This is a genomic window from Streptomyces sp. NBC_01089 (assembly GCF_045162975.1).
Classification (GTDB): Bacteria; Actinomycetota; Actinomycetes; order Streptomycetales; family Streptomycetaceae; genus Streptomyces.
The window spans coordinates 4,883,560-4,939,667 of the sequence record NZ_CP108660.1 but is presented as its reverse complement, the minus strand read 5'-3'; the positions used below and the strand labels follow the sequence as shown (position 1 = coordinate 4,939,667).

The window sequence follows — 56,108 nt, the reverse complement described above, 5'->3', positions numbered from 1 at the left end:
GTAGAAGGCCGGAAAGTCGTCCGAGCCGTAGGAGATCACCGGGACGCACTGGGTTTCCAGGTACTCCATGGTCAAACCCAGATCGAGGATCATTTTCGCGCCGGCGCACACGACGGCGACCTTCGATCTGGTGAGCTGGATGAGGTCTGACGAAATGTCCATGCTGTTCTGGGCGCCCCGGTGCACCCCGCCCAGGCCGGCGGAGGCGAAAAAGGGGATGCCGGCCAACTCGGCGGCCACCACGGAGGATGCCACTGTGGTGGCGCCCAGGCCGCCAGTGGCCAGGATGACGGGCAGGTCACGGCTGGAGACCTTGGGGATGCCCGGCGTCGAGGCGAAACGCTCGATGTCCTGGTCATTCATCCCGACTCGGATCGCGCCGTCCTGGATGCACAGAGTGGCAGGCACAGAGCCTCCCTTGCGGACAGCGGACTCGACCTGGTGCGCGGTCTCTGCGTTGTGCGGGTATGGGAGGCCGTGGGTGATGACGTTCGACTCCAGGGCCACGACCGCACGCTGCTCATGCAGGGCTTCGCGTACTTCTTCGCTGTAGACGATCGGGATGGACGTGCTCACGCGGTTCCTTCTGTCGGTATGGGGTTGGTGTAGTTCGGCCGCTTCCACAGCAAGTGGGGCTTGTCTTCTATCTCGGGGATATGCACACGCTTCTCCCAGAGAGACGGTTCGACAGATTCGACGGCAATCGACAGTGAGGATGCTTCGCAGGCGAAGACTCTGGTCATCGTTTCCGTCAGCGAACGGATCAGGTCTTGTTTCTCTGCTTCGGTGAATGAGCGGGGCCAGTGCTTGATATTGACGTGCGGCACTGCGACCTCCCTGAGTTGAGGTAAGACGTGATGGCAGGGGCAGCGTCTCGGGGCAAGACGGAACGTGCACAGGCTCGATCCGCGCGCGCGAGGAGTGCAGATGCTTGTTACCGGCCCATGACGGAGTGGACGGCGGAGATTAGCTCTCCGAGACCGCGCTCTTTCAGCACTCCGTAGTGGTCGCCGCGCAGGTCGATCACGGTGGGCTCTGCGGCCGAATAGCCCGCACTTCCCTCGACGAATGAATAGTCGTCACCTTGGGCCTTCAGGATAGCGACAGGTGCCTGAACTTGACGCTCCCTCAGCTCTTGGAAGCTGTACTCGAATTCGTATGTACGGGCGACGATCCTGGCGATCCGGCGGATCGTTTCTGCATCCAACTCGGGGAGTATTTCACGGATGAAGGAGACGAATGAAGCTTCATCCTTGGCCCTTTTGAGGCATTCCTGCAGTTCAGGCCCCTGGATCGCGCCGGCGAATACGGAGAAGAGAATCGTTACGTAAGCGGGGTTGCCGTAAGAGGACTCACGTCCCCACTCCTCACCGCTCTCCGCCCGCACCTGCGGGTTTCCCGGGCAGATGAGTAGTAGGTTGTCGACCTTCTCGCCGAACTGCTCCAGCTGCCAGGCCGCTTCGAAAGCGACACGTGCACCAAATGAATAGCCCCACAGGGTGTAGGGGCCGGAGGGCTGGACACGCCGGATTTCGGAGACGTCGGCCATGGCCATTTCCTGGATCGTGCCGAAGGGCACTTCACCGGGGTTGACTCCGTGAGCCTGGATGCCTCGGAACGGGCGCCCCAGTTCTGCGCCCCGCGCCAACAGGCGGAGGTTCATGGGGGAACCACCCAGACCGGGCCAGCAGAAGACGGGGCTGCCCGTGCCGCCGTCGTACAAGGGGACAAGGCGTGAGGCCCGGTGAGAGGCACCGTTGTCAATCAGAGTCGCGAGGTCGGCCAGCTTTGGTGTCTCGAAGATGCTCTGGAGCGGGAGCGTCATACCGAACTCGCGTCGGACCTTGTTGATGAGGGCCACCGCGTGCAGGGAGTTGCCACCGGAAGCGAAGAATTCATCCTGCGTCGAGACCTCGTCGTAGGAGAGCATCCGCTCCCACTCCGCTGTCAGCCAGCGTTCGGTGGGCGTCTCAGGGGCCACATAAGGCGCTGACATGCGCGCGGCCACCACTTCAGGAAGGTTCGCTGTGGCCTTGACATCGATCTTCCCGTTAGCCGTCAGGGGCAGGTCGTTCACCACCAGGACGCGGGCCGGGACCATGTAGTCCGGCAGGAACCGGGCGAGGTCGTCCCTGATCATCTCGGCCGGCCCCTTGGTGTGCACGGCGTCCTCGTTCATGCCTTCGTGATCGCTCTGCCCGGCGCTGATGGGACCGCCGATGAAGAAGTAGGAGGCAGGGGCGACGGGCAGGGCAGCGGAGCCGAGCAGATCGTCCAGACGCTGTGCGGTCGGGAGGGGGTTTCCGGTCTTTGAGGAGTAACCGGAGGACATCAGCCCTATGCCCGGGTGGCGCTGGAGGTGGTGCAGTCTGGCGCCGAGGACGATGTGGTGCAGCCACTGCTCCGAGGCGCGGGACACGGCGCTGATACCGAACGATGATCGGTCATAGACACCCTGGTTGATGGCAATGACGTGCTGCTTCTCCACGACCCCGGTACTGACCGGCTCGAGGGCGCCGTCGCAGTGGCGGTACAGGCCGGGAGCCAGGCCGTCGAAGATGTCGCTGTGCGGCTGCACGAATATCTCGACGTGATCAGGCAGGGGCCGGTCGTGGTTCTCCGTGATGGCGAAGGTTCCCAGGTAGTGGTCATCTTCGTGGACGTCCAGCCGGTCCTTCACGGACGGGTCGAATCCGGCCGGCTCGATCGTCAGGCCGTGGGCGGGCAGTATCGCCTCGTAAGAGCCGACCATGTGGCCGGCCTCGAACTCCAGCACTTCAAGGATGTTGTTCTTGTATACGGGCTCGATGGCTCGTCGCTTGCCCAGGAAATGGACGTGAAGGCGTCCCTGCGGACGATTGGCTGCCGCGTCCCCCACACGCACCAGGGTGTGCTCGATGGGGTGGTGGTAGTACACGCCCGACAGACCGAACAAGCCGTCGATTTCGAGGTACAGCTGCGTTGCGTACAGGGCGCCGGGAGACGCGTAATTGTACTTGGGGAGCAGGCGCTCGTCGCTCCGGAAGGGGCCGAACCAGCGGAGGATCTCGCCCAGCTCTCCCAGTGCAAGTTCCGTGAGGGGCTGGGAGTGCGTGAACGTCTGTACCGGAGCCAATAGTTCGAGCAGGCCACCCAACGCCAGAGGTTCGCCCTCGTAAGTCCGGTAGGTCTTACGTGCGAACGCCGCCCGGCGCTGCTCAGGTGTCGCCGTCTCACCGGGAAGCGCTACAGCAGGACGCTCGGCAAGCTGCTGTGCGTTGCGCAGGCCAGGGTTGGACAGCTGGGCTTTGACCTGCACCTTCGATGCCTTGGACTGGTGGTGGGCGGCATCGGCGCGCCCCTGGTCCATCACCGCAGCGGTGCGTTCGTTCAGCTCTATGGCGGCCACCAGGGCCTTTCCGCCGGTCCGGGGGTCGTCGGTGACGAGCGAGGCGGCCCGCCTCACCCAGGTGTGCATCTCGATGCGAGAGGCCACCTCTTCCAGCTCGATCCGGTATCCGCGGAGCTTGACCTGGTTGTCCACACGGCCGCTGAACTGGATGGTGCCATCGGGGTTCCACTGGCACAGGTCGCCTGTGCGGTACAGCCGCTCCGTCGGGTTGAACGGTGAGGCGATGAAACGCTGTGCTGTCTGTTCAGACAACCCGATGTATCCGCGGGCGACCTGGATCCCTCCGATGAACAGCTCACCGATCTCTCCGATATCGACCGGTTGCCTGTTGTCGTCGAGGATGTAGCACGTCACGTTGTCGGCGGGCACGCCGACAGGGACGATCCCGGTGTCACCGTCGTCCAGGGAGGCCGGATCGATCCAGTGTGAAGTGGCGTTGATCGCCGTTTCCGTGGGCCCGTACAGGTTGACCACTGACAGATGGGGCAGCGCCGCGAACAGATCTCTGGCCAGGACCTGAGTGAGAGCCTCTCCACCGGAGAAGACCCGGGTCAGCGAGGAGCAGGAATCGAAGAGGTCCGTGTCGACGAGGGCTCGCAGCAGGGTCGGCACCCCCTGGAGGGCGGTCACCCGGTGCTCGCGAATCGTCGCGACGATGGCCTCGGGGTCCCGGAAGATGCCGGGGTTTCCCATGACGACCCGGGCACCGGCCGCGGGGGCGAGGAGCTCCCACTGCGCGGCGTCGAAGCTCATGGGTGTCTTCTGGAGGATCGACACCTCCGGGCCGAGATGCCCACAGTTCATCAGCCACTGCATCTGGGAAACAATGCTGCACTGTTCGATCATCACGCCCTTGGGCTTACCGGTGCTGCCCGAGGTGTAAATGACATAGGCAAGGTGATGGCCGGCTGAGCCGGGCAAGGGGGCGGCTGGGCCGCGGGCGTCGTTTTCGGTCAGCACGGTGGTTCCCGCGGGGGCCAGGCGCAGGACTCTTTCCCGCAGATGCTCTTGGGTCACGATCACCTGGATTCCCGAGTCCTCGACCATGTACCTCAGGCGGTCTTCGGGATATTCGGGCGAGAGTGGGAGGTAGGCGGCGCCTGCGGTGAGAATGCCCCACACACCCGTCATCAACTCCACGGAGGGCTCCGTGTACAGGCCGACGCACGTATCGGGGGTGACTCCCAGGCGGACCAGGTGGGAGGCGAGCAAGCCCGCTGCGTCGGTCAGTTCCTTGAAGGTGAGTTGACCGCCTGTGTGAGTCACGGCGATGGCCTCGGGCCGCAAAAGGGCCTGCCGGCTGAGAAGGGTGTGTAGCGAAGCGCGTGCCGAAGCCCGCTGAGGAAATCCAGTGGTTGGTGCGAACGTGCTCATAACGGTGTTGCCCCCCTGGTAAAGAATTGAACGGTGCTCAGGTCGTGACACGCTCGGCGTCGGATGCCGGAGTTGATGTCTTCTCCTGTGTCTTCGAGCGTGGCTGTGCGATCACCACCGCTCCGATGACGGCGATCGCGCCCACGAGCTGCAGTGGACGCAGGGTCTGGTCGAGGAAGAGGTAACCGAGAACTGTCGCGCACAGCGGTGAGGCGAACGACAGGAATGAGGCCGCCAGTGCGGGCAGGCGTGCAAGGCCGTTGAACCACACGACGTAGGCGATCAACGCACCGATGATGCTCAGGTACGCGAAGCCTCCGAGGTTTTCCCAGGACAGGTGAGTCGGCAGTGGCTCGGTGGCGAGCATGACCGGCAGCAGCGCGAGTCCGCCCACCGTCAGTTGCCAGCCGGTGAAGGTCAGCAGGGACACACCTTCGGGCCTGCCCCATCGTTTGGTCAGGACGATGCCGCAGCCCATGGACAGGGCACCGAGGATTCCCGCCAGCACGCCGATGCCGTCGAGTCCAGCGTGCGGCTGGAGAACCAGCAGCGCCACCCCCACGGCAGCGAGCACACAGGAACCGACATGGACCGGCTTGATCTTGTCCTTGAGTAGGAGAGAACCCAGCAGAAGCACGATCATAGGCTGGATCGACATGACCAGAGCGGCGACCCCGCCCGGCAGGTGGTAGGCAGCCAAGAAGAGGCAGTAGAAGAAGGCGCCAATATTCAGGACGCCGAGAACCACTGCCCGGCCCCACCAGATTCCCCGGGGCAGCACACGAGTCGCCAGGAGCAGGATCAGCCCGGCAGGAAGTGCGCGCACCGTGGAGGCGAGCAACGGGCGGTCGGGGGGCAGGAACTCGGTGGTGATCAGGTAGGTCGAGCCCCACACCGCAGGAGCAAGGGCGGTCATGGCGGACGTCGTTGCCAGGCGGTGGCTGGTCACTTCTTGGCTCCGGAATCCGTGGTGCCGAAGAACCGGTCGCCGAAGTCACCGATCCCCGGGACCATGAAGGCGTGCTCATTCAGCCGCTCTTCGATGGCGCTGGTGACAATCCGCACGCGCGGCCTTTCCGTCGCGACGCGTCGCAGTCCTTCCGGGGACGACAGGAAATTGACCATGATGATGCGGTCCTCGGCAACGCCCGACTCCCGCAGGACGTCGATGGCCGCGAGCGCGGACCCGGCGGTGGCCAACATCGGTTCCAGCAGCAGCACGTGCCGTTCGGCGATGTCATCCGGCAGGTGCTTGTAGTACAGCCGCGGCAGCTTGGTCTCTTTGTCACGCTGGATGAGGATCTTGCCGACGCGGATACCGGGGTGCACGTCGCGCAGCTCGCCCTCCATGGCCTCACCGGCACGGATGACGGGCACCGCACAGAGCTTCGAAGCGAACTCCAGCCCGTGGAAGGTCGTGCCGAGGGGTGTGATGACTTCCTTCTTGGTGAAGGGAAGGAGGTCCATCCCCGCTTCCAGCAGAAGGCGGATGACGCGCCGGGCGTAGAACACGAAGTCCTCGCGCGAACAGTCCTTGTCCCGGATCACCGTATGCATCGCACGCAGCTGATCGGTTTGTGGCAGTAGGTAAACGTTGTGGCCTGTGGTCACGGGAAACTCTCCTGAAAACGGGAAATCGCTGAAGAGCGGAGCCTGGGTGGGGCGCCCGGAAACAGGCGCCCCACCCAGCTGCGAGGTCAGCCGATCTCGTCGAAGGCGCGGCGCGCCTCCGCGATGAAGACCGCGACCTTCTCGCGGTCCTTGCGTCCGTCCGGGCCCTCGAGACCCGTGTGAGCGTCAACGGCCGCGGGCTTCACCGCGCGGATCGCCGCACCGACGTTCTCCGGGTTCAGGCCGCCGGCCATCATGAGGGGCTTCGGGGAACGGCGGACCAGCTCTGCCGACACGCTCCAGTCGTGGGTGAGGCCGGTGGCTCCCTTGGCTCCGGTCTTCGGGTCGAACGTGTCGGTGATGTACATGTCGACGTAGGGGTGGGTGTCGTCGACCAGCTTCAGCAGCTCGTCGATGTTGCCCTCCCTGACCACCAGGGACTTCAGGACGAAGAGGTCCGGGCGCAGGGACTTCAGCTTCTTGAGCTGCTCGGTTGCCACGTCTCCATGGAGCTGGACCGCGATGACGCCCAGCTCGTCGCAGAACTGGCTGACTTCCTCAGCCTCGGTCAGGTAGCTGATGAGGACACCGGCATGCGGTGCCTGGAGCCCCTTGATGATGGACGTGGCGTCCTGTTCGGCGATGTCGTCCTTCCCGGAGGGCAGGCGCAGCGCGAAGCCGATCCAGTCCGCTCCCTCTCCGATAACCATGTCGGCCTCGGCGGCGTCGATGATGCCGGCGACCTGGACGAGCTTGTTCACGGTGGTCATGAAAACGTTCCCCTGTTATTGGTTGGTGCGCTTGCCTACGGAGACCCAACGGCGCATGTCGGTCTCCGTAAGGTTCTGATGGGTTCTGGATCAGATGGTTCGTACGGGATCTGTGGCCGTGCCTGACCATGGCCTTCTCAGGGCACAGTGACGAGCGGGGTGAGCGCGGTTGCCGCTGATCAGCGGCCGTAGACCTCGCTGAAACAGGTCAGGGCGCGATCCCGCCGGCCCGGGTGCACACGCTCCTCGGCCGGGTAGCCCAACGGCATGATCAGGGCGATGTGCAGGTCATCGCGGCCGGCAATGCCGATCGCCGCTTTGACTGCCTCCTCGTCCCACCCGTTCATGGGGCTGGTGGCCAAGCCCGCGCCCGCGGCCGCGATCATGAGAAACGACGCGACGATCATCGCGTCCTTGACGGCGTACTCACGCGCCAGCCCCCGAGCCTGGAGATCTTCCTGGAAGAGCCGCGCGTTCTCGGGCGAAGCAGCTGCGAACTGCTCCGTCCAGGCCCCGCTGCTACGAGCCTCCTCCCAGATGTCCCCACGCTCTTCCCCGGCGGCTGCGGACTCCGCCACGAAAACCAGCATCACCGGCGCCTCTCGAGGGTGCGGTTGCCCCCCAGTGGCTTCCGTGAGCGCCTTCAGCCTCCGCCCATCGGTAACCGTAACGATCGAACGAGCCTGGAGATTGAAGCTCGACGGCGCCTCCAGGGCCAGATCCGTCACCTCGTGGAGGAGAGAGGCAGGTACCGGGTCCGGCCGGTAGTGCCGCACGCTTCGGCGTGCACGGATGACATCCGCTACGGCGGAAGGAGCTGCCACTGCGATACCCACGAGGTAAACCTTTCGTGATGGAACTATCTGACGTCGAGAAGCTACGCCTGGGACTATGCTGGCGTCAAACAATTAGCGGAATTAACTAAAAGGACAGGTGGCAGACACCATGCGCGACTCGGTCGACCACTTCCTGGACCAGTGGACCGCCCAGCGGTCCGACCTGGACCTTGAGGCCATGGGTGCGGTAGCACGGCTCCTGCGGCTCTCACGGCTCGTGAACACTCAAGTCGGGCGATACTTCGCCGAACACGCCATGGAGACCTGGGAGTTCGACGTACTCGCCACACTCCGCCGCAGCGGCCGGCCCCTCACCCCCAAAGAGCTCGCCACCAGCGTCATGATCAGCTCCGCCGCACTCACCAACCGGGTGGACCGCCTGGATGCCAGCGGCTATGTCACGCGCCAAGCCGTCCCCAACGACCGGCGCAGCCTCCACATCACACTCACCGACAAAGGGCGCGAGCTCATCGACAAGACGGTCGAAGGACATGTCCGCAACCAACGGAAGATCATCTCCAGCCTCAGCGACGACGACTGCGACGAACTCAACCGGGTTCTACGGACCCTGCTGGTCTCCCTCGGAGACACACGTTGACCCCTGACGCACACTACGAAGGCCGGTACGCCAGAGGCCGGTGTCGCCGTTCAGGCCAACAGCTTTCTAGCGCGGCAACCCTGGAAAGCGACGAAGAGTGGGAGATACGCGAGTATCACGCGTGAGTGGACGTGCCCTTGGGCGATGCGTGTGCAGAAGAGGGCAAGCGGACACCCTCACTGCCGCACACCGAGCGTTTTCCGCTCCAAGGCGATGTGGCAGAACATCGAACACGACCTACCAGAACTGCCCCATCCGACCCACGCAACAGCCACACCCCCCCAAGCCCGCCGTCACCACCGGCCCCCCAACACCTTCCCAGCAGCAGCGTGGGTCCGACCACAACACCCCCGTGCCTGTGGTCGGACCCACGCTGCGGCGAACGGGTCGGCGCCCAACCCGCCTTCCCCCGCGGGGTGCTGGGATCTGGCCGACCCGAACCACGCCTGCCCATCTGGGCTAACAGAAGAACATCTCCCCGTTCATTTCCGCTGACGCCCATGAGACCCTAGGGACGCCTCAATGCACTGTCAACTAAGATGAACGGCCGTACGACGCCCGGCTCCGACCGGCACGGAGGAGGGGATACGGATGCCGACACTGTCCGAAAAACTCAACACGCTCTTCACCACGGTATGCAAGGAGGGCCGGGAGTACACGTACGAAGAAGTGGCGCGCGGTTGCAGCGAGTTGACGGGTGGGACCTTCTCCAAGACGTATGCCTGGCAGCTGCGCACCGGTCAGCGGGACAACCCGACCAAGCGCCATTTAGAGGCTCTCGCCGCTTTCTTCCGGGTCCCGGTGGCCTACTTCTTCGACGACGACACCGCCGAACGCGTCGACTCCCAGCTGGCCGTGGCCACCGCCATGCGCAATGCGGAGGTCCGTGACATCGCCCTGCGCGCGATGAGTCTGGACGACGCGGGCCGCAAATCCCTGGCCCGCATCATCCACGAGGTCAGCATCCTGCATGCCGCACGGCCCGCCGACGACCCCCGGCATCACGAGCCGCCCGACGACGAGGAGTAGGGGGCCCGGTGTTCCACCCTTGGCGACGCCACGCCGACGAAGGCGGCATACCGAGAGAGAAGCGTGCCATCGGCGCCCTGCGCCGCGGCTGCCGGCGGCGCCTGGAGACCCTGGCACTGCCGCGCTCGTACGATCTGCGTCTGCTCTGCGAGCACGTGGGCAGGGCACGCGGCCGGGCCATCCGTCTCGTGCCGATGCACCTGGACGCGACGGGCCCGTGCGGCGTCGTACTGTCCCTGCCGGGCGCCGACTACGTCGTGTACGAGATGCAGACCAGCCGCCACCACCAAGAGCACATCATCGCCCACGAACTGGCCCATCTGATCTGCGGACACCGCACCGCCACCCGGGCACACGCCACCACGTCCGGCGACGCGGCCGCCCTGCTCTTCCCCGATCTGGACCCCGCTCTCGTACGCGACCTGCTGTACCGGGAGCACTACTCGGATGTGCAGGAGCAAGAGGCCGAGGTCATGGCCTTCCTGATCGGCACTCGGCTGCGGGCCACCGGCACCTCCACCGGGCGGGCCCCCGCACCCGACAGCACCCTGGGCCGCATACAGAGTTCGCTCGACTGGCGACGACGGGACGACACATGACCAACCCCTGGTACCTGGTGGGCTCGTTGGCCTGCTGGGTCGCTTTCGCCTGCACGCTGCTGCCGCTGCTGCGCGGCTACCGCCGCGACCCGGCGGTCATCGCCCTGTGCGCCGCCTTCGGGAGCCAGGCGATGTATCTGCTGCTCTCGGTGCCCAAGTCCTGGACGGGCACTCTCTTCGGCACGGTCACCTGGTACAACGTCTCGGTCCAGATGTGGATGATCGCCACCCTGGCCTGCCAGCAGGTGCTGCTCGTCCACTGGACACACCCGATCGCCCGCGCCCGGACTGTCGCCCTGCGCCGCATGCTCGTCCTGGCGTGTGTGCCGACGGCGATGGCCGTGCTGTTCCTCTGCGCCACCCTCCAGGGCTCCCCGCACAACTCGTTCATCGACCGGCCCGGGTACCGCCCGTCCGACCAGCCCTTCTTCGTCGCGTACCAGGTCGTCTACCTCCTCACGCTGGCCACCGGGAAAGCGCTGGTGGCCCGCGCCTGCTGGGCGTTCGCCCGGCAGAGCGAGCTGTACGTACGCCAGAACGGGCTGTACGGGCAGCAGCACGAGGGCATCTGGCTGCGGCGCGGCCTGCGGACCGCCGCCGCGGGCGCCGTCGTCGAACTCCTCTACCCGCTGGGCCGGTTCGCGGACATCTTCCTTGCCTCGCACGGCTGGAACTCCGCGCAGTGGGCGGTGGTCTCCCGGAGCGCCCTGACGGTGGGCATGGTCCTCAACATCGTCGGCTGGACGGCCCCCCTGTGGGGCACGCGCGCCTCGGCCGCACTCGCCTGGTGCCGCGCCTACCGCGACTACCGCAGGCTGCGGCCCCTGTGGTGCGCACTGCACCGCGCCTACCCGCGCATCCTGCTCCAGCCGCCTTTCGCCCACGACATCGCCGCCGTACGCGATCTCCGCTTCCATCTGCACCGCAGGGTGATCGAGATCAGGGACGGCTATCTGGCGCTTGAGGGCACGTCCAGGGCGGCGGAAGATCTCCGCGACGGGCGGCGCGTGGACCTGGAGGCCGCCTGGATCGCGAGGGCCCTGGCGGCGGATCCCGCCGGGGAGACCGGTTCCCCGGCGGGAACGGAGACCCGGTCCACGCGAGCGGACGCATGGCCTTCCGGCGCACCCGATGGAGCGAGGCCGGCACCGGACGCGGGCACCATCCAGGACTTCTCCGCCGACGTGGCATGGCTGACGGAGGTCTCGCGCGCGTACGCCCGCGCGCACAGCTGACGTTGACATTGACGTTGACATTGACGCCGACACCGACGCCGACGCACAGCTGACCGGAGCAGGCGGCCCGGACCGGCCGCTCAGGCCGCGAAGGGCACAGGCGCCAGGCCCTGGCCCGCGCCCGGGACCACGAACAGATTGCCGGCGAGGGGTTCGACGTCGCCCAGGTCGCGCCGCGCCGAGGTGACGTACAGATCGGTCAGGTCAGGCCCGCCGAACGCGCAGGACGAGGTGAGCGACACCGGGAAGGAGATCTCCTGGTCGAGGCGCCCGTCCGAGGTGTACCTGCGGACCGCGCCGCCCCGGAACAGCGCCACCCACACCGCGCCGTCGGCGTCCACGCACAGGCCGTCCGGTGCCCCGGCCGTATCGGCGACCTCGACGAACACACGCCGCCCGGTGGCTCGCCCGGCGCTCATGTCGTAGTCGAAGACGTCGATGCGACCGGTGCGGGTGTCCACGAAGTACATCCGGGTGCCGTCCGGGCTCCAGCCGATGCCATTGCTCAGCTGTACGCCGTCGGCCGCCACGTCCAGCGTCCCGTCCGGGGACACCCGGGACAGCCACCCCGGGGCCGACTCGCCCGCGATGGTCCCGGCCCACAGGCGTCCCGCCGCGTCGATCCCGGTGTCGTTGCCCCGTACGCCCCGGTCCGACCAGTCCACCAGCCACCGCAAGGAGGTGTCGTCCGCCTCGGTGACGGCGATCCCGTCGCGCAGGCTGAGCACGAGGCCGCCTCCCGCGCGGGGGCGTGCCGCCGCCACCGGCTGGTCGAACGTCCACGTCGCGACGGGTCCACGGGCGGGATCGAAGCGGTGGACGGTACAGGCGTTCATGTCGACCCAGAGCAGAGTGCCGTCCACGGCATCCCACGCGGGGCACTCGGCGAACGACGCGCGCGCGGCCAGCGCGACCTGAGGGGTGGGCATGGAGGCTCCTTACGGGACGACGCAATGGCGGAAGTGCACGGACGGGGATCGATCGCCCCCGGGCCCGCTTCGGTCAGAGGTGCGGCCCGGTGTCCGGCCCTGCATGCGGTCCGGTGTCCGGCCCGGTGTGCGGCGCTGTCCGGTCCGCCGAGCGCGTGGGCCGCGGCCGTTCGGCCAGCGCGGCATCCACAGCGTCGAGCACGATGTCGGCACCGCCGTCCAGGACGTCGACGACCGGAAGCCCCAGACCTCCCAGCGCGCGTACGTTCTCCCGGCCCCGGGTGACGACGGCGACCACAGGGGCCCCGCCGAGCTCCTCCAGCAGGGGTATCTCCCGCTCCGGGGCCGCCACCGGCAGGTGTTCCCAGTGGTAGCGCGTCCGGCGGCGCGGATCGTGCACGAAGACGACGGCGTCGGGCCGGGAGCCCTGGAGTATCGAGGTGGCCAGGCCGCCGAAGGCGGGATGGAGGACGGACGCCTGGCCCTTGGTGATGAGCAGGTCGTGGTGCGGGTCGGCGGTCAGGACGAGGTGCTCGACCAGGCCGGCCGCCTGGAACACCGGGGCGCGGTCGATGATCGCCCCCGTCGTGCAGCCGACGAGCTGGCAGGTCTGCCCTGTGCCCACGTATCCGGTGTTCACCCCGCGCGCCCGTGCGGCGCGTTGGAGTTCGAGGGCGGCCGTGCGCTTGCCCACGACGCAGTCGCTGCCCGCGACGTGCACCACGGATGCCCGGGTCCTGGCCGACCGGCCCGAGTACTTGGGCAGATGGGGGTGGGGGCGCCGGATGTCGACGATCCGGCGGCCGTCCGCCATCAGCTCCCGCAGCTCCGTGCCGGCGAGCTGGAGGTGCAGGCAGGACAAGATGTGCAGACCGGCCCCGGCCGCCGCGCGCAGCTGGTCCCACCAGAAGGCGGGCAGATCGCCGGAGGGCAGCGGTACGTGCCGGAAGGCGCCGTCCGCCGTCTCTCCGTGGTCGGACTCGGTCATCGCGACGACAAACACGTCCGGGGCGTAGGCCAGCGCCTGTTCGACGCTCGACACGACCGGAACGTCCGTCCCTGGCACGGCGCCCGCAGTGGTCCGTGCCCCGTGGGAGCGGTCGACGACGGCGACCGTCTCCAGCACCGTGCTGTGCCGCAGCACCCCTTGCGCGGTCTTTCCCTCGGGGTGGGCGAGGACCCCGTCCGCGAACAGCACCGCCCGCAGGGGCAGCCGTGAGAACTCTTCCGACAGCATGGGGCCCGAGGCTACCGGCCGGTCCGGCAGAAGCCGGAGGAGGGGCCGGACCATGGGGCCGAGGAAGGGCCGGACCGCAGCGATGCGTCCCGGCCCCAGCCTCAAACCCAGCCCCGGCCCAGCTGGAACGGGCCTCCCCCGCTCAGCCCTTCATCCCCGAGAACGCGATGCCCTGGATGAACTGCCGCTGCATCGCCACGAACACCACGATCACCGGCAGCGTCGCGAGCAAGGACCCCGCCATCAGCACCGGGTACTCGGTCAGATGCGCGCCCTGGAGCGAGGCCAGGCCCGCCGACAGCGGCATCTTCGCCGGGTCCGTGTTGACGATCAGGGGCCACATCAGGTCGTTCCACGACCACAGGAAGGTGAGCACGCCCAGCGCCAGCAGGCCCGGCCTGGCCAGGGGCAGGGCCACGCGCCAGAAGACCGTGAAGGGGTTGGCGCCGTCCAGCCGGGCCGCCTCCTCCAACTCCTCGGGCAGACCCATGAAGAACTGCCGCAGCAGGAACGTGCCGAAGGCCGAGAACATCCCCGGGATCACCAGCGCCTGCATCGAGTCCAGCCAGCCCAGGTCCTGCATGATCTGGTACTGCGGCAGCAGGAACAGCTGCCCCGGCACCATCAGCACCGCCAGGAAGCCCAGGAAGATCGCCCCGCGCCCGGGGAAGCGGATCCGCGCGAAGGCGTACGCCGCCATCGAGCACAGCAGCAGCTGGGCGCCGGTCCGCAGCAGTGCCATCACGGCCGTGTTCACGAACTGCCGCCCGAACGGCACCGCGTCGAAGACCGCCTTGTAGTTCGACCAGTCCCAGTGCGCGGGCAGGATCGTCGGCGGTACCTGTACGGATTCGCCGAAGCTCTTGAAGGAGGTCAGCACCTCCCACACCAGCGGGAAGACCGTGACCACCGCGCCCAGCGCGAGCAGGACGTGGGCGGGCCAGAGCCTGCCCTGACGGCTTCTGTTCTGGGCACGTACGGAGCGCCCGGTGTCCCGCGTCGCCTCACGCATAGTGGACCCACCTCTTCTGCAACCGGAACTGGACGGCGGTCAGCGCCATGATCAGGACGAACAGCACACAGACGATCGCCGCCCCGTAGCCGCGCTGGTTGTCGAAGAACGCCTTCTGGAAGAAGAGCATCACGACGGTCTGGCCCTCGCCGTAGGCCGGGTTCTGCAGTGCGTTCTGTGTGTTGCCGCCGATGATCAGATACACCAGGTCGAAGACCTGCAAGGACTGGATGATCGACAGCACGGTGGTGAAGAACAGCGTCGGGCTGAGCAGCGGCAGCGTGACCGAGAAGAACTGCCGGATCCGCCCGGCGCCGTCGAGCGACGCCGCCTCGTAGTAGTCGCCGGGGATGGACTGGAGACCGGCGAGCAGCAGGATCATGTTGTAGCCGACGGTCATCCACACACCGACGATCGCGACCGCGAAGCGGATCGTGTGCGGGTCCGACACCCAGTACGTGCCGTTGATGCCGATCGTGGACAGCGCGTGGTTGAGGATCCCGGCGTCGCCGTTGTAGAGCCAGCGCCAGACCACCGCGACCGCCGCCGGCATCGTGACCACCGGCAGGAAGTAGAACGTGCGGTAGATGCCGGTGCCCGTCAGGCCCTTCAGGTTGAGCAGCACCGCCAGCACCATCGACAGCGGGATCCCCAGCAGGACGAGCCCGGTGTAGATGCCGGTGTTGCCCAGCGACTGCCAGAACTCGGGGTCGTGCACAAGGGTCCGGTAGTTGGAGAGACCGATCCAGCTGGTCCCGCCGAACGCGCCCCACTCCGTGAAGCTGTAGTACACCGTCTGCACCACGGGCCACAGATAGAAGACCGCGAGGCCGAGCCCGGCCGGGGCGATCAGGGCGTACCCCCACCACTTGTCCCGGTGCTGGAAGCGGCGCTCACGTCGGCGCAGTTCCCGCTGGTCCAGGCGGTCCTGGGGGGTGCGTTCCGCCGGTACGGCGGTTTCCGCACGCACATCGATACTCATCAGGACCGGCCCTTTCTCTCCTGTGCGAGCAGCTGGTTCATCGCGTCGGTCAGGGAGCGGGTGGCGCCCTTGAGGCTCTCGTCCCCGCTCCACGCCTTGGCGAGCCACATCTGCTCCTTGTGCGACCAGGCGGCGCTGTTGGCGGAGCTGGGGAACGGCACCGAGTAGTCGAGCGCGTCCAGGTGGACCTGGAGGTCGAACTTCGGCATCCCGGCCGCCCACGGCTTGGCGGTGCCGTTACGGGCCGGGATGGCCGTGCCGTACTTGCCCTGGAGCAGCGACGCCTGCTCACTGCCGAGGAACTGGACGAACTCCTTGGCCAGCTCGGGGTGCGGAGTACGGGCGTAGACGACGTTGGCCAGACCGTGCAGGACGGTGGCACGGTGGCGCCCCCTGGGCATCGGCGCGACGTCGATCTTGGCGCGCAGCTCGGGGTCGGTGTAGAAGGTCGCCGCGTTGTACGACGCCTCGTAGGTCATGGCCAGCGTGCCGGACTGGAACATCTGGGTGGGGTCCGTGTCGGCCATCTGCTGGAGGGTCGGCGAGGCCCGGTAGCGGTGGATCAGGTCGATCCACAGCTGCAGGCCCTCGCGGGTGTGCTCGTCCGAGTAGCCGGAGCGCGTCTTGTCCTTGGAGATGACCCAGCCGCCGGCCTGCGGTATCGAGTTGTAGTAGTTCTCCTGTGCGCGGACCGGCGCCCCGACTCCGTAGATCCCGCGCTTGCGGTCGGTGAGCCGCTGGGCGTTGTTGATCAGGTCCTGCCAGGTCCAGGAGGAGTCCGGATAGTCGACCTTGGCCCGGTCGAAGATCTCCTTGTTGAACCACAGCGCGACCGTGTCGAAGTCCTTCGGGGCGCCGTACTGGGTGCCCTTCCAGCGGTAGAGCGAGATCAGGTCGGACGGGAAGTCGGCGGGGTGCAGTACGGCGTCGGACCCCGTGGTCTCCAGTGGCAGAAGCTGACCGGCATCGGCGTAGAGCCCGAAGTTCGGTCCGTTCATCCAGAAGACGTCAGGGGCCACGCCGCCGGTACACGCGGTGCGTAGTTTGGTCCAGTACGTCCCGTTCGGGGTGAGCTGGACATCGACTTTCACCCCCGGCCGGGTGCGCTCGAACTCCCGCGCCGCCCGTTGCATGGCGGGCACCTGGTAGATGTCCCAGACGCCGTAGGTGATGCGCCCGCGCCGGGAGCCGCCGCCCGAGGGCGCCGATGACGAGCCGGAACTACAGCCGGTCGCGAGCGGGGCCGCCGCTAGCGTGGCGGCGGCCGCTGTGAGGAGGGAACGTCTACGCACGCGGAACCTTCCTGGGGGTGGAGCTCCCGTCTCGCCACACGGGAGAGCCGTGGAGCCGACGGAGGTCGTCTCGTGGGGGACGTCGCCCCACAACCGGATGGTCGGACGCTATTTGCTCAAAGTTGATGGGTCAATGGCTCTTCCAAGCATCTTTACGCATTCGAGGCCATCGAAAACCCCTCCGGAACGCCTCCAGGCACCCCTTCACCCGCCCCCCTCCGATGCCACAACACGGCTACCACGCAACGGGATTGACCACCTCCGGAGTGGGTAGAGGGCGCCATCGGGTGACCGAAAAGTCCTGATTGTGCTCGCAGGTAATTTTGAGGGTCGAGCAGGAACGAAGGGCGCCTCGAAGGGGTCATCGCCGTCGGCGGCACAGGCGCGGCTGACGTGACCGCCTTCTCACCGTACGACGGGGTCAGCGGGCAATCAGCGCGGCGGTTTGACCAGGGGTGATCGGGGAGCGGAGCCGTGGTGTCGGCGACATGTCGGGGGGCTGTCGGTCCCATGTCGGTGGGGGCTGGCACCTTTCGAGAGGACCTGGCGGGTGCCCATACGACCGTGGTTCCCGCCTTCCTCGCCTCACCCGAGTCCAAGGAGCGCACATGACGATCACCGTCCGACCGGGAAGCACCGTGATGTTCACCGGCGATTCGATCACCGACTGCCAACAGCTGGACAGCGAAGACGGTCTCGGGTTCGGCTACCCGCTGCGCATTGCGGGCGAATGGGGATTCCGGCACCCGGACCGGCCCGTGACCTGGCTGAACACCGGGGTTGGCGGCCACAAGGTGATGGACCTCGAAGCCCGCTGGCAGACCGACGTACTCGACGCGCGCCCGGACGTGGTGTCGATCCTTGTCGGGGTCAACGACATGGGCTGGCACACGCTGGACCCGAAGGGGTACGTGATCACCGTGGAGGAGTTCGAAGCGGGTTATGACCGCCTGCTCGCGCCCCTCGCCGAGACAGGTACGGACCTGATCCTCATCGAACCGTTCCTCCTGCCGATCCACGGCGTCGTCGAGGCCGGCGCCGGATACGCGCTCATCGGAGATGAAGAACGGAAGGAATGGCGCACCGACCTGGACCCGAAGATCCAGGTCGTGCGCAAGCTCGCCCGCAAGTACGGCGCGCATCTGCTCGCCGCCGACGATATGTTCGCCGAGCTCGCCGCGACGACCGGGCCGGAGCACTGGGCCGCGGACGGCGTACACCCGACGCCGGCCGGTCACACCGCACTCGCGGCGGCCTGGCTGCGCCTGGTCGCATGACCGGGCCTCGCGATCGCCCGCACCTCGTCGCAACGCGCCCGCCGGCGCCGGCCCAACCCGGGTGCCACATCATGTGACCCCGGGTACGCCGAAGGGCGCCGCCAAAGTGGCGGCGCCCTACAAGGTGCGCGTGTGACGAGGGTCAGACCGGCAGCTGCTCCACGAAGGCCGTCCAGGCGGCCGGGGCGACCGTGAAGGTCGGGCCGTCCGGAACCTTGGAGTCACGGAGGTGCACGGCACGGGGGTGGGCTGCGACCTCTACGCAGTTACCGCCCTCGTTGTTGCTGTAACTCGACTTGCGCCAGTCACAGGCGACCTCGATGCACGCCCCGCCCTCGTTACCGCTGTAGCTGCTCTTGAACCACGCCAGTTCGGTGCTCATAGCCGATCTGCCATCCTCTCGATCAGTTCCGCCGACTCCCAGGGCGTGAGCGCCTGGGCCCGCAACATCCCGAAGCGGTCGATCATTTGGTTGACCTGCTGCGGCTTCGAGATCAACGTACCTCCGCCCTGGCCGTCTTCGTACGCCCAGTTGCGGCCGTCCGGTGTACTGAGCAAGGCGATCGGCCCATTCAGGCCCGCATGCGCGGTCCTCTCCGTAGGCATGACCTGCACCATCAAGTGGTGCATGGTCTGCATGCACTTGAGCACATGCAGCAGCTGGTTCCGGAGCACCGTCTTCCCGCCGATCGGCCGCTGGAGCACCGACTCCTCGATGACGTACGCCACGATCGGCAGCGGATCCCGGCTGAGTACCGCCTGCCGTTCCAGCCGCGCTTCGACATGCTTCTGGATCTCCGCCTCGGAGAACTGCGGGACGCGTTCCTCGTACAGCGCCTGGATGTACTCCTCGGTCTGGAGCAGACCGGGAAAGAACATGTTCTCGTACGCGCTGATGCTGGACGCGATCTTCTCCAGCCGCACCCACCCCACAAACGTGCGCGGGTACTTCTCGTCGTCCATCAGCGGGATGCACGACTTGAGCGCACCCCGGGCGTCCAGTACCGCGTCGGCGTCCTTGAGAAAGCTCGACGTCGGGATGCGCTCCCCCCGTTCGTACGCCCCGGCCAGCGACTCCGAGATGAGCAGCCGGTCCCCCACGTCCTGTCTCGTCAGCCCCGCCCGGGACCGGAAGTTCCTGATCAGGTCCCCTACATGCTTGCGTGCCGGGGACGGCTGCTGCGCCGTGTTCGCGTCACTCGACTTGCTGGCTGCCACAAGATCACCCCACCTTTCCACATCGTCCCGATGTGCACCGAGTTCCTCTGGTCACGCTACGCAATCATGCCGATGCTTGGAGGTATGACGACTGAAAAACTCCCCGATTGGGTACCGGCATCCGGCCACCAACTCCGGCTCACCGGGGTTCACTTCGACGCCATCCGGGTCCGGGGCGTGCGCGGCGAGGCCGTGCTGCACCATCTCGCCACGCTCACGGACGGGGCGCCGGGGCCCGTCGTACGGGAAGTCGCCGGGGGCCGGTGGACGTACTTCCTGATTCCGCCGGGAACCTCGTACGACTTCGACTGGCCGCCGGGTGCCACCTGTTTCGGGCCCGCCGCACGGGACCAGTACGTGGGGATTCCGGCGCCGCACGGCAACACGTATCCGCTGCACTGGCGCTGCGATCCGCCGGTGGAGGGGAAGTTCGTCGATCCGGAGCTGCTGCACATGGTGATCACGGCCCAGCTCTGCCGGGACCCCGGGTAGCCACTCTGATCCCGGACACCACTTCGCCGCGCGGATCCGCGCTATGTTGCGCCGATGCTTGCTCACCCACCCGCGTGGCCCGCCGCCGTTCCTTTGACGACGCCACGTCTCTCCTTGGAACCGCTCCGCGTGGAGCATGCACGTGAGGCGGTGTCCGTCTTCGACGATGTCCGTCTTCATACATGGACGGGTGGGACACCCAGCTCACTCGCGCAGCTCGAAGCCCAGTACGGGCGCCAGTCGGCAGGCCGGTCGCCGGACGCTACACAGGGGTGGCTGAACTGGATGCTGCGCAGGACATCGGACGGGCAGCTGATCGGCACGGTCCAGGCCACGTTGCACCGGCCGGCCGCCACGGATGCGCCTGAGGCGCAGCTCGCATGGGTGGTCGGTGCCGACTACCAGAACGCGGGCTACGGACGCGAAGGAGCGCTCGCCATGGCGTCCTGGCTACGTGCACAGGGAGTGAGCGGGCTGTCCGCGTACATCCATCCAGGGCATGACGCGTCGATGGGCATCGCACGGGCGCTCGGGATGAGGGCGTCCGATGTGGTGGAGGACGGCGAGGTCCGGTGGGCGTGCCCGCCGGGCCACGACGGCGTTCCTGAAGCCCCCTCGCCGAGTCCACAATGGCGTGCATGAACCCGACCGCCGATGACGACGACGCCGCCTTCACGGACTTCCTGCACACCCTGCGGGTCTGGGACCTGCCCGAGCTGCCCGGCTTCGACCCGGACACCGCCCCCGGCGCGCCCCTCCCCCTCTTCCGCGAGTGGCTGCGTTCCGCGGCGGCCGCCGGTCAGCCCGAGCCGCACACCATGACGCTCGCCACCGCCGACGCGGACGGCCGCCCCGACGTACGGACGCTGATGCTGCACGGCGCCGACGCGCGCGGCTGGCACTTCGCCTCGCACTCCGGGAGCGCCAAGGGCCGCCAGCTGGCGGCGCGTCCGGTGGCCGCGCTCGGCTTCTACTGGGCGGCGCAGGCCAGACAGGTCCGGGTGCGCGGGCCGGTGACGGCCGCGCCCGCCGCGGAGAGCCAGGCCGATCTGCACGGCCGCTCGACGGGCGCGCTGGCCGCCGCGCTCACCGGGCGGATGAGCGACGTACTGGGGTCGACGGCCGAGCTGGAGCGCGCGTCGGCGGACGCCTGGGAGCGGGCCCAGGCCGATCCGGAGACACCGGTGCCGGGCTGGACGCGGTACGTACTGGACCCGGTCGAGGTCGAGTTCTTCCAGGGCGACGCCCGCAGGCGCCATGTCCGGCTGCGCTACCGGCGTACGGAGAGCCGGGACTGGGCGCGCGAGCTGCTCTGGCCGTAAGGGGTGAGCGCGGCCAGCCGCCGGCGGCGCACGGTGCGGCCCGCGAAGCCGAACCCGGCGCCCGCAAGGGCGAGCAGCGTACCGGCGAGGAGACTGACGGTGAGCAGCAGCGTCATCGCCGGGTTGGTGATGATCCGGCCCCGGACCGCCCACACCGGCAGGGTGCCGGAGTCGTCGGCCAGGAACTGCCGGGAGTCCTGCGAGTCGGCGCGGTTGTCGTCGAGGGTGAACATCCGGCCGTGCGGCACGAGGACGTCGTACGCGTCCGATGCGCCCTCGACGCCGTCCTTGACGTACGGCTCGTCCAGCGGTTCGCCGTTGAGGACCAGCTGCGTCCCGTCGAAGACGAGGTGGTCGCCGCCGAGTGCGATGACGCGCTGGAGGACGTCGGCGCCGTCGAAGCGGTCCGGGGTGCGGTAGAGGACCACCTCGCCGTGGTGCAGTCCGCCGCCGTTGCTCTTCTCGATGGCCACCCGGTCGCCCTTGGCGTACGCCGGGAGCATCGAGTCGCTGGTCACGCTGACCGACTCGTACCCACGGAACCCCCAGAGGGCGGCGACGGCCAGCAGCACAACGCCCAGACCGCCCAATACCCACCCAGTGACCGTCAGTCCACGCCCATCACGCATACCGGACCCCCTTCGTCATCTGTTCCTGCGTACGGACCCCGCGGATCGTTACCCGCCGGGTGCGGGCCGGCCGGGGTGCGGGTTCGGGTACCGGCCCGGGTGCGGATCCGGGTACGGGTCTGTGGCGAGGCGGGCGTGCAGATGCGCGTCGCGGTAGGTGCCGGGCCGCTGGGCCCGGTGCATCCCGTCGCGCCGGGTGCCCTCGTACGCGTAACCGCAGCGCTCCGCGACCCGGCAGGAAGCGGTGTGGTCCACGGCGTGGCCCAGCTCGATGCGGTGGATGCCCGCCTGCTCGAAGGCCCAGCGGGTGCAGAGTTCGAGAGCGCGGCCCGCGATGCCACGGCCCCGGGCCTCGGGCAGCACCCAGTAGCCGACCGACGCCCGGCCCATGTGGCGGTTGATGGCGGAGAGCCCGACGCTGCCGACGATCACGCCGCCCTCGGTGACGGCGTACTGCGCGAGCTCGCCACGCAGCCAGCCCGCACGGCGGTTACCGATCGCGGTACGGGCGCCGGCCAGATCGGTGATGGGGCCCAGCGGGGTGTTCCAGCGCAGGAATTCGGGGTCGGTGAAACCGCGCAGCAGCGCATCGGCCCCGTCGTCACCCCAGGCCCGCAAGACCAGCCCGAAGCCGTCCACCTCCGGCTGGATCCCTATGTCGGTCATGCGGCTATTCAACACGCGGGGGGTGGGGGAGACGGGCGGGGGGAGGGGGGACGGGCATCCGGCGGGCGGGTGGCCGGGCGGACGGACAGCCGATCGGCGGCTGGTGGCTGACCCGGGGTCTGGCCTGACCTGGCCCCGGGCTCCTAGGACCTGTCCGGCCGGAACACCGGCACGCTGACGTCCGGCGTCAGTTCGCGGAACGTGACGCCCAGCTCCATCCCGATCCGGAGATCATCCGCCGGGCACTCGACGACCTCGGTCATCAGGCGCGGGCCCTCCGCCAGATCCACCACGGCGGCCACGTACGGGACGCGCTCACCGAAGGGCGGCAGGTCGTTCCGGTGCACCACCGACCAGGTGTAGAGCGTGGCCCGGCCACTCGACTGCTCCCAGGTCACGTCCTCGCTCCAGCAGTGCGGGCAGAACTCGCGGGGGTAGTGGTGCGGCCTGCCGCACGCCCCGCAGCGCCTGATGAGCAGCCGGCCCTCGGCGGCGGCCGACCAGTAGGGCGCGGTGAAGGCGTCCGGTTCCGGCAGGTCGAAGCGCGGGGCGGCGGACGCGGACGCCGGCGCGGGGGCGGAAGTGGGCTTCGTCATGGGGAGAGTCCGATCGCGGGGGCGGGTGACCGGGTCTGTCCGTGTCGCCCGCGGTAGCTTTCTGACGGTACGTCAGTTCAGCGGATGGAGGCCCTTGTGCGCAAGACCCCTGTGCGCAAGAGGTGTGCACGCGTGATCAATTCGCAATCGCTTCTCCGGTTGACCGCGACCTATCAAGCACCCACGTCACTACGCTCTGTTCCATGGACGACACGAAGGACGACCACCCCGTCTACGTCATCGGGGCCGGGCCGGGCGGACTGGCCGCTGCCGCCGTGCTGCGCGGGCGGGGCGTACGGGCCGTCATCCTGGAGAAGTCCAACGACGTCGGCGCCTCCTGGCGGCGCCACTACGACCGTCTGCACCTGCACACCACCCGGCGGCTCTCGGCGCTGCCGGGGCTGCCGATGCCGCGCTCCTTCGGGCGCTGGGTGTCGCGGGACAACGTGGTGCGGTATCTGGAGAAGTACGCGGACTACCACAGCCTGGAGATCGTCACCGGGGTCGAGGTCACCCGGATCGCCCGCGCCGACGGCCCCCGCTGGCTGCTGCACGCGACCGGCGGCCGGGAGCTGACCGGCAGCGCGGTGGTCGTGGCCACCGGCGACAACCACACGCCGAGGCTGCCCGACTGGCCCGGCGCCGAGACCTTCCGCGGGGACCTGGTGCACGCGGGCGAGTACCGCAACGCAGCGCCGTACGCGGGCCGGGACGTCCTCGTCGTCGGGGCCGGGAACACCGGCGCCGAGATCGCCGTCGACCTGGTCGAGGGCGGCGCGGGGCGGGTACGGCTGGCCGTCCGCACCGTCCCGCACATCGTCCGGCGCTCCACGGCCGGCTGGCCCGCCCAGCGCACCGGGATCCTCGTCCGCAGGCTGCCGGCCCGGCTGGTGGACCGGGCGGCCGAGACGCTCTGCCGGCTCTCCGTGCCCGACCTGTCCGCGCAGGGTCTGCCGCGCCCCGGTACGGGCCTCTACACCCGGGTGCGCGAGGGCGCGATCCCCGTACAGGACGTGGGGCTGATCGACGCGGTCCGCACCGCCCGGGTCGAACCGGTCGCGGCCGTGGACTCCTTCGACGACGGCAAGGTCGTCCTGGCCGACGGCACCCGGACAGCCCCGGACGCGGTGATCGCGGCGACGGGCTACCGGCGTGACCTCGAACCGCTGGTGGGACACCTGGACGTACTGGACGGGCGCGGCAGGCCCGTGGTGCACGGCGGCCGCTCCCCCGCGCAGGCCCCCGGGCTGTACTTCACGGGGTTCACGAACCCGATCAGCGGCATGTTCCGCGAGCTGGCGATCGACGCACGCAAGATCGCGGCGGCCGTTCTCCGGCAGTGAGGCCGCGCCCCGTGTCGCCCGGCCGCCCGGCAGCCCGGCAGCCCAAGTCCGGACGGCAGGGGGCAGCCCCGACGGCGGGGGTCAGCCCCGACGGCGGGGGCAGTTCAGGCGGCACAGGTCAGTTCAGACCGCGCGGGTCACTTCAGGCGGCGCAGGAAGGAATCGACGAGCCGGCCCGTGAACTCAGGTCCGACGGGCTCGCCCGTCACCAGGACCCGGTAGTAGAGCGGCCCCACGATCTCGTCGGTCTCGGCCGCCACGTCGAAATCCGCGGGCAGTTCCCCCCGCTCCACGGCACGGTCGAGCGGCGCGCGGTCCCGGCGGCGCTGCTCGTCCAGATACCTGGACCGGAAGTCCGCGGCGAACACCGGATCGTGCTGGGTCTGCGCCATGAGCGCCTTGAAGACGGCCCCGGGATCGGAATCGCCGAGGAAACGGCCCAGCCGCTCCAGGTGATCCCGCAGGTCGCGCGCGACATCGCCGTGGTCGGGCGGGGGCGGCTCCTCGGCCACATCCTGCAGGAAGGCGTCCATCAGGACATCGGTCTTGGTACTCCACCAGCGGTAGATGGTCTGCTTGGCGACCCCGGCCCGCGTCGCGATGCCCTCCATCGTGACGCCCGCGAAACCCTTCTCGGCGAGCAGGTCGTCGGCCGCCTCGAGCACCGCGTTCCGGGCGATCTCGCTGCGCCCGTGCCGGTTGCCGTGGTGGCGCCGGCCGGGCGCTCCGGCGGTTCCTGCCCCGACCGCCCCTGCCCCGGCGGTTCCTGCCCGGGCGGTTCCTGCCTCAGCTCCCATGGTGCCTCCTTACGCACAAGGATAGTCAGCCGCTCTAGACTGAACGCAACGGTGCGTCTACTCTAGGCCCATGACCTTCACCCACACGCTCGCCGACCCCCGGGTCGAGACCACGCTCAGCCGGATGTTCGCGAACGCCGAGCTCGACGACGCCACCGAGGCCCGTACGCGGGCCGAGCGCCCCCGGGCCGCCGAACCGAAAACACCGCAGGAGCGCGCCGACGCCACTGCGGAGATCTACATGCCGGTCTCCGCGGCGGGGGGTCAGCTGCTCTACAACCTGGTGCGGGCAGTCCGCCCCGCCACCGTCGTGGAGTTCGGCATGTCCTTCGGCATCTCCACGCTGCACCTGGCCGCCGCCGTCCGGGACAACGGCGCCGGGCGCGTCATCACCACGGAGCTGAGCAAGGACAAAGTCGCCGCGGCCCGCCGCACCTTCGCCGATGCCGGGCTCGACGATGTGATCACCGTGCTGGAGGGAGACGCCCTGGAGACCCTCGACGGCCCCGACGGTCTGGACGCACCCGCGGACTTCGTCCTGCTCGACGGCTGGAAGGATCTCTGCCTGCCGGTGCTGCGCCTGCTCGAACCGCAGCTGGCGCCCGGCACACTCGTGGTGGCCGACGACGTGAATCTGGGCAGCCTGCTTCCGTACCTGGAGTACGTACGTACACCGGCGAACGGCTACCAGAGCGTGACCTTTCCCGTCGAGGACGGCATGGAGATCAGCTGCCGCCTCTGAGCGCCACCCGAGCAACGAAAAGGAGAAGACCGAGGATGTGTGCCGCCTGCGGCGTACCCACCCACCTGGCCGACCTGGACGCGGCCCTGCCCACCGAGGCACAGCCCACGGCCCCGGCGGCCGGAGCGCCGTCCAGTACACCGGCCGGCGACCCGGGCGGCTCAAGCGGCCCGGGCGGCCCCGGTGCCCCGGCCCCGAAGTTCGCCGCGCTGCGCAACCGCGACTGCCGCCCGTATCTCTTCGGCGCGGCCCTGGCGATGATGGCCGACAACATCGAACACGTCATCACCTACTGGGTGTTGTGGCAGACGTTCCACTCCCCCGCCCTGACCGGTTTCCAGGTCATCAGCCACTGGGTGCCGTTCCTGCTGCTCTCGATGTGGTTCGGCTCCCTGGCCGACCGCTACGACTGCCGCCGCATCATCCAGGCCGCGCAGTGCCTGTTCATGGCCGTCTCCGTGACCTGGGGAGTCCTGTTCCTCACCGACTCGCTGCACATGTGGGAGGCGTGCGTCCTGCTCGTCCTGCACGGTCTGGCCGGGTCGCTGTGGGGCCCCGGTGAGCAGCTGATGCTGCACGACTTCGTGGGACCCTCCGAACTGCCCAGCGCCGTACGGCTGAACGCCACCTTCCGCAGTCTCGGCGTCCTCTTCGGTCCCGTGGTCGGCTCCGCGCTGCTGCTGGGGCTCGGCCCCACGGCGGGCATTTTCGCCAATGTCGCCTTCTACATACCGCTGACGCTCTTCCTCTTCCGTACCAAGTTCACCGGCCACACCCGCGACCACCACGCCCGACCACGGGTGGGGGTCCTGGAGTCGCTGCGCGTCCTGCGGGAGATCGGCGCCAACCGCACCCTGGTCAGCATGATCATCCTGGGCGGTCTCGGCTCGTTCTTCGTCGGCTCGTCGCTCCAGTCCTCGATGCCGATCTTCGCCCATGCCCTCGGTGCGGGCAGCGCAGGAACCGCGTACGGGGTGCTGCTGTTCGCCAACGGCGCGGGCGGGGTCGTCGGCGGCATCGTCCTGGAAGCCACCGGGTGGGTCAAACCCCATGTGCCCGCCGCCGTCATCAGTACCGCCATCTATGGCCTGACCAGCCTGTTCTTCGCCCTCACCGCCAGCTATCCGCTCGCCCTCGCGCTACTGCTCGTCGGCGGTGTCGCCAACCTGGCCTCGATGTCGATCGGCCAGACCGTCGTCCAGCTCATCGCCCCCGCCGCCGACCGCGGCCGGGTCCTCGGCGTGTACGGCATGTCCGCCAACGGGCTGCGCGCGGGCAGCGGTTTCACCGTCGGGCTGCTGGGCGCCGCCATCGGCGTCCACGCGTCGCTGGGCTTCAGCGCCACCGCCCTGTGCGTCGGCACCGCGGCGGCCGGCCTGCACGCCCTGCGCGGCCACCGGCGGGCGGCCCCGGCGGACGCCGCATAGCGCCGCCGGGGAGCACCGGACAGCGGCCGGACAGCGCCTGCGCCTGCCGGGCGGGTGGCACCGGGGAGCGCGCCGCCGGGTAGGCCAGAACCGGCCGACGGCGCCGTGCGGCGGTATCGGGCGGCGCCGTACGGGGAAGTGTCGTACCGGAGCGGGCGGTCGCACCGGAGCGGGCGGCGCCACACCCCGGCACCACAACCCGGCGCCACACCCCGGCACCGCAACCGGCCCCGGCCCAGCCCCCTCCACGAGTCTTTGCGTGCAGCACTGTTCCTGACGGGCCGTCAGTTCAGTAACCTGACGAAGTGTCAGGTACTTCGGCCATCGAGCAGGAGCGGGCGGAAACGATGCTTGGATCGACTCACGGCACCCTCACCACCGACTTCCATGCGCGCGTGGTGGCCTGCGGGGAGCAGCCACCCGCCGCCGTTCACGGCACAGCCGCAGCGGAGGGCGACCTGGACGTCAGCGGACGCCCGGTGTACGCCCCCGTACCGGACCTCGACCGGTTCTTCCGGCCCGGCTCGGTGGCCGTCATCGGCGCGTCCGACGCCGACGGCCGGCCGAACACCGGGATCACCCGCCAGCTGATCGCCTGGTCGGAGCGGGTGGGCGCGACACTGCACCCGGTGCATCCGACCCGTACCACCGTCTTCGGCCTCCCCTGCTCCCCCACCGTGGCCGACCTGCCCGAACCGGTCGATCTGGCCGTGCTCCTGGTCGCCGACCCGCTGCCGATGATCCCCCAACTGGCCGACGCGAAAGTGAAGTTCGCGGTGGCCTTCGCCTCCGGCTTCGCCGAGACGGGCGAGCAGGGCGCGGACGCCCAGACCCGGCTGACGGCCGCGGTCGAACGCTCCGGGCTGCGCATGCTCGGCCCCAACACCAACCTGAACGCCTTCGAGAAGTTCCGCGACGACCTGGACGGCCCGGCGGTCGCGCTGATCACCCAGTCCGGCCACCAGGGCCGCCCGGTCTTCGCCATGCAGGAACTGGGCATCCGGCTCTCGCACTGGGCGCCCACGGGCAACGAGGCCGATCTGGAGACCTCCGACTTCATCTCGTACTTCGCCGAGCGCCCCGAGGTCGGGGCCATCGCCTGCTATGTCGAGGGCCTCAAGGACGGCCGGTCCTTCCTGCTGGCCGCCGACCGTGCGGCGCGGGCCGGCGTGCCGGTCGTGGCGGTGAAGGTGGGGCGTACGGAGACGGGGGCCAGGTCGGCCGCCTCGCACACCGGCAAACTCACCGGCGCTGACCAGGTGGTCGACGCGGCGATGCGGCAGTACGGGGTGATCCGGGTGAACGGCCTGGACGAACTCCAGGACACCTCGGCCCTGTTGGCCCGCGCGAAGAAGCCGCAGGCGGACGGGGTGGTGGTGTACTCGATCTCCGGCGGTACGGGGGCCCACTTCGCGGACCTGGCGACGGCGGCCGGGATCGGCCTTCCGGTCCTCTCGGCGGAGAAACAGGCCGAGCTGCACACCTGGATACCCGAGTACCTGAACGTCGCGAACCCGGTCGACAACGGCGGTCACCCGGTGGGCGACTGGCGCGGCCGCAAGATCATCGACGCGATTCTGGCGGACCCGGACGTGGGGGTGCTGATCTGTCCGATCACCGGCCCCTTCCCGCCGATGAGCGACAAGCTGGCCCAGGACCTGGTGGACGCGGCGGAGGCCACGGACAAGCTGGTGTGCGTGGTGTGGGGGTCGCCGGTGGGGACGGAGGAGGCGTACCGCACGACGCTGCTCGGCTCGTCGCGGGTGGCCACCTTCCGTACGTTCGGCAACTGCGTCACCGCGGTCAAGGCGTACCTGGACCACCACCGCTTCACCACCGGCTACCGCTCCCCCTTCGACGAGGCCCCCCGGACGCCGTCCCCCTCGTACCGCAAGGCCCAGGCCCTGATGCGGCCGCACCAGCAGCTGAGCGAACACGCGGCGAAGCAGCTGCTGCGGGCGTACGGGATCCGCGTCCCGCGCGAACAGCTGGTGACCAGCGCGGCGGCGGCGGTACGGGCGGCCGGGCAGGTCGGCTACCCGGTCGTCATGAAGGCGTCAGGCGCCCAGCTCGGGCACAAGACCGAACTGGGCCTGGTGAAGGTGGGCCTGACCTCGGCGAGCCAGGTGCGGGACGCGTACCGGGAGCTGACCGACATCGCCCGGTACGAGTCCGTCGACCTGGACGGCATCCTGGTCTGCCAGATGGTGGAGCGCGGGGTGGAGATGGTCGTCGGCGTCACCACGGACGCGCTGTTCGGCCCGACGGTGACGGTGGGGCTCGGCGGGGTCCTGGTGGAACTCCTGGACGACACGGCCGTACGGGTCCCGCCCTTCGGCGAGGACCAGGCCCGCGACATGCTGGCCGAACTCCGGGGCCACGCGCTGCTGGAGGGCGGTGTACGGGGGGCGCCTCCGGCGGATGTGGACGCGCTGGTGGAGGTGGTACTGAGGATCCAGCGGATGGCCCTGGAACTGGGCGACCAGCTGGCGGAACTGGATGTGAACCCTCTGATGGTGCTGGGCCGCGGCCAGGGCGCGGTGGCGCTGGACGCGCTGGCGGTGTGCCGCTAGGCCCTCCGGGGGGGGACCGGGGGGAAGCCCTCCAGTCCCGGGCCCGACACTGGGGGAGCCCTCCAGCCCCGGGCCCGGCACCACCGCACCCCCGGGGGCTCCGCCCCCAGACCCCCGCTCCTCAATCGCCGGAGGGGCTGGGTATTCCACCCCTCCACCCCCGAGCCCGAAAGGCACCCCACCCCATGCCCCCTTCTCCCGAAGAAGACGCGATCCTCCACACCACCACCGACCACGTCTCCACCATCACCCTCAACCGCCCGTCCGCGATGAACGCCCTCACCTGGGACCAGCGCGAGGAGGTCATCGCCCTCCTGGCCACCGCGTCCGCCGACCCCGACATCCGCGCGGTCGTCCTCACCGCAACCGGCCGCGGCTTCTGCGCGGGCGCCGACCTGCGGGGCGGCGGCCCACAGGCCCCGGCCGAACGCGTCACGGGCGACGTGGCCCGTACGATCCGGCTCGGCGCGCAGCGGCTGATCGCGGCCGTCCTGGACTGCGAGAAGCCGGTGATCGCCGCCGTGAACGGCACGGCGGCCGGCCTCGGCGCCCAACTCGCCCTCGCCTGCGACCTCGTACTGGCCGCGGAATCGGCCAGGTTCATCGAGGTCTTCGCCCGCCGCGGCCTCGTCCCCGACGGCGGCGGCGCGTATCTGCTGCCCCGGCTCATCGGCCCGCACCGCACCAAGGAGCTGATGTTCTTCGGCGACGCGCTCCCCGCCGCGGACGCCGAACGCATCGGCCTGGTCAACCGGGTGATCCCGGACGACGACCTGCTCAAGACGGCCCACGAGTGGGCCACCCGCCTCGCCCAGGGCCCGACCCGCGCCCTGGCACTCACCAAGCAACTGGTGAATGCCTCACTGGAATCGGACCGCACGACGGCCTTCGCCGCAGAGGCGGCCGCCCAGGAGATCAACATGACAACGGCCGACGCGAACGAGGGCGTAGCGGCCTTCGTGGAACGCCGCACACCGCGGTACCGGGGGCGGTAGGGCTTGTCGCCCAGTACGCGACAAGGGCCGCTGCCGACGCCCGCGGCCGGCAGTGCCGCAACACCCTTCCCATCTGACGGGCCGTCAGCTTCAATGGAGGAGTGATGGGACACGCAGGGATGGCGGTCGCCGCCGTCCGATACCTCAGGTCCGTAGGCGCCCCGACAGCCACCGGGCCGGTCGACCCGCTCCCGCGCCCCGAGCTGCGGGCCGTGGCCGACGATGAGCGGCTGCCGGTCGACGCCGGAGAATTCCGGCGCGTGCTGGGCCACTTCGCGAGTGGTGTCACCGTCATCACCGCGCACGACGAGGACGGCCCGGCCGGCTTCGCCTGTCAGTCCTTCTCGTCGCTCTCGCTGGACCCGCCACTGGTCGCCTTCATGGTGGCCCGTACGTCCACGACCTGGCCGCGCATCGCCAGGGCCGGATTCTTCTGCGTCAATATCCTCGGCGCGGAGCAGGGCGGGCTGTGCCGTTCCTTCGCGGTGAGCGGTGCGGACAAGTTCGCCGGGGTGGCCCACGAACCGGCTCCCGCGACAGGGGCGCCGCTGCTCACCGGCGTACCGGCGTGGATCGACTGCCGTATCCACGCCGTGCACACCGGCGGCGACCATCTGATCGTGGTCGGGCGGGTGGAGAGCCTGGGCGGTGCGGATGAGGGAGAACCTCTGTTGTTCCACCAGGGGGCTTTCGGCCGGTTCACGGCCTGAGCGTCCGGCCGGTCCACAGCCTGAGCGTCCGGCCGCTTCAGGGCCTGAGCGTCTCTCCGCCCGGCCCGGACTCAGCCCACCGGAGCGGCGACCGCCGTCGCACCCGCGCCCCGCGGCCTCAGCACCACGGCCATCAGTGCCGCCGCCGCGCACATCGCTCCCGACGCGTTCAGCGCCGCGGCGAACGGCGCCGTCAGCCCGTACAGCGCGAGGTTCAGCGAGACCGCCATCCCGATCGTGCCGCGCGACCAGTGGAGCTCCTGGTGCAGAGGGTCGATCAGCAGCCCCGGCAGCGAGGCGAAGGCCGCGGCGCCGATGATCGTCACAGGCCGCCCGTACGAGTGGCCCGTAGGACAGCCTTCGATGTGATCGGGCCACGCCGGTCATGCCCTACAGCGGCACCGCCACCTCCGCATCACGGCGCAGCCCTCTGATCGCCGGTACCGCGAACAGCACTCCGCACACCAGCACATTGATCACCACCCCGGTCACCAGGACCCGCTTCATCCCGACCGCGTCGGCGACCGGACCGGCCAGCGCGCGCCCCACAGCGAGCATGATCAGCGAACCGGCCACGTCGTACGCGTGCAGCCGGTTGAGCGCCTCGGTCGGTACGTGCGTCTGGACCGTCGTCGACCACATGACCAGCCAGAAGGCGAACGCCACCCCGCCGACGAAGAAGCCGGCCGAGAGCAGCGCGAGCGGTACGTCGTACGCCAGCACCAGCAGATTCGCGATCACCCCGAACAGTGCGAAGGTGCCCGCGAAGAGCGGGCGGCGCGGCCGTGCGCGCATGGCGATCAGGCCACCGACCGCGTTGCCCGCGCCGTTGACCGTCATCATCAGGCCGTACACCGCCGAGCTGTGCCGCTCGGTGACCACGACCGCCTCCAGCGGTGTCAGCGGTCCGAGCACCGTCACCCCGTACACCGTCCAGACCGCGATGACGCCCCAGAGCCAGTTGCGCGCCTTGAACTCCCGCCAGCCGCCGACGATTTCCGAGACGAGCGTCTCACCGTGGGTGCGGGCCATCGGCGCCATCCGGATGAGGAAGAGGGAGCCGCCACTGACCGCGAAGGTCCCCGCGTTCACGCCGAAGACCGTACCGGGGCCGCCCACTCCGGCCAGCGCGCCGGCCGCCGCCGGACCCGCCATCGTCGTCAGCGACTCGGCGACCCGCAGGAGCGCGTTGCCGCGCTGCACATCGGGCACCACCTTGGGCAGCATGCTCGCGACACCCGGCTGGAAGAGAGCGGCGCCCAGGCCGTTGACCGCGCTCAGCCCGTACACGAGCCAGAGCGGCGGCGCGCCCGCCACGAAGACCACCGCGAGCACGGTGGTCGACACCAGTCGCATCGCGTCGGCGAGCACCATCATCCGGCGCGGCGTGAACCGGTCGGCCAGCACCCCGCCCACGATGACGAAGCCGGCGAAGCACACCATCCACGCGCCGAGGGCGAAGCTGACCGACGAGGCACCGTGGCCGGTGTCGAGCAGGCCGGCGGCCAGCGCGACCGGGACCATGCCGTCCCCGAAGCGCGCCACGGTACGGGCGGTGAAGAAGAAGCGGAAGTTGCGGTTCCAGAGGGTGAGCGGCTCACTCGTCGGGCCGCCCGGGGAGCGCGGGGCGGGCGAAGCGGTGGTCGCGCGGGAAATGACCTGGTCGGTCGGGTGCTTGTCAGTCACAGTGTCTGATGCATATCAAGGACAGGTCTGGACCACCAGACCCGTCTCATCGGCCACGGCCTCGGACCGGCCGGAGCTGCCCGACCTGCCCGACCTGCCCGACCTGCCCAGGGAGGAAACCGTGCCCGTCCGAATCCGCGTCCGCACCGGGACGGCGGGCAGGCACAGGACATCAAACGTGCGGGCGGCACCGGGAGTCCCACCGACCGTCTACCGGCGTGCGTTCCGGACGCGGACTCCCGCGTAACGCTCCGGCCGGGCGCCCCCTGACGCCCGGCCCCGGCCCCGGCCCCGCCGGCTTCGCCTCGTACGCCTGGCTCACACCACCTGTACGCCAGGCCGTTCCGACCGCACCTGGAGCCGGGCGAGCGTGCTGGCCTTCGCCTTCTTGCTGAGGACCGTGTCCACGACCCGGACCTGGGCGTCCACCGACGACTCCCCGATGTCGAAGAGGTGGTAGCCGCGGTGGGCGTCGATGACCTTCCAGTGCGGGTTGTCCGCCTTCAGCGGGTCCCACTGCTGGTGGAAGACGGTCTCGTCCTGGTCACCGTTGCTGGAGATCGACGTACCGACGAACTCCGCCCCGACCACGGCGGACTTCGGGTCGGCGAAGTCCTTCTTCAGGTCACTGATCATGGTCAGATGGCGGTCGCCCGAGAGCACCAGCGGATTGCGTACGGACTGGAACTGCCGCATCAGCGCGTTCCGTTCGACCTGGTAGCCGTCCCACGCGTCGTAGTACCAGAGCTTGCCCTTGCCCGGCATGAGGTCGGTCTCGGCCATCATGATCTGGGAGGCGATGACGTTCCAGGTGGCCGGTGACCTGGTCAGGCCCTTCAGCAGCCAGTCCTTCTGCGCCGCGCCCAGCATCGTCCTCGACGGGTCCTCGGCGCCCGCCTGCGTCGCGGCCTGGTCGGTGCGGAACTGGCGGGTGTCCAGGACGTTGAGCCGGATGAGCCTGCCGTAGTCGAAGCGCCGGTACATCTGGATGTGCGGGCCGTGCGGCACTGCCGTGGCCCGGACCGGCATGTGCTCGTAGTACGCCTGGTACGCGGCGGTGAGCCGGGCGACGAACGCGTCGTGCGACTGCTTCGCCGGGTCCTGCGGCACCTCGCCCGCGAAGTCGTTGTCGACCTCGTGGTCGTCGAAGGTGACCACCCAGGGCGCGTACGCCTGCATCGCCTGGAGGTCGGGGTCGGTGCGGTACTGGGCGTAGCGGTTGCGGTACTCGTCCAGGGTGTACGGCTCGCCCTTGCCGGTGTGCAGCCGTACGGAGCCGGCCGCCGGGGCCGACTCGTAGATGTAGTCGCCGACGAAAAGGACCAGGTCGGGGTCCTGCGCGCGCATGTCGGCGTACGGCGTGAAATAGCCGTGCTGCCAGTTCTGGCAGGAGGCGAGCGCGATACGGAGGCTGCCGCCGGCGGCGAGCGGCGAGGGCGCGGTGTGGGTGCGGCCGACGGGCGAGATCTGGCCATCGCAGCGGAAGCGGTACCAGTACTGGCGGCCGGGCCGGAGGCCCTTGGCGTCGGCGTGCACGCTGTGGGCCAGCGCGGGCACGGCCTGCTCGGTGCCGCTCCGGACGATTTTCGTGAACTTCGCGTCGTCGGCGACCTGCCACTCGACGGCGACGGCGGAGGCGGGCATCCCCCCGCCGTTCAGCGGGTCGGGCGCGAGGCGGGTCCACAGCACGACCGCGTCCGGCAGCGGATCGCCCGATCCGACGCCGAGTCTGAACAGCCCGTCAGGAAGTTTCGGGGCCGCGGCGGATCCGGTGGAGGCGGCGGGTCCGGTGGCGGATGCGGCGGAGGCGGCGGATGCGGTTCCGGAGAGCGAAAGCTGGGCGGTCGCAGCCGCACCGAGCGCGGCGGCCGATCCTGCGAGGAACCTGCGGCGGCCGGTGAGAGCGGAGCGTGCTGCGTCGTCTGCGGACATACGGATTGACTCCCTGGCTCCTGTGGGGTCTCTTGTCGCGCTTGAGATTCACAGGACGAGGTGGCCGAGGGGCTGAACGCCACGCATCGTGCGCATGACAGTTCCCGGAAGCGTCGGCCTGTCGGCGCCGGATCGCGTGAAACCCCTTGGCGCACTTGGCCTGTACGGAAGCCGGGCGGTGGCGGCCGGCTGAATTCCGGCCGGATCACGACTGCTCCGTACGGGAGGGAAAGTTGGCCCGAATGGGCAGCCGGAACCGGCTAACCGGTTTCCCGGTCGGTCTAGGGTGACCGCCCATGGCACCTCCCTCCGACTCCTTCGAAGCCGCTGTCGAAGTCACTGCCGATGCCGCTGCGGGCACTCCCGCGGGCTCGGCCCCGGCCATCCCGGGACCCGCGGCCGAACCTCCCGCGGACACCACCGGCTCCCCTGCGGGCTCCGCCGAGGGCTCTCCTGGGGGCTCTCCTGAGGGGCCCGCTGCCGGTTCTTCTCCGGATGCCACTGCGGGCTCTCCTGCCGACTCCCCTGCCGACTTCCTTGCGGGGGCCGCCGGCTCGCCCGCGGATGCGCCTGCGGGCGCGCCTGTGGATCTGGCCGCGGGTGCCGCTGTGGGCTTGGCCGCCGGCGCCGGCACCGACGCGGCCGGGCCGTTGCCCTCCGTGTGGCGTGAGCGGCGGTTCGTTCTGCTCGCGTCCGCGCGGACCATCTCGGTGCTGGGCAACGCCTTCGCCCGGGTGGCGCTGGCGTTCGCGGTGCTCTCGCTGCCGGGGTCCACTCCCGGGCGGCTGTCCCTCGTACTCGCCTGTCAGGCGCTGCCGCAGCTGGTCCTCATCCTGATCGGCGGCGTGATCGCGGACCGGATGTCCAGGTCCCGGCTGATGATGATCTCGGACTTCCTGGGGGCCACCGCGTACGGCGGCCTCGCCGCGATGACGCTCACCGGGCATGCGCCGCTGACGGCGATGTGCGTACTGGCGGCGCTGGCGGGCACGGCCAGTGCACTGTTCGCCCCGGCGATGTCCGGGGTCGTCCCGCAGATCGTCCCCACCGCGCAGCTCCAGCAGGCCAACGCGCTGCTGCGGGTCGGTATGAACGCCGCGATGGTGCTCGGGCTCGCGCTCTCCGGCGTGACCGTCGCACAGTTCGGCGCGGGCTGGGCGCTCGCCCTGAACGCCGCGTCCTTCCTGGTCAGCGCGGGCCTCATCCGGGGGCTGCGGCTCACGACGGTCGCACGGGCCGCGTCGTCCGGCTGGGCCGATCTCCGCGACGGCTGGAAGGAGTTCATCTCCCGGCAGTGGCTGTGGGTCGTGGTCTGCCAGGCCGCCGTCATGGTGGCCGCGGTCTCGGCGACGTCCGGGGTACTGGGCCCGCTGGAGGCGGAGGCGGACCTCGGCGGGGCGCGCGTCTGGTCCCTGATCGTCGCCTCGCAGGCGGTGGGCACCGTCGCGGGGGCGTCCTTCGCCGTACGGCTCCGGGTACGCCGCCCCGTCCTCGTCGCGGTCCTCGCGGTCTTCGTGATGGCGTTGCCGATGGGGCTGCTGGCCGCGCACGCGCCGGTGTGGGCGATCTGTCCGGCGATGTTCTGCTCGGGCCTGGCCAGCGATGTGTTCGGCGCGCTGTGGGAGACCACGATGCAGCGGGAGGTCCCCCAGGAAGTGCTGTCCCGGGTCAGCTCCTACGACTGGTTCGGCTCCCTCGCGCTGGCGCCGCTGGGGCTGCTGGTGGCCGGTCCTGTCGCGGCGGTCGTGGGGCCGAGGGCCGCGCTCGCCGGGTGCGCGGGGCTTACGGTTCTGGCGACTTGCGGGGCGCTGTTGTCGCCCCAGGTACGAACGCTGCGCGCGCCTGCGGCGGATACCTGACCGCACTCGGGGGCTCCGCTCCCCGTACCCCCGCTCCTCAAGCGCCGGAGAGGCTTGTTCTGGGCTCAGGTCCGCCGCGACGTGCCTCGGCACTTCGCCGACGACGGGTGCACATCAAGCCTCTCCGGCGCTTGAGGAGCGGGGTCCGTGGCGGAGCCCCGTGGCGGAGCCCCGCGGCGGAAGCGCGCCGCGGCGTTCGTTCAGAACGTCAGTACGCCCCGCGCCACCTTCCCCCCTTCCGCATCGGCCACCGCCCCCGCGAAGTCCTCCACCGGATACGTCCGTGTCACCAGCTCGTCAAGGAGCAGCGCCCCCCGCCCGTACAGCTCCGCGTACAGCGGAATGTCGCGCTGCGGGCGCGAAGCCCCGTAGCGGCAGCCCAGGATGGACTTGTCCAGGAACAGGGACGACACCAGGAACGACGCCTCCGCCGTCGCCGGCGGGGTGCCGAGTAGGACCGCCTGGCCGTGGCGGTCCAGGAGGTCGATGGCCTGGCGGATCAGTTCCACCCGGCCCACGCACTCGAAGGCGTGGTCGGCGCCCTTCGGCAGGACGTCCCGGACGCCCTCGGCCGATGTGAGGAAGTGCGTCGCCCCGAACTGCCGGGCCACCGCCTCCTTCGCCGGATTCGCGTCCACCGCCACGATCACCCCGGCACCGGCGATCCTGGCGCCCTGCAGGACGTTGAGGCCGATGCCGCCGGTGCCGATGACGACCACCGAGTCACCGCGGTCGACCTTCGCCCGGTTCAGTACCGCCCCGACGCCGGTCAGTACCCCGCACCCGATCAGCGCTGCCGAAGTGAGCGGGATGTCGGCGGGGATCTTCACCGCCTGGACCGCCTTGACGACGGTCCGTTCGGCGAAGGCCGAGTTGGACGCGAACTGGTAGAGCGGCTCCCCGCCCCGCGAGAACGGCCGGCCCGGCCGCCCGATCGCCTTGCGGCACATCGTCGGCCTGCCCCGGTCGCAGTCCGCGCACGCACCGCAGTTGGCGAGCGTCGAGAGCGCCACATGGTCGCCGGGGCACACATGCTTCACCCCCGCCCCCACCGCCTCGACCACACCCGCGCCCTCGTGCCCGAGCACCACGGGCGCCGGGAACGGGATCGTCCCGTCGATCACCGACAGATCGCTGTGACAGAGCCCTGCCGCCGCGACGTCCACCAGGACCTCACCGGGCCCCGGGTCACGTATCTCCAGGTCATCGACCACCTGGGCCTGCTTGCCGTCGAAGACGACACCCCTCATCTCGGCTCCCTCGGTAGGCCGAGCACCCGCTCGGCGATGATGGTGCGCTGGATCTCGTCGGAGCCGCCGTAGATCGTGTCGGCCCGGCTGAACAGGAACTGCCTCTGCTGTGCGTCGAGTTCGTACGGATTGCCGGGCGCCCACCCGGTCGGCCCGACGGCGCCGCCCGCCCCGCGCACCTGCACCGCCAGCTCCCCGAGCCGCTGGTGCCAGCCGCCCCAGAGCAGCTTGGCGACGCTCGGGGCGCCCGCGTCGTCCGTACGCCCCAGGGTGCGCAGCGCGTTCCACCGCATGGTGCGCAGCTCGGCCCACTGGCGTACCAGCCGGTCACGCAGTACCGGGTCCGCGGTGGCGCCCGACGCGATCGCCGTGCCGACGACCTCCGTCAGCTCGCGGGCGAAGCCGATCTGCTGGACCAGCGTGGACACCCCGCGTTCCAGGGCGAGCAGGCCCATGGCGACCTGCCAGCCGTTGCCGTCGCCGCCGACCACGCAGTCGGCCCGCGCGCCGTCGAAGAAGACCTCGTTGAACTCGCTGGTGCCCGACATCTGACGGATCGGCCGTACGTCGATCCGGCCCTGCTGGTCCATCGGGACCAGCAGGAACGACAGCCCGTGGTGGCCGCGCGAGCCGGGCTCCGTACGGGCCAGCACGAAGCACCAGTCGGCCTCCAGGGCCAGTGACGTCCAGATCTTCTGGCCGGTGACGCGGTAGGTGCCGTCGCTGTCGCGTACGGCGGCGGTGCGCACCGCCGCCAGGTCGGAACCGGCTCCCGGCTCGCTGTACCCCTGGCACCAGAGCGCTTCGCCGCGCGCGATCGGCGGCAGGAAGCGGGCTCTCTGCTCGTCGTCGCCGAAGGCGATGAGGGTGGGCGCGAGGAGGTTCTCGCCGATGTGGCCGACCCGGCCGGGGGCGCGGGCCGCCGCGTACTCCTCGGCCCAGACGACCTGCTGGGTCAGGGTGGCCCGGCGGTTGCCGAAGTCGCCCTGCCAGCCGATGCCGATCCAGCCGCCGCTGCCCAGCTCCCGCTCCCAGGCCCGGCGCAGCCCGGCGCCCTCGTGCTCGCTGCCGGGGCCGCCGGTGGCTTCGGCGGTGGCGAACTCGCCGGTGAAGTGGTCCTTCATCCAGTCCCGCGCCTCGGCACGGAACGCGGCGTCGTCAGGTCCGGGAGAGAAATCCACGCCGCCGCGCCTCCTCCTCGTGGCCCGCGCCACCACACCTCAGCACCGGCCCACCACGCCCCCGCGCCCGGCCGCCACGCTCCCGCGCCCGGCCGTCAGACATTGGGCCGCTCCTTGGCCGCCGCCGCCCGCGCCATCGCCTCCAGCTGCGCCAGCATCGGCATCGGGTCCACCCCGACCGTGCCCGGCAGGAAGTCGGCGATCCGCTCGGGTGTCCACGCGGCGCCCTCCGCGTACCCGGCGCGCAGTTCCCTCGGCTGGGCCCAGACCGCGATCTTCGGGCCGGCGATCGTGTACACCTGGCCGGTGATCTTCTCCTCGCGGGCCCGGTCCGAGAGGAGGTACGTGACGAGTGCGGCCACGTCCTCGGGCTCGCCGATCTCCTTCAGCTCCATGGGTACGTTCGCGGACATCCTGGTCCTGGCCACCGGGGCCACCGCGTTGGCGGTCACGCCGTACTTGTTGAGACCGAGCGCCGCACTGCGCACCAGCGAGATGATGCCGCCCTTGGCCGCGCTGTAGTTGGCCTGCGCGACGCTGCCCTGGTGGTTGCCGCTGGTGAAGCCGATCAGTGTGCCGCTGCCCTGTTTGCGCATCACCGCCGACGCGGCCCGGAAGACGGTGAAGGTGCCCTTCAGATGGGTGGCGACCACCGGGTCCCACTCCTCCTCGGACATGTTGAAGAGCATCCGCTCCCGGAGGATCCCGGCGACGCAGACGACGCCGTCGATCCGCCCGTACTGCGCCAGCGCCACATCGACGATCCGCTGTCCGCCCGCCATCGTCGAGATGTCGTCGGCGACCGCGACCGCCTGGCCGCCCGCCGCGACGATCTCCTTGACGACGGACTCCGCGACTTCGCTCTCCGGTTCACCACCCTCGATGGGGACGCCGTAGTCATTGACGACGACCCGGGCGCCCTCGGCGGCGGCGGCGAGGGCGACTGCCCTGCCGATGCCGCGCCCGGCTCCTGTCACGGCGATGACTTTGCCTGCCAAGAAGTTCCCCATGTCCGGCCCCTTCCCGCGGTTTCTGACGGTCCGTTAGATTTTACGGGTAGTCAGACAGCCGAGCACAAGACCCCCGGAGGCCCGATGTCACTGCCGGCCGCATTCCACGACATCGCCACACGCGTGAACAACTGGGGCCGTTGGGGCGCCGACGACGAGATCGGCACCCTGAACCTGATCACCGACCAGGTCGTACGGGAGGCGGCGGCAGCCGTGCGGACCGGCCGCCGTGTCCCGCTCGCGATAGCCCTGGAACAGGACGGCGTACAGACCGGGATGATCCCGGGACGGGTGAACCCGCTCCACGCGATGGTCCAGATCAACCAGGAGCTGTTCGGCCCCGGAACGGTCGCCACCAGCGACGACATCGTGACCATGAGCCTGCAGACGGGCACCCACTGGGACGCGCTCACCCACGCGTCGCACTCCGGGAAGCTCTACAACGGCCGCCCGGCGGAATCGATCACGGCCCACGGCGGAGCCGAGTTCAGCGGGATCGGCACGGTGCGGCACCTCGTGTCGCGCGGGGTGCTGCTCGACGTGGCGCGCGCCCGGGGCGTGGACCGGCTGGACGGCGGCCACGCGGTGACACCCGAGGACCTGGAGGCGGCGCAGGAACTGGCCGGGACCGAGGTGCGCGCCGGGGACATCGTGCTCGTACGGACCGGACAGATCCGGCTGTACCTCAGCGGCGACCGGAACGGCTACACCTATCCGTCGCCCGGACTCTCGGTCCGCACCCCCGAGTGGTTCCACGCCAGGGATGTGGCGGCGGTCGCCAACGACACCGTCACCTTCGAGATCTTCCCGCCCGAGAGCGAGGATCTGTGGCTGCCCGTACACGCCCTGCATCTGGTCGAGATGGGCATGCCGCAGGGGCAGAACTGGAACCTCGAAGAGTTGTCCACAGCCTGTGCGGAAGCGGACCAGTACAGCTTTCTGCTGTCCGCGACGCCCGAGCCCGTCAAGGGCGGCACGGGGGCGCCGGTCGCACCGGTGGCCCTTCTCTGAGCCGTATCAGCCGGGCGGTACGCCGAGCGGCCCGTGCGGCGAGGGCCCCCGTACCGCGAGAGGCCGGAGCCGTGGTTCCGGGTGGCGGCGTCACGGCAGCCACCACCCGGAACGGCGTGGGCACCGCCCCTCCCTGCCCGAGAGGAGCCGGTGCCGAACGCGATCCATATGCACCGAGATCCGAGCCCCCATACCCCCCGGCACCCTCGGCGTCCCCCCACGGGCGGACCGCTCCTGCAAGAGTGATCAGATCGCCACTCCGCGTCAACACCAGGGTAGAGCTTTGCGAGTTACACCCGATATGTGACGGCGTGGGAGGGGTCATACGCGGCGGTCTCACGGATAACTTCCCTGCGCTCCGGCGCACTTCCCGTGATCTCACACGCGCCCCTGTCCGCCTCACACGCCCCCGGAGCGATCTCGCACCCGCCCCGGTCGACCTCGCACCAGATGGACTTGCCGTGCCCCTCGGGCTGCCAGCCCCAGCGGTCGGCCAGCCCGTCGACGAGTTCGAGACCGCGCCCGTTGGTGTCCTCGCCCTCCGCGTGCCGGGGCCGGGGCGGGCAGGCGCTGATGTCGGCGACCTCGACCCGGACCGTACCGGCGACGTCGGGCGGCCCGAACAGCATCCGCAGCACCGCCGGACACCCCGTGTGCACCACGGCGTTGGTCACGAGTTCCGAGATCAGCAGAATCAGCGTCTCGGTCAGGGGCTCGTCCACCCCTATCCCGCACCCCACGAGCCTGGACCGCGCCCACCTACGGGCCCGCCCCACCTCTGCGGGATCGGGTCCGACCTCCAGCTGAACCTGAAGCACCTGCACCGCTCACACCATCCGAACCGGCCGGGGGTACCCCCCAGGGCTTGTCAAGCACCGGGGGAACATCGCCTAGCGCCTCTCAGGGATCACGGACCGTGATTCCCGTGAGAGACAGCATGGTTGACGTACAGTCACCGCAACAAGCGCTTCAGGCATATTCCAGCGCGAAGGAGTAGGCGTGGTGCATACTGTGCGACGCCTGCCGCGGTCAGTCGAACGAAGGCGCCTCTCGCACCCACGTACGGTGCGAACGGCGCGCATTCCCCGATCCGCCGCCACCCCAGAGGTGCCGGCGGGCCATCCGCGCAACACGGTCGTCCGCATCTCACGGAGCGTACCGGAGCGCGACGCCGACTCCGGCCCGTGACGGCCCGCTCGAAGGACACAACCCGGTATCAACGCTCGGTGACGCTCGGGTCACTCCCCTCAATCCTCAGAGCCCGGCGGCGATCAGCTCCTCGGCCTCGGTCCCGGTGATCCACTGCCCGGCCCGCACCCAGGCCCGTTTCAGATGGAGATGAACATCTGACTCCCAGGTGAATCCCATGCCGCCGTGTACCTGAAGGCAGTCCCGGGCGTTACGGACGGCCGCGTCATCGGCAAGCAGCTTGGCACCGGCCACTTCGGCGGCGGCCGGCTCGGCACCGGCCAGTGCAGCGCTGCCCATGGCTTCGGCGCCCGCGCCTTCCCCGCCCCGCCCTTCGCCGTCACCGGCCGCTTCGGAGGTCACCGCCGCCGCGTACACCGCGGCCCTGGCGACCTCCGTCCGTACGAGCATCTGCGCGCAGAGGTGCTTGACGGCCTGGAAGCCGCCGATCGGGCGGCCGAACTGCTCCCGCTCCTTGGCGTACTGGACGGCCAGTTCGGTGGTGCGCGCCGCGCTGCCGAGCTGGAGGGCCGCGGTGAGCAGGGCCGCCGCCGCGGGCCGTTGCGCGCGGTGGCCGTCCACCCGGTGCAGCGGTGTCAGCGGGTCGACCGACCGTACGGGGCGGGCATCAGCGGACTCCCCCACCACCTCGTCGGCCTCCGCGAGCCACTCCACCAGCGCACCGTCCGACGCCGTGACGACGGTCAGCCCGGTGTCGGCCCCCGGCACCGTGCCCGCCGCGAGATGCGTGGCGACCAGCGGGCCGGGCAGCAGCGCCCGCCCGGCCTCCTCGAAGACGAGTACGGCCTCGGGCAGCCCGAGGCCGACCCCGCCGTCCGCGTCGGACAGCCGGAGCGAGAAGAGCCCGGCATCGCCCAGTTCCCGCCAGAGCGCCCGGTCGATGACCGGCCGCTCTACTGCTGCCCGCAGCTCGTCGCGGCCGAAGCGGCCCGCCAGCAGTTCCCGGAAGCCGGTGCGCAGGGCCAGTTGGTCGTCGGTGAGCCGGAAGTCCATCAGCGCTCCTTGGGGAGGCCGAGGATCCGCTCGGCGACGATGTTCTGCTGGATCTGCGAGGTGCCCGCGGCGATCGTGTACGAGAGCGAGGACAGCCGGTCCTGGTTCCAGGGGTGCGCGAGGTCGAAGGCGTCGGGGCCCAGCACACCGGCGGCCGCCTCGTACAGCTCCTGGCGGGCCTGCGAGTAGCGGAGTTTGAAGACCGAGCCACCGATGCCGGGCACCCCGAAGCCGCCACCGCCCGCGCCGCCGCGCCCGCCCGCGCCGCCGCCCTGCGACTCGCTCACGTTCCACTGGGTGAGCCGCCACAGTGCGGTGAACTCGGCGCCGAGCCTGCCGAGCCTGCGGCGCAGCTGCGGGTCGGCGTCCCAGCGGCCGTTGTCCCGTGCCGTACGGGCCAGTTCGCCCAGGGTTCGGCGGCAGGCGACGACCTCGCCGACGAAGGCGGTGCCGCGCTCGAAGGAGAGGGTCACCATCGTGACGCGCCAGCCGTCGTTCTCGGCGCCGACCCGGTCGGTGACCGGTATCCGTACGTCGTCGAGGAACATCTCGGCGAACTCGGTGGACCCGGCGAGCGTCCGCAGCGGGCGCACGGTCACACCGGGTGCGTCCATCCGCATGGCGAGCCAGGTGATCCCGCGGTGCTTGGGCACCTCCTCACTGACCGGTTCCGTACGGACCAGCAGCTCGCACCAGTCGGCGACCTCGGCGTGCGAGGTCCAGATCTTGGACCCGTTGACCACATAGTGATCGCCGTCCCGCACCGCCCTGGTCCGCAGCGACGCCAGGTCGGAGCCCGCGCCCGGCTCGCTGAACCCCTGGCACCAGATCTCGTCCCCGCGCAGCACCGGCGGCAGCCAGCGTGCCCGCTGCCCGGCCGTCCCCTCGGCGGCGATCGTCGGGCCCGCGTGCAGCAGCCCGACGAAGTTCGCCCCGACGTAGGGGGCGCCGGCCCGCTCCGTCTCCTCCAGGAAGATCAGGTGCTGGGTGGGGGTGACGCCGCGGCCGCCCGCGTCGGCGGGCCAGTGCAGCCCCGCGTACCCGGCGTCGTACAGCATCCGCTGCCACGCCGTGTCGTACGCGCGCCGCCCCGGCCAGTCCAGCGGGTCCGGCGCGGGCGGCAGGGTGGGGAGCGCCTTCGCGAGCCACTGCTTCAGCTGCCCGCGGAAGACCTCTTCGTCCTCCGTGTACCTGAGGTCCATTACGGGAACTTCCGGGGCGGTTCGGTCATGGCATCCCTTCCGGTGTGTCCGATGCGTCCGGGGCGTCCAGCGGCCGGCCTCCAGCACGCCTAGCTGACGACCCGTCAGGAATCAGGCTAGCTCCGCCCCTCTGGACCGACAAGGCGCGGAGCTCTACGCTCTCGACACAATCTGACTACCCGTCAGCTATAGCTCACCCGTGAGCATGAGGGAGTTCGGGGCATGGATGAGACCGCACACGCACTGGGCGCCTCCCGCACACTGTGGGAGCTGGTCGACCGCCGCGCCGGGCTGACCCCGGACCGGCCCGTCCTGCTCCAGGGCGACCGCACCCTGACCTTCGGCGAGCTGCGCGACGGCGCCGAGCGGGCCGCCGCCGGCCTGTACGGGATGGGGGTGCGGCCGGGCAGCGTCGTCGCCTGGCAGCTGCCGACCCGGATCGAGACCGTGCTGCTCTCGTTCGCCCTGGCCAGGCTCGGCGCGGTCCAGTCGCCGGTGATCCCCTTCCACCGGGACCGCGAGGTCGGCTTCGCGCTGCGCGAGTCCCGGGCGGACTTCTTCGCCGTACCGGGCACCTGGCGGGGCCACGACCACACGGCGATGGCCGAACGGCTCGGCGCCCGGGGCGTGTTCGAGGTGTACGGCACGCTCCCGGACGGCGATCCCGGCGTACTGCCGCCACCGCCCGCCGACGGCACGGCGGTGCGCTGGATCTACTGGACGTCCGGCACCACGTCCGACCCCAAGGGCGTGCTACACACCGACCGTTCACTGATCGCGGGCGGCTCCTGCCTCGCCCACGCCCTGCAGCTCACGGCGGACGACGTCGGCTCGATGGCCTTCCCCTTCGCGCACATCGGCGGCCCGGACTACACGGTGATGCTGCTCCTGTACGGCTTTCCGGCCGTGCTGTTCGAGCAGTTCGCGATGGAGACCGCGCTGCCCGAGTACCGCAGGCACGGGGTGACGGTCGCGGGCGGCTCGACCGCGTTCTACTCGATGTTCCTCACCGAGCAGCGCAAGGTACCCGGGCAGCGGCTGGTCCCCACCCTGCGGCTGCTGGCCGGCGGCGGGGCGCCGAAGCCCCCGGAGGTCTACCACGCGGTGGTACGCGAGATGGGCGTCCAGCTCACCCACGGCTACGGCATGACCGAGGTCCCGATGATCACCATGGGCGCCCCCGACGACACCGCCGAGAACCTCGCCACCACGGAGGGCCGTCCACCGGCCGGGATGGAGATCCGCATCGTGGACGCGGAGGGCAAACCGCTGCCCGCCGGGGCCGACGGCGAGGTACGGCTGCGCGGCGAGGCGGTCTGCCAGGGGTACGCGGACCCGGCCCACGCGGCGGACGTCTTCGACGCCGACGGCTTCCTGATCACCGGCGATGTGGGCCACCTCAGGGAGACCGGCCATCTGGTGCTGACCGGGCGGATGAAGGACATCATCATCCGCAAGGGCGAGAACATCTCGGCCAAGGAGATCGAGGACCTGCTCCACCAGCACCCGGCCGTGGCCGACGCGGCGGTGATCGGTCTCCCGGACCAGGAGCGCGGCGAGCGGGTGTGCGCGGTGGTCGAACGGCGACCGGGCACCGGTGACCTGACCCTGACCACCATGTCGGCGTTCCTGCGCGGCGAGGGCCTCTCCGTACACAAACTCCCGGAACAGCTGGAGGTGGTGGACGCGCTGCCGCGCAACGACGCGCTGCGGAAGGTGCTCAAGTACAAACTGCGGGAGCTTTACGGGTGAGCTGCGGGGGTGAGCCGCCCGGCCGGGGCTGCTGAGCGGGCGTGCGGCCGGGCAGCCGAGCGGCCGGGGTGGCTCAGCGTGCGCCCCGGCGCCCCGGCGCCCCGTTACGCCGAGATCGGCTGGGCGTCGTCCGCCGTGGCGTCCTGTACGTCCGCGTACACCTCGAAGAGCCGCCGGACGCCCAGTGCCGCCAGCACCTTGTTCACATGGGCGGCGCCGCCCCGGCCCGACATACCGCCCACCTCGCCGCTGCCCGGCAGGATCAGCCGCAGCCGGCCCTGGCAGGAGCGCATCAGTCTGCGGGCCGCGATCAGTACGCCGACCCCGCTGGAGTCGCAGAAGACCACGTCCGAGAGGTCGAGCACCACGTCGTGGCAGCCGACAGCCACCGCGTCATGGACCCGCTGCCGGACCTCGGGAGAACTCACGAGGTCCAATTCGCCCGATATGCGCAGGACGAGCCATGCACCGCGTTCGGCTTCGATCACGTTCAGCATCACGGGACTGGACCTCTCCGCTGTCGGTCTGCCGGTCCGGAAAGATCCGGAAGTTTGCGTTCCACTCGGGCGGCTGCCCCGTTGGTCCCCCATGAAACACCGTTCCCACCATAAACACCCAGGCGATTTCAGACAGAAAAGCTCCTATTCAGCCATCCCCTTCAGTCATCCCCGCGCGACCACGCCCCTCGGGCGTCTCTACCACTACGGGCAGCTCCGGGGCCGCACTTGGTGCAAAGAGACGCACTTGTCGGCGCCTGCGGTTACTGTCGAAAGGGACGAGGGGCAGATGTTTGGGGGGCCTGATGCCGAAGGACGCGCCACCCCGGTGGGACCGCAGGATGCAGCAGCGGCTCGCGCGGGGCGAGGCAGCCGCGCTGGGTGAGCTGTACGACAGGTTCGCCTCGCTCGTGCACAGCCTGGCCCACCGCGTGCTGGACGACGACGAAGCGGCCGACCGCATCACCCGCGAGGTCTTCGTCCATGTCTGGGAGCACCCGGACGAGTACGAGCCGAAGCACGGCTCCATGCGCTCCTGGGTCGCCACCCTCGCCCACCGCCAGGCCGTGGAGCAGCTGCGCACGGCCGAGACGGAGTCCCTGGCCGCCCGTGGCGAGAGCACCACGGAGGAGACCGAAGAGCTGGAGCAGAAGGTGCGCAAAGCATCGGCGGCGGCCCGCGCCGACTACATCGTGACGTCCATGCCCGCGCCCCTGCGCGCCGCGCTGGAGCTCGCGTACTTCCAGCGCAGGGACTACCGGCAGACCGCGGCCGACCTCGGAGTCACCGAGGACGAGGCGCGGCGCAGGCTCCGGCTCGGGCTCCAGCTGCTCTCCACGGCCAACACCCGGACCGCCGAAGGGGTCTCACCGCCCGGATACGGCCGTGCCCTGTGACGGGGCCGGCCGAGGAACCGGCCGGACGTCCCGATGAGGACCTTCCGGCGCGTATACCGGGACCCCGCGGAGCCGCCGACGACCTGGCCTTCCTGCCGGCGCCGCCGGTGAAGCTCTCGCACCGGGTCCTGAAGTCGCTGCTCGGCGCCTGGGCGCTGGCGGCCTGCTCCCCCGAGGAGACCGAGGCGGTCGAGGACCACCTCACGGACTGCGCGCCCTGCGCGGACGAGGCGCTGCGGCTGCGGGACGCCGTGTCGCTGCTGCACACGGAGCGGAATCTGGACCTGGACCCGCTGCTCAGGTCCCGGGTGCTCCAGGGCTGCCTGGGCCGCAGGCCGGCCCGGATCCCGGTCCCGGTGTGGGCGGCGCCGTACGACGCGGAGACCGCCAGGCTCGACGCCCTGCTGAACGACTTCGGCAAGGCCGAGTGGCACGCCCCGGTCAGGCTGAAGTGGTACGAGGACGAGCACGCCGCATCCCAGCGGACGACCGTCGCCGGTGTCATCGGCCATCTGCTGACCGTCGACGGCCTGGTCACGTCCGCGCTCGGCCTCGGCGACGACCCCGACGGCCCCCTGGGCGCCGAGCCACCGCGCTCCCCCGCCGAGCGCACCCGGCGGTACTGGGCGGCGCTCGCCACACCCCCGGACCGTACGATCCGCGAGCCGTGGCGCGAGCAGAGCCACACCCTGATCCGTACGGTCTCCTTCGCGGGCCAGGACGCCCCGGCGAGCGCCGTGCCGTACGGCGATTTCAGCCTGCCGCTGCGGGACGCGCTCCTGGACCGGGCCTTCGAGTGCTGGGTGCACGCGGAGGACATCGCGGACGCGGTGGACTATCCGTACGACCCGCCGGCCTCGTCCCACCTCAACCTCATGATCGACCTGGCGGCCCGGATGCTGCCCGCGACGCTGGCCGGCCGCCGCCGCTCCGGTCTGGCGAGCCCGCCCCGCGGCCCGGTCCCGGAAGGCCGGCCGGGCCGTTCACTGCGGCTGGAGATCGAGGGCGCGGGCGGCGGCGACTGGTACATCCCGCTGGACTCCCCGGCCGCCACGGGCTCCCCTGACCACTCCGTGGCCCATGTAGCCCTGGACGGCGTGGAGTTCGGCCGGCTCGCGGCGGGCCATGTGGAGCCGGAGGAGGCGGTCGCCGGGCAGGAGGGGGACCGCGAGGCGATCCGGGACGTACTGTTCGCGGCGGCGGCGCTCAGCCGGATGTGACCCCGGATGTGACCGTGGGGCCGCCGCTCACGACAGCAGAGCCGCGGCAAGCTCACGGGGCCGGGCCGCGAACGGGCTGTGGCTGCCCGGGAGGGTGCGCACCGTGAACGGGTTGCCGGGCATGGCCCGGTCGGCTTCCGCCGTCATCAGATCCTGCACGGCCGTCGGCAGCGCCCGGTCGTCCGCGCAGCGCAGGAAGGTCCGCGGGACGCGCCCCCACCGTTGCGGAGTCACGATGACCGGGGTGGTTGGGATCGCCAGCGGCAGATCGGGGCTCAGTGCCGAGCGCCAGCGGCCGAAGCGGTCCGGAGCGGTGTCGTGGTAGTGGGTCTGCCGCAGCTCCTCGACGTAGGCGGGATCCTGCGAGAGCGGGTTGATGCGCACGGCGCCCAGTTCCCCGGGGTCACCGAGGTTGAGACTCCGGCCCCGTGCCGTGGCGTTCTCGGGCGAGCCGAGATAGTCGGAGAACCGGGGCCGTCCGGCGGGTACGAAGGCCGAGAGGTAGACGATCCCGTCGACGAGTCCGGGCGCGCGCTCGGCGGCCAGTGACGCGGGGCCGCCGCCCGCGCTGTGCGCGACGAGCACGACACGACGGTGGCGGCGGGCCTGGCGCAGCGTGTCCAGCACGGCCTCGGCGCAGTCGTCCATCGTCACGGTGGCGAGCGCGGACTTCTCGGTCGACAGGCCCGGCTGGCCCGGCTGGAGGTATCCGCTGGGCAGGGGCGCGTCGAAGCCGTGCCCCGGCAGATCGACGGCCGTGCTCGCGGCACCGAGTGCGGCGAGTGCGCGCTGCGTCGCCGCCCACTGCCCGGAGCCGTGCCAGGCCCCGTGCACGAAGACGAAGACGCTGTCCGTGGCAGAAGAATCAGTCATGACCGCATTCCACGCGACCCGGCCCCGGTCATCCAGTGAGAGATCTGACAAGCTGGCCGACGATACCTGTGAGATATGGCCGGGAGGCTGACGTGGAGGCGCGGCACCTGCGGTACGCACTGGCCCTCGCCGAGCACGCGCACTTCGGCCGGGCGGCCGGTGCGCTGGGCATCGCACAGCCTCCGCTGTCCAAGCAGATCGCCGACCTCGAACGGGAAGTGGGCGCCCGCCTGTTCGATCGCACCCGCCAGGGGGTGTTCCCGACGGCTGCGGGCGCGGCCTTCCTCTCCCGGGCGCGCCGGGCGCTCGACGAGATCACGGCGGCCTCGGTCGACGCGGCCAGGGCAGCGCGCGGCGAGACGGGACGGCTGCGCCTGGGGTTCATCGCCTCGGCGCTGCTCGAACCCCTGCCGGACGTCCTCGGCCGGTTCGGCCGCGAACGGCCCGACGTGCGGCTGGAACTGCACGAGATGGCGACCAGGCGCAGCACGGCTGCGCTCGTCGCCGGTGAACTGGACGTGGCGATCGGCCTCGGCCGGCCCGGGGGCGTCGGGGCCGAGCAGTTGGTCTCGGTCCCGATCGGACACGACCACCTGGTCGCGGTCGTGAGCAGCACCCATCCGTACGCGGGTCAGGCGTCGGTGGACGTGGACCGGCTGCGGCGGCAGCCGCTGATCGTCGCGCCGGGGGAGGACGAGCCCGCCGTCGCCGCCGGGCTGCGGACCCTTCTGGGCAAGGACTCCCCGGCGCTCTCCGGCGCGACCGTCGCGAGGGACGTCCACACCATCATCGGCCTCGCCGCCTGCGGGGTGGGCGTCGGTCTGGGACCCTCTCGCATGCTGACGGCCCCACGGCGGGGCACGTGGTTCTGCGAGGTGACCCCGCGCACGCCGCTGCCCGATCTGGTCCTGTCCTTCAGCGCCCGGGACCGTTCCCCGGCGCTGAATGCCTTCCTCGACGTCATCCGTAAGAGCTGCCCCGAGGCCGGTGCCGCGCTCGACCACCGGCTCGGCCCACTCGGACCGGAGGGGTGTACCGCCCGCCGCAGCCGTACGACAGGGCCGGGCCCTACGTGAACACCACCGTGCGGTGGCCGTTCAGCAGGATCCGGTGCTCCGCGTGCCACTTCACCGCGCGTGCGAGCGCCTGGCACTCCACGTCGCGCCCGATCGCGACCAGCTGGTCCGGGGTGACCTCGTGGCCCACCCGTTCGACCTCCTGCTCGATGATCGGCCCCTCGTCGAGGTCGGCCGTCACATAGTGCGCCGTCGCCCCGATCACCTTCACGCCCCGCGCGTGCGCCTGGTGGTACGGCTTCGCGCCCTTGAAGCTCGGCAGGAAGGAGTGGTGGATGTTGATGATCCGGCCGTTCAGCGCCTTGCAGAGGTCGTCCGAGATGACCTGCATATAGCGGGCGAGCACCACCAGCTCGACGCTCTCCCTGCGGACCAGGTCGAGCAGTTCGGCCTCGGCCGCCGCCTTGTTGTCCTTCGTCACCGGGATGTGGTGGAAGGGGATGCCGTACGACCCGACCAGCTCGGCGAAGTCCGGGTGGTTGGAGACCACAGCGGCGATCTCGACCGGCAGCGCGCCCGTACGGGACCGGAAGAGCAGATCGTTCAGGCAGTGGCCGAACTTGCTGACCATCAGGACGATCCGCATCCGGTCCTCGGCGCGGTGGAGCTGCCAGTCCATGCCGAAGGAGTCACCGACGGCGGCGAAGCTGGCCCGCAGCTTCTCCAGGGACACCGGCTGCTCGGCCGTGAAGTGCACCCGCATGAAGAAGAGGCCGGTGTCCCGGTCCCCGAACTGCTGGCTGTCCTCGATGTTGCACCCGGTGATGAACAGATAGCTCGACACGGCATGCACAATGCCCTGTTTGTCCGGGCAGGAGAGCGTGAGGACGTACTGGTCGGTCATGACAGCAGGGTGCCACAACCGTCCGCCGTCAGGCGGCCCTGGTCACGATGCGGAGCACTTCCAGGGTGCGCGGCGCCACGTCCGGGTCGTCGCCGTCGGCCGCGGCCAGCCGCACATGGGCCTCCCGCGCGGCCCGTACCGCCTCCGGCCAGCCGTGGTGCTCCATATAGACCGATACGGGAGCATCCGCCCCGACCTGGTGCATGATGCGCAGCACGCGCAGCACGGCCACGTCCACGAGTGCGGCTTCCCCGGAGTCCCGGAAGACCGTCCCGACGTACTTCTCGGCGGACCAGTTGTCGAGCCAGGTGTCCTCGACCAGCCGGTACACGGCGTCGGTGACGTCTCCGTACTCCGGGCGGCCTGCCAGCCAGCACTCCTGGTGGAAGGCGGGGTCGGAGAGCATGTGCAGCGCGGAGCGCACATTGGCGCGCCAGCGCCACCACGGCATGTCAGTCAGCGGCATGCCGTCCATGGTGGTGGAGCGACGGCCGCGACGGGAAGCGTTCGGGGAAGCTTGCACGATTTCGATCGTACGTTCCCGGTGGGCGGAGCCTGCCGGACCCCCGCAATTCACCCGGCCGTCACCCAGCGTTGACGGCGGGCCACCGTCGCGTTACCCGTGGGACGGCAGGGTTACCGACCATGACCGGTTGGCCACGCTCCCTCACCGTCCTCGCGCTCTGCACAGCCGTCGGAGCCCCCGCCCTGCTCACCGGCTGCGGCGCGGCGTCCGGGGAGCCGGACGGGTCCAGGGGCACCGTCACCGTGATGACCTGGGCCCCCGAGTCCACCAACGCGACCTATATGCCGGGAATGCCCGCGATGGCCGCCGCCTATGCCCGCTGGGTCAACGCCGGCGGCGGTATCGACGGCCACCGGCTCCGCGTCCTCACCTGCAACGACCACAACGATCCGGTCGGCGCCGGAGCCTGCGCCCAGCGGGCGGTCAAGGAGGGCGTGGCCGCGGTCGTCGGCTCGTACAGCGTCTACGGCCAGTCGTTCATGCCGACGCTCGAAGCGGCGGGCATTCCGTACATCGGCGGATACGGCGTCTCCAGCGAGGAGTTCCGCTCCGCGCTCTCCTACCCGGTCAACGGCGGCCAGGCGTCCCTGCTGGCGGGCAGCGGCCGCCTGCTCGCCCGGGACTGCGAACGGATCGCCCTGGTCAGGCCGGAGAACGTCGACGGCGACGAACTGCCCGTCCTCCTCGACGCCGGCCTCGCGGAGAGCGGCCGGGGCCCGGCCACGGACATCCGCACCACCGAGGACGCGGGCGAGTACGGGGCACAGGCCGCCGCCGCGCTCAGGGCGGTGGGCGCGGGGCCGGGCGCCCCGGCGGACGGGAGCGGCATCGGGAGCGGTGGCGGGACCGGGAGCGGGACCGGGAGCGGGAGTGGGACCGGGGTCGGCAGCGGGACCGGCACGGGGTGTGTGAGCGCGGTGCTCGGCGGGCGTACGCAGACGTTCATCGACTCCTTCCGGCGGCAGGAGGGGTCCGGCCGGCCGGTACGGATCGCCTCCGTGCTCGGCAGTGTCGGACAGGGGCTGGTCGACAGCACGGGCGGCAAGGACGGCCCGTACGAAGGCGCTTACGTCACCGGCTGGTACCCGGTCGCCGGGGATCCGCACTGGAAGCCGATGCGGGACGTGATCGACAAGTACGCCTTCGACGACAACAGGATCGACCCCGCCGACGCCGGGGCGGAGACCACCTGGATCGCGTACACCGTGCTGAGAGCGGCCGTCGAGTCGCTCGGCAAGGACCGCATCACGGCGGACGACCTGACCCGGACGCTCGACGGCGGCCTCGCCGTACGGACCGGCGGGCTCACACCCACCCTGCGGTGGCGGTTCCAGGACATGCTGGCGTCACGGGACTTCCCCCGGCTGGTGAACCACCGGGTGACCTTCCAAGTGGTGCGCGGGGGGCGGCTGGTGGCGCTGCGGAAGGGCGCGGTGGATGTGGGGCCGACGCTGGAGAAGGCGTCGCTCACGGAGTGAACCGGGGCGGACCTGCCGGTCGTCGGCGGGGCGATCCCGATCGCGGCTGCCCCTAACGCGGCTGTCCCGAAGGCGGCGGCCCCGGCGGAGGCTCCTCGTACCGGCTCCGCCCCCGCCCCCGCCTGCCCGGCGTCAGAGCTGGTCGCTCCTGCGCTGCGTCAGGCTGTACTTGTCCGCGATGGCGTTCCACAGGGTCGACGCCTGCTTCTTCGCCGCGGTGGCCTGGCCGCTGGCCGCGTCCCCACGGCCGGCCGCCGCCGTCCGCTTGGCGTGGCCGTGCTTGCACTCCTTCTTGCTGTTGGCCGCGACGGCGTGGGCCCAGGCCGCGTACTGCTCGTCGGCGGTGGCCGACGCGTTCCACGCCGTGGTCAGCGCACCGGTCAGCTTCGCGTGGTCCGGCAGCTTGTCGACCGAGAGCGTGCCGAGCTTGGTCACCAGATCATGGCGCTGCTTGGCCGCGCCGCGCAGGTCCGACGCCGCCTTCGGGAGGTTCTGGCAGGAGCGGATGCTGCCGACCGCCGCGATCACCGCCGAGCGGCTGTTGTTGCTGTCGGCGAGCAGCTTGTCGAGCGCGACGGCCTGCGGCTGCGCCGGGTCCTTCGCCGGCTCCTGCGTTTTCGACCCTTCCGTGGCAGTGGCGCCCACGGGCTGCTTGTCGTCCTTCTTGTCCGAGCCGCCGCTGAGCAGCGCGCCCGCCCCGAGGCCGACGACGGCGCAGCCGACGACGACAGCGGCGATGAGCGGCGTACGGGACGACTTGCGCCGCCCCCCGGCTCCGCCTCCGGCACCGGAACCGGCCCGGGAAGCCGGCCCGGGCTCCGGGGCGTACTGCGGTGCCTGCGCGCCGGGTTGCTGCTGCGGCCGGCCGTACGGGTCGTTGCCGTACGGATCACCGCCGTACGGGGGCGGGGAGTCGAAACGCGGCAACTGCTGCGTCTCGCCAGCCGGTTGGGGGCCTGCCCCGTTGTCCGAACGGAAGAGGCTGTCGAACTCGGCGGGCGGCTGCCGGTCCTCGGGCGCGCCGGGTCTGATGCCGTAGGGAGCACCGGAGGGGGCGGCCGGAGCGGCCGGGACCGGCGGCAGGAACTGCGTGGGGTCCGCGTCGGACCCTGCGGCGGCCGGGTCGGGCCCCGACTGGGGCTGGTAGCCCAGGTACTGGGTGGACTCCGACGGGTTCCCGGACTGCGCGGGGACCGGGGCGATGAACTGCGTCGCGTCGCTGTCGCCCGCGCCCGGAACGGCCTCGGGGGGCAACGGCTGAGCGAGCGAGGGGGTTTGCTGCGCGCCCGGACCCTGCGCGGAGTGCTGCGGCGCGGAGTGCTGCGGCAGGCCGTGCTGCGGCTGGCTTTGCGGCGGCCCGCCGTACTGCGGTTGCCCCTGCGGGGGCCGGCCCTGCTGCGGATACTGCTGCCCCTGCGGGGCGGGCGCGCCGTGCTGCGGGAGCCGGTGCCCGGAGCCGCCCGGCTGAGCGGCGGGGGGCAGCGGCTGCGACGCGGGCGGCTGCTGCTGGTACGGCAATTGCTGCGGCGGCTGCTGGTACGGGAGCTGCTGCGGCGGCAGATGCTGCGGGAACTGCGGCGGCTGGTGCTGCGGCTGCTGAGGTATGTGGGGAGGCTGCTGCTGGGGCGGCTGAGGTCCGCCGTCCTGCGGCCCCCAGGGCTGGCCCCACGGCTGACCACCGGCGGGAACCGTGTGCTCGCCCGCGACTTCCGGGATCCACGGACCGCTCCCGTCGGACGGCAGTACGACACCTTCGTGCGCGCGCCGCACAGCGGGAAGCTGCGGCTCGTCGCCCTGTCCGTTCTGCGTCACCGGGACTCCTACTAACACGTGGACCTACGGAATCGTCGGTTCACGCTACCGGGTGAAAGGACGCGTCTGCCACGGGGCGGCGGATGGGGGTGTGCGATGTAACACATGCGGGGTGCCCG

Annotated in this window: 53 protein-coding genes and 1 pseudogene (1 of these 54 running past the window's edge); 22 read left to right on the top strand and 32 right to left on the bottom strand. The window is 70.4% G+C overall.

All coding sequences use genetic code 11. The annotated features are described in order from the left end of the window. The 7 genes from OG510_RS22235 to OG510_RS22205 all read right to left on the bottom strand — a co-directional run. Window positions 1-576, bottom strand: partial view of a pseudouridine-5'-phosphate glycosidase gene (locus tag OG510_RS22235; protein ID WP_406139020.1) — the 5' portion only. Its footprint begins 357 nt before the window's first position; 576 of the gene's 933 nt are visible here — the first part of the coding sequence; it begins with the start codon at window positions 574-576; its stop codon lies off the left edge, out of view. Beyond that, window positions 573-827, bottom strand: a complete 255-nt coding sequence (locus OG510_RS22230; RefSeq protein WP_406139019.1) for a hypothetical protein — start codon at window positions 825-827, stop codon at window positions 573-575. The genes OG510_RS22235 and OG510_RS22230 overlap by 4 nt, the downstream gene beginning before the upstream one ends. A gap of 107 nt (window positions 828-934) precedes the next feature. Next, on the bottom strand, window positions 935-4,765 hold the full coding sequence (locus OG510_RS22225) for an amino acid adenylation domain-containing protein (protein WP_406139018.1): 3,831 nt from the start codon (window positions 4,763-4,765) through the stop codon (window positions 935-937). Between the two features lie 37 nt (window positions 4,766-4,802). Continuing rightward, complete coding sequence (locus OG510_RS22220; RefSeq protein ID WP_406139016.1) at window positions 4,803-5,714, bottom strand: EamA family transporter; 912 nt, start codon at window positions 5,712-5,714, stop codon at window positions 4,803-4,805. Continuing rightward, window positions 5,711-6,376, bottom strand: a complete 666-nt coding sequence (upp, locus tag OG510_RS22215) for a uracil phosphoribosyltransferase (protein WP_406139015.1) — start codon at window positions 6,374-6,376, stop codon at window positions 5,711-5,713. The genes OG510_RS22220 and upp overlap by 4 nt, the downstream gene beginning before the upstream one ends. Window positions 6,377-6,462: 86 nt before the next feature. Continuing rightward, entirely contained in the window at window positions 6,463-7,146 is a 684-nt protein-coding gene (locus OG510_RS22210; protein WP_406139014.1) for a phosphoribosylanthranilate isomerase, read from the bottom strand. A 179-nt stretch (window positions 7,147-7,325) separates the two neighbouring features. Then, a complete protein-coding gene (locus tag OG510_RS22205) occupies window positions 7,326-7,970 on the bottom strand; it encodes a nitroreductase family protein (RefSeq protein WP_406142483.1) in 645 nt (214 codons plus the stop codon). Window positions 7,971-8,079: 109 nt separating this feature from the next. Here OG510_RS22205 and OG510_RS22200 point away from each other — a divergent pair, with 109 nt between their 5' ends. From OG510_RS22200 to OG510_RS22185, 4 genes are all read left to right on the top strand, one after another. Further along, window positions 8,080-8,580, top strand: a complete 501-nt coding sequence (locus tag OG510_RS22200) for a MarR family winged helix-turn-helix transcriptional regulator (RefSeq protein WP_406139013.1) — start codon at window positions 8,080-8,082, stop codon at window positions 8,578-8,580. Window positions 8,581-9,171: 591 nt separating this feature from the next. After that, window positions 9,172-9,609 carry an XRE family transcriptional regulator gene (locus tag OG510_RS22195; RefSeq protein ID WP_406139012.1) on the top strand — a complete coding sequence of 146 codons (438 nt, stop codon included), beginning with the start codon at window positions 9,172-9,174 and terminating at the stop codon, window positions 9,607-9,609. Window positions 9,610-9,617: 8 nt separating this feature from the next. Beyond that, entirely contained in the window at window positions 9,618-10,208 is a 591-nt protein-coding gene (locus OG510_RS22190; RefSeq protein ID WP_406139011.1) for a toxin, read from the top strand. Further along, window positions 10,205-11,443: an MAB_1171c family putative transporter gene (locus OG510_RS22185; RefSeq protein WP_406139009.1), complete on the top strand. Its 1,239-nt coding sequence runs from the start codon at window positions 10,205-10,207 to the stop codon at window positions 11,441-11,443. The genes OG510_RS22190 and OG510_RS22185 overlap by 4 nt, the downstream gene beginning before the upstream one ends. Window positions 11,444-11,523: 80 nt before the next feature. Here the strand turns inward: OG510_RS22185 and OG510_RS22180 are convergent, their stop codons facing one another. The 5 genes from OG510_RS22180 to OG510_RS22160 form a co-directional block, all read right to left on the bottom strand. Then, window positions 11,524-12,372 (bottom strand): SMP-30/gluconolactonase/LRE family protein, encoded by an 849-nt coding sequence (locus OG510_RS22180; protein ID WP_406139008.1) that lies wholly within the window; start codon window positions 12,370-12,372, stop codon window positions 11,524-11,526. Window positions 12,373-12,445: 73 nt separating this feature from the next. Beyond that, complete coding sequence (locus OG510_RS22175; RefSeq protein WP_406139006.1) at window positions 12,446-13,609, bottom strand: DUF1611 domain-containing protein; 1,164 nt, start codon at window positions 13,607-13,609, stop codon at window positions 12,446-12,448. A gap of 142 nt (window positions 13,610-13,751) precedes the next feature. After that, window positions 13,752-14,621 carry a carbohydrate ABC transporter permease gene (locus OG510_RS22170; RefSeq protein ID WP_406139004.1) on the bottom strand — a complete coding sequence of 290 codons (870 nt, stop codon included), beginning with the start codon at window positions 14,619-14,621 and terminating at the stop codon, window positions 13,752-13,754. Then, a complete protein-coding gene (locus OG510_RS22165) occupies window positions 14,614-15,603 on the bottom strand; it encodes a carbohydrate ABC transporter permease (RefSeq protein WP_406139003.1) in 990 nt (329 codons plus the stop codon). The genes OG510_RS22170 and OG510_RS22165 overlap by 8 nt, the downstream gene beginning before the upstream one ends. Next, window positions 15,603-16,895: an ABC transporter substrate-binding protein gene (locus OG510_RS22160; RefSeq protein ID WP_406139002.1), complete on the bottom strand. Its 1,293-nt coding sequence runs from the start codon at window positions 16,893-16,895 to the stop codon at window positions 15,603-15,605. Before OG510_RS22160 ends, OG510_RS22165 begins: the two co-directional genes overlap by 1 nt. 608 nt (window positions 16,896-17,503) lie before the next feature. Between OG510_RS22160 and OG510_RS22155 the strand changes: the two genes are divergently transcribed. Further along, window positions 17,504-18,172, top strand: coding sequence for an SGNH/GDSL hydrolase family protein (locus OG510_RS22155; protein WP_406139000.1), 669 nt, complete (start codon window positions 17,504-17,506; stop codon window positions 18,170-18,172). 142 nt (window positions 18,173-18,314) lie between these two features. Here OG510_RS22155 and OG510_RS22150 read toward each other — a convergent pair whose 3' ends face one another. Both OG510_RS22150 and OG510_RS22145 read right to left on the bottom strand, forming a co-directional pair. After that, complete coding sequence (locus OG510_RS22150; protein ID WP_406138999.1) at window positions 18,315-18,554, bottom strand: DUF397 domain-containing protein; 240 nt, start codon at window positions 18,552-18,554, stop codon at window positions 18,315-18,317. Beyond that, the gene (locus OG510_RS22145; RefSeq protein ID WP_406138997.1) at window positions 18,551-19,390 is read right to left on the bottom strand and encodes a Scr1 family TA system antitoxin-like transcriptional regulator; all 840 of its coding nucleotides are present in this window, start codon (window positions 19,388-19,390) and stop codon (window positions 18,551-18,553) included. The genes OG510_RS22150 and OG510_RS22145 overlap by 4 nt, the downstream gene beginning before the upstream one ends. Window positions 19,391-19,474: 84 nt before the next feature. Here OG510_RS22145 and OG510_RS22140 point away from each other — a divergent pair, with 84 nt between their 5' ends. The 3 genes from OG510_RS22140 to OG510_RS22130 are packed head-to-tail and all read left to right on the top strand — an operon-like array spanning window position 19,475 to window position 21,204. Next, window positions 19,475-19,882, top strand: coding sequence for a hypothetical protein (locus tag OG510_RS22140; protein ID WP_406138995.1), 408 nt, complete (start codon window positions 19,475-19,477; stop codon window positions 19,880-19,882). Between the two features lie 54 nt (window positions 19,883-19,936). Continuing rightward, window positions 19,937-20,524, top strand: coding sequence for a GNAT family N-acetyltransferase (locus tag OG510_RS22135; RefSeq protein ID WP_406138994.1), 588 nt, complete (start codon window positions 19,937-19,939; stop codon window positions 20,522-20,524). Then, the gene (locus OG510_RS22130; RefSeq protein WP_406138992.1) at window positions 20,512-21,204 is read left to right on the top strand and encodes a pyridoxal 5'-phosphate synthase; all 693 of its coding nucleotides are present in this window, start codon (window positions 20,512-20,514) and stop codon (window positions 21,202-21,204) included. Before OG510_RS22135 ends, OG510_RS22130 begins: the two co-directional genes overlap by 13 nt. Here OG510_RS22130 and lepB read toward each other — a convergent pair. From lepB to OG510_RS22115, 3 genes are all read right to left on the bottom strand, one after another. Then, the gene (lepB, locus tag OG510_RS22125) at window positions 21,153-21,833 is read right to left on the bottom strand and encodes a signal peptidase I (RefSeq protein WP_406138990.1); all 681 of its coding nucleotides are present in this window, start codon (window positions 21,831-21,833) and stop codon (window positions 21,153-21,155) included. The genes OG510_RS22130 and lepB overlap by 52 nt on opposite strands. A gap of 48 nt (window positions 21,834-21,881) precedes the next feature. Then, window positions 21,882-22,499, bottom strand: a complete 618-nt coding sequence (locus tag OG510_RS22120; protein ID WP_406138989.1) for a GNAT family N-acetyltransferase — start codon at window positions 22,497-22,499, stop codon at window positions 21,882-21,884. A 143-nt stretch (window positions 22,500-22,642) separates the two neighbouring features. Next, window positions 22,643-23,095 carry a Zn-ribbon domain-containing OB-fold protein gene (locus tag OG510_RS22115; RefSeq protein WP_406138987.1) on the bottom strand — a complete coding sequence of 151 codons (453 nt, stop codon included), beginning with the start codon at window positions 23,093-23,095 and terminating at the stop codon, window positions 22,643-22,645. Window positions 23,096-23,298: 203 nt separating this feature from the next. On the opposite strand from OG510_RS22115, the gene OG510_RS22110 reads away from it, so the two are divergent. Further along, on the top strand, window positions 23,299-24,438 hold the full coding sequence (locus tag OG510_RS22110; protein ID WP_406138986.1) for a flavin-containing monooxygenase: 1,140 nt from the start codon (window positions 23,299-23,301) through the stop codon (window positions 24,436-24,438). A 137-nt stretch (window positions 24,439-24,575) separates the two neighbouring features. On the opposite strand, the gene OG510_RS22105 is transcribed toward OG510_RS22110, so the two are convergent. Then, the gene (locus OG510_RS22105; RefSeq protein ID WP_406138985.1) at window positions 24,576-25,235 is read right to left on the bottom strand and encodes a TetR/AcrR family transcriptional regulator; all 660 of its coding nucleotides are present in this window, start codon (window positions 25,233-25,235) and stop codon (window positions 24,576-24,578) included. 70 nt (window positions 25,236-25,305) lie between these two features. On the opposite strand from OG510_RS22105, the gene OG510_RS22100 reads away from it, so the two are divergent. The 5 genes from OG510_RS22100 (at window position 25,306) to OG510_RS22080 (ending at window position 31,682) form a co-directional block, all read left to right on the top strand. Beyond that, window positions 25,306-25,977, top strand: coding sequence for an O-methyltransferase (locus OG510_RS22100; protein WP_406138984.1), 672 nt, complete (start codon window positions 25,306-25,308; stop codon window positions 25,975-25,977). A 35-nt stretch (window positions 25,978-26,012) separates the two neighbouring features. Next, window positions 26,013-27,404: an MFS transporter gene (locus tag OG510_RS22095; protein ID WP_406138983.1), complete on the top strand. Its 1,392-nt coding sequence runs from the start codon at window positions 26,013-26,015 to the stop codon at window positions 27,402-27,404. Between the two features lie 347 nt (window positions 27,405-27,751). Further along, window positions 27,752-29,977: an acetate--CoA ligase family protein gene (locus OG510_RS22090; protein WP_406142482.1), complete on the top strand. Its 2,226-nt coding sequence runs from the start codon at window positions 27,752-27,754 to the stop codon at window positions 29,975-29,977. Between the two features lie 185 nt (window positions 29,978-30,162). Then, window positions 30,163-30,972: an enoyl-CoA hydratase/isomerase family protein gene (locus OG510_RS22085; protein ID WP_406138982.1), complete on the top strand. Its 810-nt coding sequence runs from the start codon at window positions 30,163-30,165 to the stop codon at window positions 30,970-30,972. Window positions 30,973-31,091: 119 nt separating this feature from the next. Further along, window positions 31,092-31,682 (top strand): flavin reductase family protein, encoded by a 591-nt coding sequence (locus tag OG510_RS22080; RefSeq protein WP_406142481.1) that lies wholly within the window; start codon window positions 31,092-31,094, stop codon window positions 31,680-31,682. 95 nt (window positions 31,683-31,777) lie between these two features. Here OG510_RS22080 and OG510_RS22075 read toward each other — a convergent pair. The 3 genes and pseudogenes from OG510_RS22075 to OG510_RS22065 form a co-directional block, all read right to left on the bottom strand. Further along, window positions 31,778-32,047, bottom strand: a pseudogene (locus tag OG510_RS22075) (hypothetical protein); the annotation flags it as partial. A 25-nt stretch (window positions 32,048-32,072) separates the two neighbouring features. Then, window positions 32,073-33,368, bottom strand: a complete 1,296-nt coding sequence (locus OG510_RS22070) for an MFS transporter (RefSeq protein ID WP_406138980.1) — start codon at window positions 33,366-33,368, stop codon at window positions 32,073-32,075. Between the two features lie 318 nt (window positions 33,369-33,686). Continuing rightward, window positions 33,687-35,300 (bottom strand): alkaline phosphatase D family protein, encoded by a 1,614-nt coding sequence (locus OG510_RS22065; RefSeq protein ID WP_406138979.1) that lies wholly within the window; start codon window positions 35,298-35,300, stop codon window positions 33,687-33,689. A gap of 608 nt (window positions 35,301-35,908) precedes the next feature. On the opposite strand from OG510_RS22065, the gene OG510_RS22060 reads away from it, so the two are divergent. After that, on the top strand, window positions 35,909-37,159 hold the full coding sequence (locus tag OG510_RS22060) for an MFS transporter (protein ID WP_406138977.1): 1,251 nt from the start codon (window positions 35,909-35,911) through the stop codon (window positions 37,157-37,159). A 200-nt stretch (window positions 37,160-37,359) separates the two neighbouring features. Here OG510_RS22060 and OG510_RS22055 read toward each other — a convergent pair whose 3' ends face one another. From OG510_RS22055 to OG510_RS22045, 3 genes are all read right to left on the bottom strand, one after another. Beyond that, a complete protein-coding gene (locus OG510_RS22055; protein WP_406138975.1) occupies window positions 37,360-38,409 on the bottom strand; it encodes a Zn-dependent alcohol dehydrogenase in 1,050 nt (349 codons plus the stop codon). Then, complete coding sequence (locus tag OG510_RS22050) at window positions 38,406-39,590, bottom strand: acyl-CoA dehydrogenase family protein (RefSeq protein WP_406138974.1); 1,185 nt, start codon at window positions 39,588-39,590, stop codon at window positions 38,406-38,408. The genes OG510_RS22055 and OG510_RS22050 overlap by 4 nt, the downstream gene beginning before the upstream one ends. A gap of 95 nt (window positions 39,591-39,685) precedes the next feature. After that, complete coding sequence (locus tag OG510_RS22045) at window positions 39,686-40,600, bottom strand: SDR family oxidoreductase (RefSeq protein WP_406138973.1); 915 nt, start codon at window positions 40,598-40,600, stop codon at window positions 39,686-39,688. Between the two features lie 84 nt (window positions 40,601-40,684). On the opposite strand from OG510_RS22045, the gene OG510_RS22040 reads away from it, so the two are divergent. Then, window positions 40,685-41,611, top strand: coding sequence for a cyclase family protein (locus OG510_RS22040; RefSeq protein WP_406138972.1), 927 nt, complete (start codon window positions 40,685-40,687; stop codon window positions 41,609-41,611). Between the two features lie 290 nt (window positions 41,612-41,901). On the opposite strand, the gene OG510_RS22035 is transcribed toward OG510_RS22040, so the two are convergent. The 3 genes from OG510_RS22035 to OG510_RS22025 form a co-directional block, all read right to left on the bottom strand. Then, complete coding sequence (locus tag OG510_RS22035) at window positions 41,902-42,435, bottom strand: ATP-binding protein (protein ID WP_406138971.1); 534 nt, start codon at window positions 42,433-42,435, stop codon at window positions 41,902-41,904. Between the two features lie 430 nt (window positions 42,436-42,865). Continuing rightward, window positions 42,866-43,813 (bottom strand): acyl-CoA dehydrogenase family protein, encoded by a 948-nt coding sequence (locus OG510_RS22030; protein WP_406138969.1) that lies wholly within the window; start codon window positions 43,811-43,813, stop codon window positions 42,866-42,868. Then, window positions 43,813-45,015: an acyl-CoA dehydrogenase family protein gene (locus tag OG510_RS22025; RefSeq protein WP_406138968.1), complete on the bottom strand. Its 1,203-nt coding sequence runs from the start codon at window positions 45,013-45,015 to the stop codon at window positions 43,813-43,815. Before OG510_RS22025 ends, OG510_RS22030 begins: the two co-directional genes overlap by 1 nt. 222 nt (window positions 45,016-45,237) lie before the next feature. Here OG510_RS22025 and OG510_RS22020 point away from each other — a divergent pair, with 222 nt between their 5' ends. Next, the gene (locus OG510_RS22020) at window positions 45,238-46,767 is read left to right on the top strand and encodes a class I adenylate-forming enzyme family protein (protein WP_406138967.1); all 1,530 of its coding nucleotides are present in this window, start codon (window positions 45,238-45,240) and stop codon (window positions 46,765-46,767) included. A 104-nt stretch (window positions 46,768-46,871) separates the two neighbouring features. On the opposite strand, the gene OG510_RS22015 is transcribed toward OG510_RS22020, so the two are convergent. After that, window positions 46,872-47,267: an STAS domain-containing protein gene (locus OG510_RS22015; protein WP_406138966.1), complete on the bottom strand. Its 396-nt coding sequence runs from the start codon at window positions 47,265-47,267 to the stop codon at window positions 46,872-46,874. Between the two features lie 302 nt (window positions 47,268-47,569). Here OG510_RS22015 and OG510_RS22010 point away from each other — a divergent pair, with 302 nt between their 5' ends. Both OG510_RS22010 and OG510_RS22005 read left to right on the top strand, forming a co-directional pair. Further along, complete coding sequence (locus tag OG510_RS22010; RefSeq protein WP_406138964.1) at window positions 47,570-48,160, top strand: sigma-70 family RNA polymerase sigma factor; 591 nt, start codon at window positions 47,570-47,572, stop codon at window positions 48,158-48,160. Beyond that, entirely contained in the window at window positions 48,157-49,380 is a 1,224-nt protein-coding gene (locus OG510_RS22005) for a maleylpyruvate isomerase N-terminal domain-containing protein (protein ID WP_406138962.1), read from the top strand. The genes OG510_RS22010 and OG510_RS22005 overlap by 4 nt, the downstream gene beginning before the upstream one ends. A 27-nt stretch (window positions 49,381-49,407) precedes the next feature. Here the strand turns inward: OG510_RS22005 and OG510_RS22000 are convergent, their stop codons facing one another. Next, window positions 49,408-50,253, bottom strand: a complete 846-nt coding sequence (locus OG510_RS22000; RefSeq protein ID WP_406138960.1) for an alpha/beta hydrolase — start codon at window positions 50,251-50,253, stop codon at window positions 49,408-49,410. Window positions 50,254-50,345: 92 nt separating this feature from the next. Between OG510_RS22000 and OG510_RS21995 the strand changes: the two genes are divergently transcribed. Next, on the top strand, window positions 50,346-51,329 hold the full coding sequence (locus OG510_RS21995) for a LysR family transcriptional regulator (RefSeq protein WP_406138958.1): 984 nt from the start codon (window positions 50,346-50,348) through the stop codon (window positions 51,327-51,329). On the opposite strand, the gene purU is transcribed toward OG510_RS21995, so the two are convergent. Both purU and OG510_RS21985 read right to left on the bottom strand, forming a co-directional pair. Next, window positions 51,322-52,173, bottom strand: a complete 852-nt coding sequence (purU, locus tag OG510_RS21990) for a formyltetrahydrofolate deformylase (RefSeq protein ID WP_406138957.1) — start codon at window positions 52,171-52,173, stop codon at window positions 51,322-51,324. The two genes, OG510_RS21995 and purU, sit on opposite strands and share 8 nt — an antisense overlap. A 28-nt stretch (window positions 52,174-52,201) precedes the next feature. Beyond that, complete coding sequence (locus OG510_RS21985; RefSeq protein WP_406142480.1) at window positions 52,202-52,648, bottom strand: hypothetical protein; 447 nt, start codon at window positions 52,646-52,648, stop codon at window positions 52,202-52,204. Window positions 52,649-52,818: 170 nt separating this feature from the next. Here OG510_RS21985 and OG510_RS21980 point away from each other — a divergent pair, with 170 nt between their 5' ends. Continuing rightward, entirely contained in the window at window positions 52,819-54,177 is a 1,359-nt protein-coding gene (locus tag OG510_RS21980; protein ID WP_406138955.1) for an ABC transporter substrate-binding protein, read from the top strand. Between the two features lie 132 nt (window positions 54,178-54,309). Here OG510_RS21980 and OG510_RS21975 read toward each other — a convergent pair whose 3' ends face one another. Next, window positions 54,310-55,431 carry a hypothetical protein gene (locus OG510_RS21975; protein ID WP_406138954.1) on the bottom strand — a complete coding sequence of 374 codons (1,122 nt, stop codon included), beginning with the start codon at window positions 55,429-55,431 and terminating at the stop codon, window positions 54,310-54,312. Between the two features lie 21 nt (window positions 55,432-55,452). Between OG510_RS21975 and OG510_RS21970 the strand changes: the two genes are divergently transcribed. Further along, a complete protein-coding gene (locus OG510_RS21970; RefSeq protein WP_406138953.1) occupies window positions 55,453-56,004 on the top strand; it encodes a hypothetical protein in 552 nt (183 codons plus the stop codon). Window positions 56,005-56,108: the final 104 nt, after the last annotated feature.

What these genes read in the sequence shown, in the direction of transcription:
- OG510_RS22225 (WP_406139018.1), bottom strand. Translation starts at nt 4,765, where the DNA reads ATGAGCACGTTCGCACCAACCACTGGATTTCCTCAGCGGGCTTCGGCA.
- OG510_RS22210 (WP_406139014.1), bottom strand. Translation starts at nt 7,146, where the DNA reads ATGACCACCGTGAACAAGCTCGTCCAGGTCGCCGGCATCATCGACGCC.
- OG510_RS22195 (WP_406139012.1), top strand. Translation starts at nt 9,172, where the DNA reads ATGCCGACACTGTCCGAAAAACTCAACACGCTCTTCACCACGGTATGC.
- OG510_RS22185 (WP_406139009.1), top strand. Translation starts at nt 10,205, where the DNA reads ATGACCAACCCCTGGTACCTGGTGGGCTCGTTGGCCTGCTGGGTCGCT.
- OG510_RS22180 (WP_406139008.1), bottom strand. Translation starts at nt 12,372, where the DNA reads ATGCCCACCCCTCAGGTCGCGCTGGCCGCGCGCGCGTCGTTCGCCGAG.
- OG510_RS22175 (WP_406139006.1), bottom strand. Translation starts at nt 13,609, where the DNA reads ATGCTGTCGGAAGAGTTCTCACGGCTGCCCCTGCGGGCGGTGCTGTTC.
- OG510_RS22170 (WP_406139004.1), bottom strand. Translation starts at nt 14,621, where the DNA reads ATGCGTGAGGCGACGCGGGACACCGGGCGCTCCGTACGTGCCCAGAAC.
- OG510_RS22165 (WP_406139003.1), bottom strand. Translation starts at nt 15,603, where the DNA reads ATGAGTATCGATGTGCGTGCGGAAACCGCCGTACCGGCGGAACGCACC.
- OG510_RS22155 (WP_406139000.1), top strand. Translation starts at nt 17,504, where the DNA reads ATGACGATCACCGTCCGACCGGGAAGCACCGTGATGTTCACCGGCGAT.
- OG510_RS22150 (WP_406138999.1), bottom strand. Translation starts at nt 18,554, where the DNA reads ATGAGCACCGAACTGGCGTGGTTCAAGAGCAGCTACAGCGGTAACGAG.
- OG510_RS22140 (WP_406138995.1), top strand. Translation starts at nt 19,475, where the DNA reads ATGACGACTGAAAAACTCCCCGATTGGGTACCGGCATCCGGCCACCAA.
- OG510_RS22135 (WP_406138994.1), top strand. Translation starts at nt 19,937, where the DNA reads ATGCTTGCTCACCCACCCGCGTGGCCCGCCGCCGTTCCTTTGACGACG.
- OG510_RS22130 (WP_406138992.1), top strand. Translation starts at nt 20,512, where the DNA reads ATGGCGTGCATGAACCCGACCGCCGATGACGACGACGCCGCCTTCACG.
- lepB (WP_406138990.1), bottom strand. Translation starts at nt 21,833, where the DNA reads ATGCGTGATGGGCGTGGACTGACGGTCACTGGGTGGGTATTGGGCGGT.
- OG510_RS22120 (WP_406138989.1), bottom strand. Translation starts at nt 22,499, where the DNA reads ATGACCGACATAGGGATCCAGCCGGAGGTGGACGGCTTCGGGCTGGTC.
- OG510_RS22115 (WP_406138987.1), bottom strand. Translation starts at nt 23,095, where the DNA reads ATGACGAAGCCCACTTCCGCCCCCGCGCCGGCGTCCGCGTCCGCCGCC.
- OG510_RS22110 (WP_406138986.1), top strand. Translation starts at nt 23,299, where the DNA reads ATGGACGACACGAAGGACGACCACCCCGTCTACGTCATCGGGGCCGGG.
- OG510_RS22105 (WP_406138985.1), bottom strand. Translation starts at nt 25,235, where the DNA reads ATGGGAGCTGAGGCAGGAACCGCCCGGGCAGGAACCGCCGGGGCAGGG.
- OG510_RS22100 (WP_406138984.1), top strand. Translation starts at nt 25,306, where the DNA reads ATGACCTTCACCCACACGCTCGCCGACCCCCGGGTCGAGACCACGCTC.
- OG510_RS22095 (WP_406138983.1), top strand. Translation starts at nt 26,013, where the DNA reads ATGTGTGCCGCCTGCGGCGTACCCACCCACCTGGCCGACCTGGACGCG.
- OG510_RS22090 (WP_406142482.1), top strand. Translation starts at nt 27,752, where the DNA reads ATGCTTGGATCGACTCACGGCACCCTCACCACCGACTTCCATGCGCGC.
- OG510_RS22085 (WP_406138982.1), top strand. Translation starts at nt 30,163, where the DNA reads ATGCCCCCTTCTCCCGAAGAAGACGCGATCCTCCACACCACCACCGAC.
- OG510_RS22080 (WP_406142481.1), top strand. Translation starts at nt 31,092, where the DNA reads ATGGCGGTCGCCGCCGTCCGATACCTCAGGTCCGTAGGCGCCCCGACA.
- OG510_RS22065 (WP_406138979.1), bottom strand. Translation starts at nt 35,300, where the DNA reads ATGTCCGCAGACGACGCAGCACGCTCCGCTCTCACCGGCCGCCGCAGG.
- OG510_RS22055 (WP_406138975.1), bottom strand. Translation starts at nt 38,409, where the DNA reads ATGAGGGGTGTCGTCTTCGACGGCAAGCAGGCCCAGGTGGTCGATGAC.
- OG510_RS22045 (WP_406138973.1), bottom strand. Translation starts at nt 40,600, where the DNA reads ATGGGGAACTTCTTGGCAGGCAAAGTCATCGCCGTGACAGGAGCCGGG.
- OG510_RS22040 (WP_406138972.1), top strand. Translation starts at nt 40,685, where the DNA reads ATGTCACTGCCGGCCGCATTCCACGACATCGCCACACGCGTGAACAAC.
- OG510_RS22030 (WP_406138969.1), bottom strand. Translation starts at nt 43,813, where the DNA reads ATGGACTTCCGGCTCACCGACGACCAACTGGCCCTGCGCACCGGCTTC.
- OG510_RS22025 (WP_406138968.1), bottom strand. Translation starts at nt 45,015, where the DNA reads ATGGACCTCAGGTACACGGAGGACGAAGAGGTCTTCCGCGGGCAGCTG.
- OG510_RS22020 (WP_406138967.1), top strand. Translation starts at nt 45,238, where the DNA reads ATGGATGAGACCGCACACGCACTGGGCGCCTCCCGCACACTGTGGGAG.
- OG510_RS22010 (WP_406138964.1), top strand. Translation starts at nt 47,570, where the DNA reads ATGCCGAAGGACGCGCCACCCCGGTGGGACCGCAGGATGCAGCAGCGG.
- OG510_RS22000 (WP_406138960.1), bottom strand. Translation starts at nt 50,253, where the DNA reads ATGACTGATTCTTCTGCCACGGACAGCGTCTTCGTCTTCGTGCACGGG.
- purU (WP_406138957.1), bottom strand. Translation starts at nt 52,173, where the DNA reads ATGACCGACCAGTACGTCCTCACGCTCTCCTGCCCGGACAAACAGGGC.
- OG510_RS21985 (WP_406142480.1), bottom strand. Translation starts at nt 52,648, where the DNA reads ATGGACGGCATGCCGCTGACTGACATGCCGTGGTGGCGCTGGCGCGCC.
- OG510_RS21980 (WP_406138955.1), top strand. Translation starts at nt 52,819, where the DNA reads ATGACCGGTTGGCCACGCTCCCTCACCGTCCTCGCGCTCTGCACAGCC.